The sequence below is a fragment of the Derxia lacustris genome, assembly GCF_002105195.1.
Classification (GTDB): Bacteria; Pseudomonadota; Gammaproteobacteria; order Burkholderiales; family Burkholderiaceae_E; genus Derxia; species Derxia lacustris.
Genome location: NZ_MUHU01000007.1, coordinates 57,672 through 114,615 on the forward strand (window position 1 = coordinate 57,672; position 56,944 = coordinate 114,615).

The 56,944-nt window shown below is 71.1% G+C and carries 48 protein-coding genes and 1 CRISPR repeat array (2 of these 49 only partly in view); of the genes, 23 read left to right on the plus strand and 25 right to left on the minus strand.

What is annotated here, in order from left to right:
* The 5 genes from cas5e to B9P64_RS30855 all read left to right on the plus strand — a co-directional run.
* A protein-coding gene (cas5e, locus tag B9P64_RS30835; RefSeq protein WP_085315372.1) for a type I-E CRISPR-associated protein Cas5/CasD crosses the window boundary here: on the plus strand, positions 1-51 show its 3' end. 789 nt of this gene lie to the left of the window's left edge; 51 of the gene's 840 nt are visible here — the last part of the coding sequence; its start codon lies beyond the left edge, outside the window; the stop codon is at positions 49-51.
* A gap of 2 nt (positions 52-53) precedes the next feature.
* Positions 54-755 (plus strand): type I-E CRISPR-associated protein Cas6/Cse3/CasE, encoded by a 702-nt coding sequence (gene cas6e / locus B9P64_RS30840; RefSeq protein ID WP_085315373.1) that lies wholly within the window; start codon positions 54-56, stop codon positions 753-755.
* Positions 756-800: 45 nt separating this feature from the next.
* Entirely contained in the window at positions 801-1,685 is an 885-nt protein-coding gene (gene cas1e / locus B9P64_RS30845) for a type I-E CRISPR-associated endonuclease Cas1e (protein ID WP_217808656.1), read from the plus strand.
* Positions 1,666-1,962: a type I-E CRISPR-associated endoribonuclease Cas2e gene (gene cas2e, locus B9P64_RS30850; protein ID WP_085315374.1), complete on the plus strand. Its 297-nt coding sequence runs from the start codon at positions 1,666-1,668 to the stop codon at positions 1,960-1,962. The genes cas1e and cas2e overlap by 20 nt, the downstream gene beginning before the upstream one ends.
* Before the next feature lie 73 nt (positions 1,963-2,035).
* Positions 2,036-4,018: a CRISPR direct-repeat array (repeat unit 29 nt; unit sequence GCGTTCCCCACGTGCGTGGGGATGAACCG).
* A gap of 431 nt (positions 4,019-4,449) precedes the next feature.
* Positions 4,450-6,747 (plus strand): beta-glucosidase, encoded by a 2,298-nt coding sequence (locus B9P64_RS30855; protein ID WP_085315375.1) that lies wholly within the window; start codon positions 4,450-4,452, stop codon positions 6,745-6,747.
* 68 nt (positions 6,748-6,815) lie between these two features.
* Here the strand turns inward: B9P64_RS30855 and B9P64_RS30860 are convergent, their stop codons facing one another.
* Genes B9P64_RS30860 through B9P64_RS30870 form a run of 3 tightly spaced genes read right to left on the minus strand, consistent with a single transcriptional unit; the run spans position 6,816 to position 12,598 of the window.
* A complete protein-coding gene (locus tag B9P64_RS30860) occupies positions 6,816-8,225 on the minus strand; it encodes an efflux transporter outer membrane subunit (RefSeq protein WP_085315376.1) in 1,410 nt (469 codons plus the stop codon).
* Entirely contained in the window at positions 8,222-9,418 is a 1,197-nt protein-coding gene (locus B9P64_RS30865; protein ID WP_085315377.1) for an efflux RND transporter periplasmic adaptor subunit, read from the minus strand. The genes B9P64_RS30860 and B9P64_RS30865 overlap by 4 nt, the downstream gene beginning before the upstream one ends.
* Before the next feature lie 3 nt (positions 9,419-9,421).
* Entirely contained in the window at positions 9,422-12,598 is a 3,177-nt protein-coding gene (locus B9P64_RS30870; RefSeq protein WP_085315378.1) for an efflux RND transporter permease subunit, read from the minus strand.
* A 144-nt stretch (positions 12,599-12,742) separates the two neighbouring features.
* Between B9P64_RS30870 and B9P64_RS30875 the strand changes: the two genes are divergently transcribed.
* From B9P64_RS30875 to B9P64_RS30905, 7 genes are all read left to right on the plus strand, one after another.
* Entirely contained in the window at positions 12,743-12,907 is a 165-nt protein-coding gene (locus tag B9P64_RS30875; protein WP_176256748.1) for a hypothetical protein, read from the plus strand.
* Between the two features lie 90 nt (positions 12,908-12,997).
* Positions 12,998-14,104 carry a porin gene (locus tag B9P64_RS30880; protein WP_085315379.1) on the plus strand — a complete coding sequence of 369 codons (1,107 nt, stop codon included), beginning with the start codon at positions 12,998-13,000 and terminating at the stop codon, positions 14,102-14,104.
* Between the two features lie 82 nt (positions 14,105-14,186).
* Positions 14,187-16,145 carry a bifunctional sugar phosphate isomerase/epimerase/4-hydroxyphenylpyruvate dioxygenase family protein gene (locus B9P64_RS30885; RefSeq protein ID WP_085315380.1) on the plus strand — a complete coding sequence of 653 codons (1,959 nt, stop codon included), beginning with the start codon at positions 14,187-14,189 and terminating at the stop codon, positions 16,143-16,145.
* Between the two features lie 53 nt (positions 16,146-16,198).
* On the plus strand, positions 16,199-17,065 hold the full coding sequence (locus tag B9P64_RS30890; RefSeq protein WP_085315381.1) for a shikimate dehydrogenase: 867 nt from the start codon (positions 16,199-16,201) through the stop codon (positions 17,063-17,065).
* A 73-nt stretch (positions 17,066-17,138) separates the two neighbouring features.
* Positions 17,139-17,975: a sugar phosphate isomerase/epimerase family protein gene (locus B9P64_RS30895; protein ID WP_176256749.1), complete on the plus strand. Its 837-nt coding sequence runs from the start codon at positions 17,139-17,141 to the stop codon at positions 17,973-17,975.
* Positions 17,976-18,142: 167 nt separating this feature from the next.
* Positions 18,143-18,577 (plus strand): Fic/DOC family N-terminal domain-containing protein, encoded by a 435-nt coding sequence (locus tag B9P64_RS30900; RefSeq protein WP_328589858.1) that lies wholly within the window; start codon positions 18,143-18,145, stop codon positions 18,575-18,577.
* A complete protein-coding gene (locus B9P64_RS30905; protein WP_328589859.1) occupies positions 18,574-18,966 on the plus strand; it encodes a Fic family protein in 393 nt (130 codons plus the stop codon). The genes B9P64_RS30900 and B9P64_RS30905 overlap by 4 nt, the downstream gene beginning before the upstream one ends.
* A 138-nt stretch (positions 18,967-19,104) precedes the next feature.
* Here the strand turns inward: B9P64_RS30905 and B9P64_RS30910 are convergent, their stop codons facing one another.
* The 3 genes from B9P64_RS30910 to B9P64_RS30920 all read right to left on the minus strand — a co-directional run bounded on the left by B9P64_RS30910 (position 19,105) and on the right by B9P64_RS30920 (position 23,446).
* Positions 19,105-20,511 carry an MFS transporter gene (locus tag B9P64_RS30910; RefSeq protein ID WP_085315383.1) on the minus strand — a complete coding sequence of 469 codons (1,407 nt, stop codon included), beginning with the start codon at positions 20,509-20,511 and terminating at the stop codon, positions 19,105-19,107.
* A 385-nt stretch (positions 20,512-20,896) separates the two neighbouring features.
* Positions 20,897-22,639, minus strand: coding sequence for an FAD-dependent oxidoreductase (locus tag B9P64_RS30915; protein ID WP_085315384.1), 1,743 nt, complete (start codon positions 22,637-22,639; stop codon positions 20,897-20,899).
* A gap of 21 nt (positions 22,640-22,660) precedes the next feature.
* Complete coding sequence (locus tag B9P64_RS30920) at positions 22,661-23,446, minus strand: IclR family transcriptional regulator (protein ID WP_085315385.1); 786 nt, start codon at positions 23,444-23,446, stop codon at positions 22,661-22,663.
* 157 nt (positions 23,447-23,603) lie between these two features.
* Between B9P64_RS30920 and B9P64_RS30925 the strand changes: the two genes are divergently transcribed.
* Together B9P64_RS30925 and B9P64_RS30930 are read left to right on the plus strand one after the other, a co-directional pair.
* Positions 23,604-24,410, plus strand: coding sequence for a shikimate dehydrogenase family protein (locus B9P64_RS30925; RefSeq protein ID WP_085315386.1), 807 nt, complete (start codon positions 23,604-23,606; stop codon positions 24,408-24,410).
* Positions 24,407-26,224: an FAD-dependent oxidoreductase gene (locus B9P64_RS30930; protein ID WP_085315387.1), complete on the plus strand. Its 1,818-nt coding sequence runs from the start codon at positions 24,407-24,409 to the stop codon at positions 26,222-26,224. The genes B9P64_RS30925 and B9P64_RS30930 overlap by 4 nt, the downstream gene beginning before the upstream one ends.
* A gap of 91 nt (positions 26,225-26,315) precedes the next feature.
* Here B9P64_RS30930 and B9P64_RS30935 read toward each other — a convergent pair whose 3' ends face one another.
* The 11 genes from B9P64_RS30935 to B9P64_RS30985 are packed head-to-tail and all read right to left on the minus strand — an operon-like array spanning position 26,316 to position 38,491.
* The gene (locus B9P64_RS30935; RefSeq protein ID WP_085315388.1) at positions 26,316-27,395 is read right to left on the minus strand and encodes a protein-glutamate methylesterase/protein-glutamine glutaminase; all 1,080 of its coding nucleotides are present in this window, start codon (positions 27,393-27,395) and stop codon (positions 26,316-26,318) included.
* A 9-nt stretch (positions 27,396-27,404) separates the two neighbouring features.
* Positions 27,405-27,896 (minus strand): chemotaxis protein CheD, encoded by a 492-nt coding sequence (locus B9P64_RS30940; protein ID WP_085315389.1) that lies wholly within the window; start codon positions 27,894-27,896, stop codon positions 27,405-27,407.
* Entirely contained in the window at positions 27,893-28,705 is an 813-nt protein-coding gene (locus tag B9P64_RS30945) for a CheR family methyltransferase (protein ID WP_085315390.1), read from the minus strand. The genes B9P64_RS30940 and B9P64_RS30945 overlap by 4 nt, the downstream gene beginning before the upstream one ends.
* Positions 28,689-29,225 (minus strand): chemotaxis protein CheW, encoded by a 537-nt coding sequence (locus B9P64_RS30950; protein WP_085315391.1) that lies wholly within the window; start codon positions 29,223-29,225, stop codon positions 28,689-28,691. Before B9P64_RS30950 ends, B9P64_RS30945 begins: the two co-directional genes overlap by 17 nt.
* 10 nt (positions 29,226-29,235) lie before the next feature.
* Complete coding sequence (locus B9P64_RS30955) at positions 29,236-31,560, minus strand: methyl-accepting chemotaxis protein (RefSeq protein ID WP_217808654.1); 2,325 nt, start codon at positions 31,558-31,560, stop codon at positions 29,236-29,238.
* 8 nt (positions 31,561-31,568) lie between these two features.
* Positions 31,569-33,827 (minus strand): chemotaxis protein CheA, encoded by a 2,259-nt coding sequence (locus tag B9P64_RS30960; protein ID WP_139826176.1) that lies wholly within the window; start codon positions 33,825-33,827, stop codon positions 31,569-31,571.
* Positions 33,824-34,126 (minus strand): STAS domain-containing protein, encoded by a 303-nt coding sequence (locus tag B9P64_RS30965; protein WP_176256750.1) that lies wholly within the window; start codon positions 34,124-34,126, stop codon positions 33,824-33,826. The genes B9P64_RS30960 and B9P64_RS30965 overlap by 4 nt, the downstream gene beginning before the upstream one ends.
* Positions 34,127-34,137: 11 nt before the next feature.
* Positions 34,138-34,509: a response regulator gene (locus tag B9P64_RS30970; protein ID WP_085315393.1), complete on the minus strand. Its 372-nt coding sequence runs from the start codon at positions 34,507-34,509 to the stop codon at positions 34,138-34,140.
* Between the two features lie 24 nt (positions 34,510-34,533).
* Positions 34,534-35,688: a methyl-accepting chemotaxis protein gene (locus B9P64_RS30975; protein ID WP_085315394.1), complete on the minus strand. Its 1,155-nt coding sequence runs from the start codon at positions 35,686-35,688 to the stop codon at positions 34,534-34,536.
* A 16-nt stretch (positions 35,689-35,704) separates the two neighbouring features.
* A complete protein-coding gene (locus tag B9P64_RS30980; protein WP_085315395.1) occupies positions 35,705-38,080 on the minus strand; it encodes a response regulator in 2,376 nt (791 codons plus the stop codon).
* A gap of 6 nt (positions 38,081-38,086) precedes the next feature.
* On the minus strand, positions 38,087-38,491 hold the full coding sequence (locus B9P64_RS30985; protein ID WP_085315396.1) for a response regulator: 405 nt from the start codon (positions 38,489-38,491) through the stop codon (positions 38,087-38,089).
* Between the two features lie 236 nt (positions 38,492-38,727).
* Between B9P64_RS30985 and B9P64_RS30990 the strand changes: the two genes are divergently transcribed.
* The 4 genes from B9P64_RS30990 (at position 38,728) to B9P64_RS31005 (ending at position 44,723) form a co-directional block, all read left to right on the plus strand.
* Positions 38,728-42,627, plus strand: coding sequence for a PAS domain S-box protein (locus tag B9P64_RS30990; RefSeq protein WP_176256751.1), 3,900 nt, complete (start codon positions 38,728-38,730; stop codon positions 42,625-42,627).
* Between the two features lie 446 nt (positions 42,628-43,073).
* Positions 43,074-43,505, plus strand: coding sequence for a TonB-system energizer ExbB (exbB, locus tag B9P64_RS30995; RefSeq protein WP_085315398.1), 432 nt, complete (start codon positions 43,074-43,076; stop codon positions 43,503-43,505).
* The gene (locus B9P64_RS31000; protein WP_085315399.1) at positions 43,495-43,878 is read left to right on the plus strand and encodes an ExbD/TolR family protein; all 384 of its coding nucleotides are present in this window, start codon (positions 43,495-43,497) and stop codon (positions 43,876-43,878) included. The genes exbB and B9P64_RS31000 overlap by 11 nt, the downstream gene beginning before the upstream one ends.
* Positions 43,875-44,723, plus strand: coding sequence for an energy transducer TonB (locus tag B9P64_RS31005; RefSeq protein ID WP_139826177.1), 849 nt, complete (start codon positions 43,875-43,877; stop codon positions 44,721-44,723). Before B9P64_RS31000 ends, B9P64_RS31005 begins: the two co-directional genes overlap by 4 nt.
* Here B9P64_RS31005 and B9P64_RS31010 read toward each other — a convergent pair.
* The 7 genes from B9P64_RS31010 to B9P64_RS31040 form a co-directional block, all read right to left on the minus strand.
* The gene (locus tag B9P64_RS31010; RefSeq protein WP_085315401.1) at positions 44,720-46,429 is read right to left on the minus strand and encodes an FAD-dependent oxidoreductase; all 1,710 of its coding nucleotides are present in this window, start codon (positions 46,427-46,429) and stop codon (positions 44,720-44,722) included. The genes B9P64_RS31005 and B9P64_RS31010 overlap by 4 nt on opposite strands.
* Positions 46,426-47,256 carry a sugar phosphate isomerase/epimerase family protein gene (locus B9P64_RS31015; RefSeq protein WP_085315402.1) on the minus strand — a complete coding sequence of 277 codons (831 nt, stop codon included), beginning with the start codon at positions 47,254-47,256 and terminating at the stop codon, positions 46,426-46,428. The genes B9P64_RS31010 and B9P64_RS31015 overlap by 4 nt, the downstream gene beginning before the upstream one ends.
* A 15-nt stretch (positions 47,257-47,271) precedes the next feature.
* On the minus strand, positions 47,272-47,883 hold the full coding sequence (locus B9P64_RS31020; RefSeq protein WP_085315403.1) for an NIPSNAP family protein: 612 nt from the start codon (positions 47,881-47,883) through the stop codon (positions 47,272-47,274).
* A gap of 104 nt (positions 47,884-47,987) precedes the next feature.
* Positions 47,988-48,821, minus strand: coding sequence for an IclR family transcriptional regulator (locus B9P64_RS31025; RefSeq protein WP_085315468.1), 834 nt, complete (start codon positions 48,819-48,821; stop codon positions 47,988-47,990).
* A 79-nt stretch (positions 48,822-48,900) separates the two neighbouring features.
* Positions 48,901-49,665: an IclR family transcriptional regulator domain-containing protein gene (locus B9P64_RS31030; RefSeq protein WP_085315404.1), complete on the minus strand. Its 765-nt coding sequence runs from the start codon at positions 49,663-49,665 to the stop codon at positions 48,901-48,903.
* Positions 49,666-49,815: 150 nt separating this feature from the next.
* A complete protein-coding gene (locus B9P64_RS31035; RefSeq protein ID WP_085315405.1) occupies positions 49,816-50,775 on the minus strand; it encodes a PDR/VanB family oxidoreductase in 960 nt (319 codons plus the stop codon).
* Complete coding sequence (locus tag B9P64_RS31040; protein ID WP_085315406.1) at positions 50,772-51,824, minus strand: aromatic ring-hydroxylating oxygenase subunit alpha; 1,053 nt, start codon at positions 51,822-51,824, stop codon at positions 50,772-50,774. Before B9P64_RS31040 ends, B9P64_RS31035 begins: the two co-directional genes overlap by 4 nt.
* Before the next feature lie 164 nt (positions 51,825-51,988).
* On the opposite strand from B9P64_RS31040, the gene B9P64_RS31045 reads away from it, so the two are divergent.
* Positions 51,989-52,483 (plus strand): MarR family winged helix-turn-helix transcriptional regulator, encoded by a 495-nt coding sequence (locus tag B9P64_RS31045; RefSeq protein WP_085315407.1) that lies wholly within the window; start codon positions 51,989-51,991, stop codon positions 52,481-52,483.
* A 19-nt stretch (positions 52,484-52,502) separates the two neighbouring features.
* On the opposite strand, the gene B9P64_RS31050 is transcribed toward B9P64_RS31045, so the two are convergent.
* The gene (locus tag B9P64_RS31050) at positions 52,503-53,429 is read right to left on the minus strand and encodes a helix-turn-helix domain-containing protein (protein WP_085315408.1); all 927 of its coding nucleotides are present in this window, start codon (positions 53,427-53,429) and stop codon (positions 52,503-52,505) included.
* A gap of 239 nt (positions 53,430-53,668) precedes the next feature.
* Between B9P64_RS31050 and B9P64_RS31055 the strand changes: the two genes are divergently transcribed.
* The 4 genes from B9P64_RS31055 to B9P64_RS31070 all read left to right on the plus strand — a co-directional run.
* A complete protein-coding gene (locus B9P64_RS31055) occupies positions 53,669-54,523 on the plus strand; it encodes an SDR family NAD(P)-dependent oxidoreductase (protein ID WP_085315409.1) in 855 nt (284 codons plus the stop codon).
* A gap of 92 nt (positions 54,524-54,615) precedes the next feature.
* Positions 54,616-56,454, plus strand: a complete 1,839-nt coding sequence (locus tag B9P64_RS31060) for an FAD-dependent oxidoreductase (RefSeq protein ID WP_085315410.1) — start codon at positions 54,616-54,618, stop codon at positions 56,452-56,454.
* The gene (locus tag B9P64_RS31065; RefSeq protein ID WP_085315411.1) at positions 56,444-56,791 is read left to right on the plus strand and encodes an NIPSNAP family protein; all 348 of its coding nucleotides are present in this window, start codon (positions 56,444-56,446) and stop codon (positions 56,789-56,791) included. Before B9P64_RS31060 ends, B9P64_RS31065 begins: the two co-directional genes overlap by 11 nt.
* Positions 56,778-56,944, plus strand: partial view of an SDR family NAD(P)-dependent oxidoreductase gene (locus B9P64_RS31070; RefSeq protein WP_085315412.1) — the 5' end (the start) only. Its footprint extends 706 nt past the window's final position; only the first 167 of its 873 coding nucleotides appear in the window; the start codon lies at positions 56,778-56,780; its stop codon lies beyond the right edge, outside the window. Before B9P64_RS31065 ends, B9P64_RS31070 begins: the two co-directional genes overlap by 14 nt.

Here is a 56,944-nt window from a genome sequence, read left to right on the forward strand (position 1 = left end):
CTGTTCGGCGACCGCGCCGAGCATGTCGCCATCCTCGATCCGGAGGCTTGACCATGTTCTTCAGCCTGATCGTGCCGGCCGAGGGCCGCGAGCGCGAAGCCGCGCGCCAGCGTCTCGACGGCCCCTATGCCGAGCACCAGTGGCTGTGGCGCCTGTTCGCTGCGCCCGAAGGCACGCCGCGCGACTTTCTCTACCGCCGGCGCGACGTGGGCGGCCTGCCGCGCTACTACGTGGTGTCGCAGCGCGCGCCCGGCGCCGCCGACCCGGGCTGGGAGGTGCGCGTGCGCGACTACGCGCCGCAACTGCGCGCCGGCGACCGCCTCGCCTTCGAGCTGCGCGCCAATCCCACCGTGCGCCACGGCCGCGACGGCAAGTCGAGCCGACACGACGTGGTGATGGAAGCCAAGAAGAAGCTGCTCGCCGAGCGCGGCCTTGCGCGTTGGGACGATCTGCCCGAGGACGAGCGCCCGCCGCTCTACGAGTTGGTGAGCGATGCCGCCGGCCACTGGCTCGACCGGCGCGCCGAGCGCTGCGGCTTCGCGCTCGACCGCGCGGCGCTGGTCGTCGATGCCTACACCCAGCACGGCCGCCACGAGCGCCGCACCGCCGAGCGCGAGCTGAGCTTCTCGTCGGTGGATTTCAGTGGCGAGCTGGTCGTGACCGAGCCGGCCGCCTTCGCGCGCACGCTGGCCGAGGGCATCGGCACGGCGCGCGCGTTTGGCTGCGGGCTGCTGCTGGTGCGGCCTGCCGCCTGACGCGCGACCGTGGCCGCGCCGCTGCCGCCGCTCAAGCCCATCCCGATCAAGGAGCGGCTGTCAGTCGTCTTCATCGAGAAGGGCGAGCTCGATGTGCTCGACGGCGCCTTGGTTGTCGTGGATGTGACCGGCATCCGCACGCAGATTCCGGTCGGCGGCATCGCCTGCGTGATGCTGGAGCCGGGCACGCGCGTGTCGCATCGGGCGGCGGCGCTGGCGGCGCGCGTGGGCACGCTGCTGGTGTGGGTCGGCGAGGCCGGCGTGCGGCTGTACTCGTCGGGCCAGCCGGGCGGGGCGCGCGCTGACCGGCTGCTGTATCAGGCCCGGCTCGCGCTCGACGACAACCTGCGGCTCAAGGTGGTGCGCAAGATGTACGCGATCCGCTTCGGTGAGGAGCCGCCGGCGCGCCGCAGCGTGGAGCAGCTGCGCGGCATCGAGGGCGCGCGGGTGCGGCGCAGCTACCAGCTGCTCGCGCAGAAGTACGGCGTGAAATGGTCGGGCCGCGACTACGACCAGCACGACTGGGACGCCAGCGACATCGCCAACCGCTGCCTGTCGGCGGCCACCTCCTGCCTGTACGGCGTGACCGAGGCGGCGGTACTCGCGGCCGGCTATGCGCCGGCGGTGGGCTTCATCCACACCGGCAAGCCGCTGTCCTTCGTGTACGACGTGGCCGACGTCTACAAGTTCGAGACCGTGGTGCCGGTGGCCTTCAAGGTGGCGTCGGCACCGGTGGGCAATGTGGAGCGCGCGGTGCGGCTGGCCTGCCGCGACGTGTTCCGCCAGACGCGGCTGCTCGAACGCATCATTCCCGACATCGAGACGATGCTCGCCGCCGGCGAGATCAGCCCGCCCGCCGCGCCCGACGATGCCGTCGGCCCGGCCATCCCCAATCCCGAAAGCGTCGGCGATGCTGGTCATCGTTCTTGAGAACGCGCCGCCGCGCCTGCGTGGCCGGCTGGCGGTGTGGCTGCTGGAGATCCGCGCCGGCGTCTACGTGGGCAACTACTCGAAGCGCGTGCGCGAGCACATCTGGGCGCAGGTGGAAGAGGGCATCGAGGACGGCAATGCCGTGATCGCCTGGCGCAGCGGCAACGAGGCGGGGTTCGAGTTCATGACGCTGGGGGCGAACCGGCGCGTGGGGGTGGATTTCGATGGGGTGCAGCTGGTGAGTTTTCATCCGGAAGTCGGTGGTTCGGATGGGTGAATTTTCATCGGAATTTTTCGGTGGAAATTTCGGAGGTGGAAAGCGCTTTAAAAATCAGTGAGTTAGGGTTAGTGCGTTCCCCACGGGCGTGGGGATGAACCGGTGCGCCAGTAGTCGCGGTCATCACGCATGACGCGTTCCCCACGGGCGTGGGGATGAACCGCCCACGACGCCGCGAAGAAGATCAACGACACCGCGTTCCCCACGGGCGTGGGGATGAACCGGCCATCTCGTTGCTGTCGAAATAGAGGTGCATGCGTTCCCCACGGGCGTGGGGATGAACCGTCCTGCTCGGAAAAATCGATGAAGAAGCTGTTGCGTTCCCCACGGGCGTGGGGATGAACCGCGCCACGACTGGCACATCGCCGAGCCTGGGCGGCGTTCCCCACGGGCGTGGGGATGAACCGTCGCCCTGCGATTCGAGTGCCGCCCGCGCCAGGCGTTCCCCACGGGCGTGGGGATGAACCCTGGCCGCGAGTGGCGGCACGATGCGCACGGTCGCGTTCCCCACGTGCGTGGGGATGAACCGCCAAACATGTCGGTCGCGTCGCTTTCGCGCTGGCGTTCCCCACGTGCGTGGGGATGAACCGACCCCGTTCGAGCAGCCTATGGCCTGCCATTGGCGTTCCCCACGTGCGTGGGGATGAACCGAACATGTCGCCCGGGTGCGCCGCTTGCTGGGTGCGTTCCCCACGTGCGTGGGGATGAACCGTCGGATCTGGAGTTGCTGAACGTCCAAGTGCCGCGTTCCCCACGTGCGTGGGGATGAACCGCCTGCGAGCGTCTTGCTTTCCTTGGGCACGCGGCGTTCCCCACGTGCGTGGGGATGAACCGCGCCTGTATCTGCGCCTGACCGACATCGAGCAGCGTTCCCCACGTGCGTGGGGATGAACCGCGGGCCTCATCCTCGATCTCGTCGACCTTGCGGCGTTCCCCACGTGCGTGGGGATGAACCGCTGCGCTGGCCGGGCTGCAAACGATTGCAGGAGCGTTCCCCACGTGCGTGGGGATGAACCGGCCCCGCCGGGCGAGCGCGGCCAGACCCTCATGCGTTCCCCACGTGCGTGGGGATGAACCGTGACGCTCGTCACGCATGCCGGGCGCGGCCGGGCGTTCCCCACGTGCGTGGGGATGAACCGTGAACATGAATCGCGCGCTGCCGTTCGTCGCCGCGTTCCCCACGTGCGTGGGGATGAACCGCGCGGCTGGTCGATGGTCGACGGCGCATCGCCGCGTTCCCCACGTGCGTGGGGATGAACCGGCAGTGAAGCGATCCAAATTGCGATTGAAATAGCGTTCCCCACGTGCGTGGGGATGAACCGTAGTCAACGCGCGGCATGAGCCACCCGGCATGAGCGTTCCCCACGTGCGTGGGGATGAACCGACGCTTTACAGCCATTCCCCGGCTGCCGATCCGCGTTCCCCACGTGCGTGGGGATGAACCGGCGAACATCACGCGCCCGCCCGGTCGCCGGCAGCGTTCCCCACGTGCGTGGGGATGAACCGCGCGCCGACCAGCATCAGCTGCGTGTTCACGCGCGTTCCCCACGTGCGTGGGGATGAACCGGGTTCTGAGATGGACGCATTTGCAGGGCTCGAGCGTTCCCCACGTGCGTGGGGATGAACCGGCGTGCGCGCGACGCTCACGCCCGGTGCTGCGGCGTTCCCCACGTGCGTGGGGATGAACCGCCCGCGCTGCCTGCTGGCGTCCCGGAACGCCTGCGTTCCCCACGTGCGTGGGGATGAACCGAAATCGTCGATCTTGGTGCCTGCTTTGGCGCCGCGTTCCCCACGTGCGTGGGGATGAACCGCCGCTGCTCGTGAGCTCGGCCGGCGGCTCGAAGCGTTCCCCACGTGCGAGGGGATGAACCGCGGTCAATTCCGGCGCGGGTTTGGTTGCTAGTGCGTTCCCCACGTGCGTGGGGATGAACCGCACTGCGCGCTGACCTACATCTCGCAGGCGGCCGCGTTCCCCACGTGCGTGGGGATGAACCGAACGCCTTCTGCCGCTTGTTCTCGGACCGGTTGCGTTCCCCACGTGCGTGGGGATGAACCGCACGTCTTGCCATTCGGCTTCGGCTTCCGGGCGCGTTCCCCACGTGCGTGGGATGAACCGTTCGACGAACTCACCGCCAAGATCGAAGACCTGCGTTCCCCACGTGCGTGGGGATGAACCGCGCCTTGTCGACTTCCCGAGCGGACTGAGCATGCGCTCCCACGCGCGTGGGGATGAACCGGGACGTGACGGACGGCACCGGGCCGCGCGAGGGCATTCCCCACGCGTGGGGACGAACCAGTGAGCTTCCACAACGCGCCCCCGGCATGCGCGCGTTCCCACGAGCGGCCGATCGCCCGCCCCAAATCGCGCCGACCGAGGTCGGTTAGTGCCAATCCTCCTTGCCGCAAGCTGAACACCCGCTGCCCCTTCCATCCGCGCAAACTTCCACCGGCCTGCCGCCATCTCCCCACCGCTCAGCCGCCGATCCCATGCGCCGCCACCTCCGCCGCTTCCGCCAACGTCTCGACCAAGCCCTGCCCAGCGCACTGCCCGAGGGCTTTCCGCTGCGCTATCTGCTGGCGAGCCTGCTGCTGGTCGCGCTGCTGCCGGCGCTGCTCGGCGAGGTGCCGGCCCAGCCCTGGCGCGATCCGCAGCTCTCGCCCGACGAACGCGCCCGCCTGCTCGAAGCCAAGCTCACGCCCGACGAGCGCATCGCGCTGCTGCACGGCCCGATGGGCACAGCCTTCGCCGGCAAGCCCAAGCCGCCCGGTGCGCTCGGCTCGGCTGGCTACATCCCCGGCATCGCGCGGCTCGGCATCCCGGCCCTGCAGGAAACCGACGCCAGCCTCGGCATCGCCAATCCGGCCGATGCGCGCCCCGGCGACGGCGCGACCGCGCTGCCGGCCAGCCTGGCGCTTGCGGCCAGCTTCAACCCGCGTCTGGCCTTCGACAGCGGCGCCATGATCGGCCGCGAGGCGCGCGCCAAGGGCTTCAACGTGCTGCTCGCGGGCGGCGTCAATCTGGCGCGCGATCCGCGCAACGGCCGCAACTTCGAGTACCTGGGCGAGGACGCGCTGCTGGCCGGCACGCTGGCCGGCGAGTCGATCCGCGGCATCCAGTCCGAGCGCGTGATCTCGACCGTCAAGCACTTCTCGCTCAATGCGCAGGAGTCGCGGCGCGAGTCGGTCGATGCGCGCATCGACGAGGCGGCGCACCGCGAATCCGACCTGCTCGCGTTCCAGTTCGCCATCGAGCGCGGCCGGCCCGGCGCGGTGATGTGCGGCTACAACCTGGTCAACGGCGCGCACGCCTGCGGCAACGACCACCTGCTCAACCGCGTGCTCAAGCGCGACTGGGGCTATCGCGGCTGGGTCATGTCGGACTGGGGCGCGGTGCATTCGGTCGACGACGCGACCCACGGCCTCGACCAGGAATCGGGCGAGCAGCTCGATGCCGAGGTGTTCTTCGGCGCGCCGCTCAAGGCGGCGGTGGAGTCGGGCCGCGTGACGCGCGAGCGGGTCGGCGACATGGCGCGGCGGGTGCTGCGCTCGATGTTCGCCGTCGGGCTGTTCGACGGCGCCTCGACCGGCGCGGCGCCGGCCGGCGCCATCGACCGCGCGGCCCATGCCCGCATCGCGCGCAACGTGGCTGCCGAGGGCATCGTGCTGCTCGCCAACCGCGCCGGCCTGCTGCCGCTCGGCGCCGAGCGCAAGCGCATCGCGGTCATCGGCGCGCATGCCGACGTGGGCGTGATCTCGGGCGGCGGCTCGTCCCAGGTGCTGCCCTGGGGCGGGCCGGCGGCGGTGGTGCCGGTCGGCCAGGGCGACAGCTGGATGCAGGCCTGGAGCCGCATCGTCTATCACCCGTCGTCGCCGTTCCGCGCGCTGCGCGAGCGGCTGCCGGGCGCGAGCGTGGTGTTCGACAACGGCCGTTATCCGGCGCAGGCGGCAGCGCTTGCACGCACGGCCGACGTGGCCGTCGTGTTCGTCGAGCAATGGATGATCGAGGCCATCGACGCGCCCGACCTGAGCCTGCCCGACGGCCAGGACGCGCTGGTCGAGGCGGTCGCGGCGGCCAACCCAAACACCGTGGTCGTGCTGGAGACCGGCGGCCCGATCGCGCTGCCGTGGCGCGACCGCGTCGGCGCCATCGTCGCGGCCTGGTATGCGGGCGCCGAGGGCGGCGCGGCGATTGCCGATGTGCTGACCGGCGCGGTCAACCCGTCGGGCCGGCTGCCGGTGAGTTTTCCGGACGGGCTGGCGCAGACGCCGCGCGGGCCGCTGCCGCCGCCCGATGCGCCGGCCGGCGCGCGCTTCACGGTCGATTACAGCGAGGGCGCCGACGTGGGCTACCGGCGTCATGCGGCGCTCGGCACGCGGCCGCTGTTCGCGTTTGGCCATGGGCTGTCGTACACGCGCTTCGGCTATGACGGCCCGCGCGCCGAGGGCGGCGACCGGCTCGCGGTAAGCGTGGAGGTGAGCAACCTCGGCACGCGCGCCGGCAGCGAGGTGGTGCAGGTCTATGCGCTCGATGCCGGCGGGCGGCGCGGCCGGCGGCTGGTCGGCTTCGACAAGGTGGCGCTCGCGCCCGGCGAGCGGCGGCGGGTGCGCATCGAGGTCGATCCGCGGCTGCTGGCGCGCTTCGATGTGGCGCGCGGCGACTGGCTGCTGCCGGGCGGCGAGCTTGGCATCGCCGTCGGCCGCGATGCGCTGACCGACATCCTCACCACCCGCGTGCGGCTGGATGAACGTCGGCTGCCGGCCGGCGAGGGCGTGGCGGCGCGGTAACTGCGTGCGGCGGCAAGTGCGTCGGGCGGCGTCAGCCGCCGGAGCCGCCTGCCGCCGTCACTCCGCCGTCACTCCGCCGCGCGCCAGCCGCCGCCGAGCGCGCGGATCAGCTGCACCCGCGCCGACAGCTCCGCCACCTTGAGCCCGATGCCGGCCTGCTGCGCCTGGGCCAGCGCCGCCTGCGCATTGGCCACCGGCAGAAAGGTGACCAGCCCGCCCTCGTACTGCCGGCGCGCCTGCTCGAAGGCGCGCTGCGCGGCGTCCTCGGCGGCCTGCTGATGCGCCGCTTCGTCGGCCAGTTCGCGGATCGCGGCCAGGCTGTCCTCGGCTTCGCGCCAGGCCACCAGCACGGTCTGGCGGTAGTTGGCCGAGGCTTCTTCATGCGCGGCGCGCGCGGCCGCCACATTGCCGGCGATGCGGCCGTTGTCGAACAGATTGAACGCCGCCGCCGGCCCCAGCGACCAGAAGCGGCTCGGCGCCAGCAGCCAGTCAGCGCCGCGCGTGGCCTCGCTGCCGAGCGCCGCACCGAGGCTGAACGTCGGGAACCATGCCGCGCGCGCCACGCCGATGTCGGCATTGCTCGCGAACACCCGGCGCTCGGCGGCGGCCACGTCGGGCCGGCGCTCCAGCAGCGCCGACGGCTGACCCGGCTGCACCGGCGGTGGCGCGGCCGGCAGCGCGCCGTCGGCCAGCGCAAAGCCGGGCGCCGGCTCGCCGACCAGCAGCGCGATCGCATTGCGCAATTGCGCCGAATGCAGCCGCAGCTCGGCCAGCGTGGCGCGCGTGTTCTCGACTTGCAGCCGCGCCTGATTCACATCCAGCTCGGTGACCAGACCGCCGGCGTGGCGGCGCTCGGCCAGCGCGAGCGCATCGGCAAAGGCGGCGAGCGAGGTTTCGAGCACGCGCCGGGTCTGCTCCTGGCCGCGCAGCGAAAAATAGTTGGCGGCCAGCTCGGCGCGCAGGCCGAGCCGCAGCGTGTCGAGGTCGGCGGCGCTGGCCTGCATGCGCGCATCGCCGGCCGCGACCGCATTGCGCACCCGGCCCCACACGTCGATCTCATAGCCCAGGCTGATGCCGAGCACCAGATCGTCGTTGACCAGCCGGGTCGCGCGGCGCGGCGCGTTCTCGGAAGTGCGCGCGCGGCTCGCCGAGGCGTTGAGATTCAGGCTCGGCAGCGTCGCGGCGCGCGCAATGCCGGCGAGCGCGCGGCTCTGGTCGTAGCGCGCCACGGCGGCGGCCAGGTTCTGGTTGCCGACCGTCACGCGCGCTTCGAGCGCATCGAGCAGCGGATCGTTGAAGCGCGTCCACCACGCGTCGGGGTCGAGGCTGTCGGCCGGCTCGGCCAGCTTCCAGCCATCGGGCGCGCTGGCGCCGGAGAAGGCCGCCGGCGTGGCGACGGCCGGGCGCTTGTAGTCGGGCGCCAGACTGCATCCGGCCACGGCGCAGGCCAGCCCGAGCAGCAGTGCTGCCGGCTTCACTTGGCTGCGCCCTTGGCGGCGTCGGCCGGCGCATCGGCCGGCACGGCCACCCGCACCGCCACGCCGTTGGCCGCCGAGTCGGACGGATTGAGCACCACGCGGTCGGTCGGCGCCAGCCCGGCGACGATCTCGATCTCCTTGCCGAAATCGCGCCCGGCCACCACCTGGCGCAGCGCGATCCGCTCCTGCGCATCGACCACCGCCACGTTCAGCCCGTCGGCGCGAAACAGCAGCGCATTGGTCGGCAGCCGCAGCACATCGGGCCGCGCCGGCAGCTTGAAGCGCACCTCGGCAAACGCGCCCGGCAGCACCGCGCCCGAGGCGTTGTCCAGGTCGAGCTGCGTCAGCAGCGTGCGCGAGCCGGGCGCGATCGCCGTCGCCGTGCTCGCGATGCGCGCCGGCCAGCCGGTGTGGGCCGCGCCCGCGACCAGCACGTCGGCGGTCTGGCCGACCTTGATGCCGCCGGCCAGCGACTCGGGCACCTGCACATACACGCGCAGCTTGCGGGTCGAGGCGATGCGGAACAGCGGTTCGCCGGCGCCGGCCGAGATCAGCGCGCCGGTCTCGGCATTGCGCGCCGTCACCGTGCCGGCAAACGGCGCCAGCACCCGCTTGAAGCCGGCGATCTCGCGCAGCCGCTGCACATTGGCGCGCGCCGAGTTGGCCGCCGCCGCGCGCGCCGTGGCCTCGCCAAAGCGGTCCTCGGCCTCCTGCGGCGCGACCGACCTGCTCGCCAGCAGCGTGCGATAGCGCTCGGCGGTGCCGGCGGCGATCTTTGCGTTGGCCTCGGCCGTGGCCAGATCGGCCTCGGCCTGGCGCAGCTGCTGGTCGACCTCGGGCGCATCGATCTCGGCCAGCAGCTCGCCGGCCTTGACCGGCGTGCCGATGTCGACCAGCCAGCGCTTGAGATAGCCGCTGGTGCGCGCATGGATCGGCGCCTCGTCCCAGGCGCGCACATTGCCCGGCAGGGTGAATTCATCGGCGCCGGTCGCTGCCTTGGGCGCGATCACGCTCACCACCGGCAGCGCCAGCGCGGTCGTGCGCTCGCGCAGTGCGGTCTCGGCCTCGGCGCGGCCGGCCAGCCGCCAGCCGACCAGCCCCACGATAGCCAGCGCCACGACGATGACCGGCAGCGCGCTGCCGGCATGGCGGCGCGCCGTCGGCCGCCGGGAAGAAAAATGAAGCGAAGGCATGGATCAGCTCCCGACCGTCGCCGCGAAGCCGGGCGCAGCCCGGCCCCGGTCGGCGCGGCCGTGCACGAGGGAAAAGACAACCGGGACGAAGAACAGCGTGGCCACCGTCGCGGCCAGCAGGCCGCCGACGACCGCGCGGCCGAGCGGCGCGTTCTGCTCGCCGCCTTCGCCGAAACCGAGCGCCATCGGCAGCATGCCGATGACCATGGCAAGCGCCGTCATCAGCACCGGGCGGAAGCGCGTGAAGCCCGCTTCGAGCGCGGCGGTGAAGGCGGACTCGCCGTGGTTCAGCCGCTCGCGCGCAAAGCTCACCACCAGAATGCTGTTGGCCGTGGCCACGCCCATGCACATGATTGCGCCGGTCAGCGCCGGCACGCTCACCGTGGTGTGGGTGATGAACAGCATCACCACGATGCCGCCCAGCGCCGCCGGCAGCGCGCTGATGATGACCAGCGGATCGAGCCAGCTCTGGAAGTTGACGACGATGAGCAGATAGACCAGCACCACCGCGCCCGCCAGCCCCAGCAGCAGGCCGTTGAACGAGCTGTTCATGGTCTGGATCTGGCCGCGCACATTCACCGACGAGCCCTTGGGCAGGTCCTTCTTGGCCTCGGCCACCAGCGCGGCGAGGCGGTCGGCCACCGCGCCCAGATCGCTGTCCTGCACCGCGCCGTAGATGTCGAGCGTGGGCATCGCGTTGTAGTGGCTCACCACCGCCGGCCCGGCGCTGCGCTTGAAGCTGGCCACATTGGCCAGCACCTGCGGCGGGGCGTTGCCGCTGGCGGCCGTGACCGGCAGCGTGGCCAGATCGTCGAGCGACTGCATGCGCGGCTGCGGCGTCTGCGTGGCCACGCTGTACTGGATGCCGGTGCGCGGATCGAGCCAGAAACCCGGATTGGTCTGGAAGCTGCCCGACAGCGACACCAGCAGATTGCTGGCGATGTCGCGCTGTTGCAGGCCCAGCTTCATCGCATTGGCGCGGTCCACGTCCACATTGATCTGCGGATAGTCGAAGGCCTGATGGATGCGCACATCGACCGCGCCCGGCACCTGCCGGATGCGCTCCAGCAGCTTGCCGGCCCAGGCCAGATTGCCGGCGACGTTGAAGCCGGTGATCTGCACATCGAAGGGCGCCGGCAGGCCGAAGTTGAGAATCTGGCTGACGATGTCGGCCGGCAGGAAGGCAAAGCTCACGCCCGGGAATTCGCCCGGCAGCCGGTCGCGCAGGGTGCGGATGTAGTCGGCGGTCGGCCGGTGGCCTTCGTTGAGCGCCACCAGAATGTCGGCATCGCCCGGGCCGATCGGCGCCGAGCTGGCATAGGTGAGGTTGATGCCGCTGTAGGGCAGGCCCAGGTTGTCGACGATGCCGGCGCGCTCGGCCTCGGGCACCACCTCGCGGATGACCGCCTCGATGCGGTCGCAGAGCTGGGCCGTGGTCTCGATGCGGGTGCCGCTCGGCGCGCGGATGTGCAGCTTGATCTGGCCCGCATCCACCGCCGGGAAGAAGTCGCGGCCCAGCAGCGGCAGCAGCGCCAGCCCGAGCGTGATGACCAGCGCGAACCCCGCCGCAAACCGCCACGGCCCGCGCAGCGCCGCCTCCAGCAGCCGGTGATAGCCGTCGCGCAGCCGCGCAAAGCGCAGCTCGAAACCGTGCTGGAAGCGCTGGAACACGCCGCGCGGGTTCTCATGCGCAAGCGGGTCGTGCATGCGCAGCCAGTACTTGGCGAGCGTGGGGATCAGCGTGCGCGACAGCAGGTAGGACGCCAGCATCGCGAACACCACCGCCTCGGCCAGCGGCACAAACAGAAAGCGCGCAATCCCGGTCAGGAAGAACATCGGGATGAAGACGATGCAGATGCACAGCGTGGACACCAGCGCCGGCGTGGCGATCTGGTGCGCGCCGTCGAGGATGGCGTCCTCCACCTCCTTGCCCTGCTCCAGATGCCAGTTGATGTTCTCGATGGCGACCGTGGCGTCGTCCACCAAAATGCCGACCGCCAGCGCCAGTCCGCCCAGCGTCATGATGTTGATGGTCTCGCCGAGCGCCGACAGGCAGATGATCGACGCCAGCACCGACAGCGGAATCGACACCGTGATGATGAGCGTGCTGCGCCATGAGCCGAGGAACAGCAGAATCATCAGCCCGGTCAGCGCCGCCGCGACGATGCCTTCGCGGATCACGCCGTCGACCGCCGCGCGCACGAAGACCGACTGGTCGCCGAGCAGCTTGATCGTCAGGTCGCGCGGCAGCCCGGCCTGGATGTCGGGCAGCAGCTCATGCACCTTGTCGATGATCGCCAGCGTGGATGCGTTGCCGGTCTTGAGCATGCTCATCAGCACCGCGCGCTTGCCCTCGACCCGCACGATGTTGGTCTGGGGCGCGGCGCCGTCGCGCACATTGGCCACGTCGCGCAGCTGCACCAGACCGTCGGCGCCGTAGCGCAGCGGCAGCTCGTTCAGGCCGGCCACGGTGGTCGGGCTGGCGTTGAGGCGCACGTTGAGTTCCTGGTCGCCGATCTTCTGCGTGCCGGCCGGAATCACGAGGTTCTGGTTGCCGAGCGCAACCGTCACGTCCTGGGCCGACAGGCCGTGGGCGCGCAGCGCGGCCGGATCGAGATCGACCTGGATCTGGCGCTGCTTGCCGCCGAACGGGAAGGGCACGGCCGCGCCCGGCACCGGCGCGAGCCCGGTGCGCACCTGGGTGTTGGCGGTGTCGTAGATCTCGGTTTCCGACAGCTCGTTGCTGGCGAAGGCGAGTTGCAGGATCGGCACCGTCGACGCGTCATAGGCCAGCACGAAGGGCGGCGTGGTGCCCGGCGGCGCATTGCGCAGCAGCGCCTGCGACACCGCCGTGATCTGGGCCACCGCCAGCTCGGTACTCACATTGGGCTGGAAGAAATACTTCACCACCGACACGCCGCCGAGCGATTGCGACTCGGTGTGCTCGATGCCGGTGATGGTGGTCTGGGCCGCGCGCTCGGTGGTCGCGACCACGCGGTTGGCGATCTCGTCGGGCGGCAGGCCGCTGTACTGCCAGATCACCGCGACGATGGGAATGCGGATCGCCGGAAAGATGTCGGTGGCGGTGCGCGCCAGGGTGAACAGCCCGCCCAGCACGATGAGGATGGCGAGCACGAGAAAGGTGTAGGGGCGGCCGAGCGCCACGCGGACTATCCACATCGGCGGGGCTCCTGCGGCCTGAAGGCGAGGCTCATTGTTGGTGACTTCGGTGAGTGGTTCGCGTCGCCCGGCTGGCGTCGAGCCGGGGCGCGGACGCAAGCGGCAGGCCAGCGCCGCGCAACGGCACCGGCCCAGCCGATTGTCATGACCGCGGGTTGCAAGCGCCTGTCGGCGCTGCTGCATGCGAGGCTGCGGCTGGCGGTTTTGGCGCAAGTGCTGCTCGATTGGGAGCAGGGTTTGCGCGCGTTGCAGGGCGGCGTCAGCGCGCTGCCGGCGCTCATGAGGGGCGACCCGAGTTTCGCGCGGTGAGCGAGCGGCTGCGCGCGCCTATCGCGCAACCCGTCTTCCTCGCTTGATCTGCGCTGCCTAGCCTCCTCGAACCCCAACGAGGAGACACAGATGAAAAAACTCGCAATCGCCACCGCCCTGTGCGCCGCCACGGCCGGTTCGGCCATGGCCCAGTCGACGACCAGCGTGACCCTGTTCGGCTTTGCCGACGCCGCCTATGTCAACCAGACCAACCGCGTCGCCACCGGCGCCGGCCGGGCGATCCAGTCGGGCGCCTGGCAGGCCTCGCGCTGGGGCATTCGCGGCAGCGAGGATCTGGGCGGCGGCCTCAAGACGGTGTTCGACCTGGCCTCGACCATCTCGATCGACACCGGCTCGCAGGCCAGCAGCAGCCGCATGTTCGACCGCAATGCCTATGTGGGCCTGAGCAGCGCCGACTACGGCACGCTGATGATCGGCCGCCAGGTGACGACGCTGACCGAGGCGCTGTGGGTCACCGATCCGCTCAAGGCCAACAACGGCGCCACCAACATGAATGTGCGCTACGGCTATCTGGCCGGCCCGGGCAATCCGATTGCCAACACCTTCGGCAGCGGCGCGACGCTGGCCAACAACTCGCTCGACCGCCAGGACAACGCCGCCAAGTACGTCTACAAGGCCGGCAACGGTCTGATCGGCATGGGCTATTACGCCTTTGGCGAATCGGCCACCGGCAGCAGCTCGGCCAACAAGTCGGCCGGCCTGCTCGCCGGCTATGACGGCAGCTCGCTGCAACTGCGCGCCGCCTATGCGCAGTTCAAGGATCCGACCGCCGCCAAGCTCGACGCCTGGACCGTCGGCGGCGTCTACAAGCTCGATGCGCTCAAGTTCAAGGCCACCTGGAGCCAGAACAAGATCGACGGCACGGCCGCCACCTATCACGAGCAGAAGACCACGGTTGGCTCGGGCGGCGTCACGTATTCGTACACGCCGTCGCTCGACCTGACGTTTGCCTACTACCGCGGCACGCGCGGCTTCGACAACGTGGCCACCGACCAGAAGGCGCAGAAGTTCTACTTCGTGCCCGAGTACTACCTGAGCAAGCGCACCTGGCTCTACGCCATCGCCGATTACGAGCGCTTCAACGCCAGCGGCGCCGCGCTCGACAACGGCACGGCGCTCAAGGCCGGCGTGCGGTCGTCCATGTATCTGGCCGGCGGCATCAGCCACGCGTTCTGAGCATTTGCTTTCCGCGCCGGCTCCCACGATGGCCGGCGCGGCTTTTTGCCCACCCATGACCCACACCGATTCCGGAGGCTGCATGCGCAGGTCGATCGCCACTGTTTCGATCAGCGGCTCGCTCGAAGACAAGATGGAGTCGATCGCGCGCGCGCGCTTCGACGGCTTTGAAGTGTTCGAGAACGATCTGATCCACAGCGCGCTGTCGCCGCGTCGGATTGCGGCGCTCGCCGCCGATCTGGGTCTTGCCATCGATCTGTACCAGCCGTTCCGCGACCTGGATGCGGCCGACGACAAGCTGTTCCGCCGCAACCTCGACCGCGCCGAACGCAAGTTCGACCTGATGGGCGAGCTGGGCGCGACCATGATTCTCATCTGCTCCAACGTCTCGGCCAGCGCCTCGACCGACGATGCGCAGATTGCCGGCCAGCTCTATGAACTGGCCGAGCGCGCCGCCAAGCGCGGCATCCGTCTGGCCTATGAAAGCCTCGCCTGGGGCCGCCATGTGTGGGACTACCGCCATTCCTGGCGCCTGGTGCAGCAGGCCGATCATCCGCATCTCGGGCTCTGCCTCGACAGCTTCCACATCCTGTCGCGTGGGCTCGACCCGCGGCACATCGAAGAGATTCCCGGCGAAAGCATCTTCTTTCTGCAACTGGCCGATGCGCCGCTGATGACGATGGACGTGCTCCAGTGGAGCCGGCATTACCGCTGCTTTCCGGGGCAGGGCGGCTTCGACATGCCGGCCTTCCTCGGCCATGTGCTGGCGGCCGGCTATGCCGGGCCGATGTCGCTCGAAATCTTCAACGACGTGTTCCGCGAGGCGCCGAACCGCGACACCACGCATGACGCGATGCGCTCGCTGCTGTGGCTGGAGGAGCAGGTGAAGCTGCGCCGCCCGGCGCCGTCCGCGGTCGCCGCAGAAGCGCCGCAAGCGCCGGCCAGCGCCGCGCGCGCCGCCGCCTTCAGCCGGGTCGAGCTGTTTGCGCCGCCGGCGCCGCCGCGCATCGACGGCACGGCCTTCGTCGAGTTCGCCGTCGACGACCGCACCCAGAGCGCGCTGTGCCGCGCCTTCGCCGCGCTCGGTTTCGAGCGCGCCGGCGTGCATCGCTCCAAGAACGTCACGCTGTGGCGCCAGGGCGAGATCAATCTCGTGGTGAACAACGAGCCGGGCTCGTTCGCGAGCGAATTCTTCCAGCGCCATGGCCCGTCGATCTGCGCGATTGCGCTGCGCACCGACGACGGCCTGCGCGCCGTCAACCGCGCCCAGAGCTTTCATGTGCCGCGCTTCGAGGGCCGGGTCGGCCCGCACGAAACCACCATTCCGGCGGTGCGCGGCGTGGACGGCAGCATCCTCTACTTCGTGTCGAGCGAGCTGGAGCAGCGCGGCTTCTGGGATGCCGACTTCGTGCTCGCCGCATCCGCCGACACGGGCATCGGCCTTGGCACGCTCGACCATGTGGCCATCGCCGCGCCGATAGAAAACTTCGACAGCGCGGTGCTGTTCCAGCGCGCGGTGCTCGGGCTGGAGCCCGGCGACAGCCTGGAGCTGACCGATCCCTACGGCATGGTGCGCAGCCGCGCGCTCAGCAACGACGCGCGCACGCTGCGCATCGCGCTCAACGTGTCGCAAAGCCGCAGCACCGTCATCGCGCGCAGCGTCGACACGCTGCACGGCGCGGGCGTGCATCACCTCGCCTTCGACTGCGCCGACATCTTCGCCAGCGTGGCGGCGGCGCGCGAACGCGGGCTGGTCTTCCTCCACATCCCCGACAACTATTACGACGACCTGGTCGCGCGCTTCGATCTCGACGCGGCCTTTGTCGCGCGGCTGCGCGCGCTGCGCGTGCTCTACGACCGCGACCCGGCCGGCGGCGAATTCCTGCACGCCTACACGCCGATGTTCGAGCGCCGCTTCTTCTTCGAGCTGGTGCAGCGCATCGGCGGCTACGACGGCTACGGCGCCTCGAACGCGCCGGTGCGCATGGCAGCGCTTGCGCGCGACGTGGCCGGTCTGGTTTCGGCGCCGCTCGCCCGCTGATCCCGCACGACAACGATCCCTCCCGCCTTCCACGAACCGAACGGAGTTTCACCATGCCCATCGGCGACCGTCCCCAGTTTCTCGCCGGCCTCATCGGCGCCGGCATCCAGCGCTCGCTCAGCCCCACGATGCACGAGCGCGAAGGCCAGGCCCAGGGCCTGAACTACCAGTACCGCATCCTCGACATCGAGCAGCTCGGCCTCACGCCGGCCGACCTGCCCAAGCTGCTGGAAGCCGCCAAGCTCATGGGTTTCGGCGGGCTCAATGTCACGCACCCGTGCAAGCAGGCGGTCATTCCGCATCTCGACGAGCTGTCGCCCGACGCGGCGGCGCTCGGCGCGGTCAATACCGTGGTCATCAAGGACGGCCGCACCGTCGGCCACAACACCGACTGGTGGGGCTTCGCCGAAGGCTTCAAGCGCGGCCTGCCCGGCGCCAAGCTCGACCGCGCGGTGCAGCTCGGCGCCGGCGGCGCGGGCGCGGCGGTGGCGCATGCGGCGCTCACGCTCGGCGTCGGCCGGCTCGCCATCTTCGACATGGACCCGACGCGCGCCGCCCGGCTCGCCGAGGAACTCTGCGCCCGCTTCGGCGCCGGCCGCGCCATCGGCGGCACGTCGCTGCCCGAGGAAATGGCCGCGACCGACGGCCTGATCCATTGCACGCCCACCGGCATGACCGCCCATCCCGGCCTGCCGCTCGATGCGGCGCTGCTGCGGCCGGAAATCTGGGTCTCGGAGATCGTCTACTTCCCGCTCGAAACCGAGTTGCTCGCCACCGCGCGCAAGCTCGGCTGCAAGGTGGTCAGCGGTGGCGGCATGGCGGTGTTCCAGGCGGTCGGCGCGTTCCAGCATTTCACCGGGCTGGAGGCGAATGCCGACCGCATGCTGGCGCACTTCGAGGAACTGCAAGCCGCCCGGTGACAGGGCCGCAGCAAGCGGATTCAATGACGGCTTCGGCGCGCATGCCAACCGCACAACCCAGCAGGGGCCAGCAATGATTTCGTCCAATGTCTGCATCGATACCGTCGCGCTCGGCGGCACGCTCGATGCCAAGCTCGCGGCCATCGCCGAGGCGGGCTTCAAGTCGGTGATGGTCTGGGGCAACGACCTCATGAGCGAGCCGGGCGGCGTCAAGCTCGCGGCGCGCAAGATCCGCGACTCGGGGCTGCAAGTGGCCGGCTTCCAGCTGCTGCGCAACATCGAGGCGGTCGAGCAGCATCTGGTCGATTACAAGATCGACCTCGCGCGCTCGCTGTTCGGAATGATGGAAGCGGTCGGCACCGATCTGCTGCTGGTGTCGTCCGGCGCCTCGGCGCGCGGCCTGCGCGACATTGCCACCGTGGGCGCGCGGCTGCGCATGCTGGCCGAACTCGGCGATGCCATCGGCGCGCGCATCGCCTACGAGGCGCTGTCCTGGGGCGGCTTCGTCGACAACTACGAACTGGCCTGGGACGCGGTGCGCGCCGCCGACCATGAGCGCGTCGGCCTCATCGTCGATTCCTTCCACACGCTGGCGCGGCATCACGCGCTGGAGCCGCTGCGAAAGATTCCCGCCGACCGCATCTTCATGGTGCAGCTGTCGGATGGCGCCTGGGATGCGCTGAGCGAAGTCGACGATCTCATCGAGAGCGCGCGCCATCGGCGCATCTTTCCGCAGGACGGCCAGCACAGTTTCGAGATGCAGCAGCTGATCGGCGTGCTGAAGGACATCGGCTTCACGGGGCCGTATGCGATCGAGATCTTCAACGACGAGTACCGGCACCTGGCGCCGGAGCTGGTGACGCAGAAGGCGGCGCAGACGGCGGCGTGGTTAAGGCCGTTGATTGGGTGAGGGCGGGAACGGAACATGTCGCCGTCGGCGACATGTTCGAATGACGTGTCGCCAAAATAGAAGACGGCGACATGACGTGGTCTCGCTGCGCCGATCCCGAGCCCGCATCCCATGCCAACCCCGAGACTCTCTGGCGGCCTGATCGCCCCTGCAACCAGCTTCCGCCCTTGCCGCCCGCGCAGGAGGTGCTGCGGGCTTGCATTGCCGCGCGCGCGGCGCTGGCCGAGCTGAAGCAGGCCGCCGAGCTGATTCCCAATCAGACGATGCTCATCGACACGATCCCGCTGCTGGAAGCCAAGGACAGCTCCGAGATCGAGAACATCGTCACCACCACCGACATGCTGTTCCAGCATGCCCAGGCCGACGGGACGGCCGATCACGCCACCAAGGAGGCGCTGCACCAGGGCTTCCAGTCGCTCAAGACGCGGCCGCTCTGCACCGGCACCACGGTGGAAATCTGCCGCACCCTCAAGGGCGCTGGCATGGACATCCGCCGCACGCCGGGCACCCAGGTCGCCAACGACCGCAGCGGCGAAATCATCTACACGCCGCCCGAAGGCGAGCGGCAATTGCGCGAGCTGCTGGCCAACTGGGCGACGTGACGCGCCGGCAGGACTGGGAGCCGTGGGTGCTGTTCATGCTGCAAGCGGTGGAGGCCACCTCGGGCTGGACCACGGCCAAGATCGGCGCCATCCGCCGGCTGGCCGAGCAGACCGCTGAAACGGCGCGCGGTCGTCTGCCCAAGATCTACAGCCGCGAGCTGGTCGACGTGATCTTCGAGCAGCCGTATTGCCGCATCGGCAATCTGGTCGAGAAGGAGGTGGCGCAGCGCCAGGCGGCGTCGCGCCATCTCAAGGATCTGGTCGGCATCGGCGTGCTGCGCGAGATGCAGCTGGGCAAGGAGAAGCTGTTCATCCACCTCAGGCTGATGCAGCTGCTGACGCGCGACAGCAATGATGTCGCTCCGTTGCTGCCTGCGCCGGTGCCTTGAACCATGCCGGCACGCGCCGGCCAGGCTTGCGATCGTGCAGCCGCCTTCGAAGGTCCATCCCTCAAATGCAAGAGAGCCCGACCGGTTTTACCGTCGGGCTCTCTTGCTTCGTCCGCCGGGCGGCGGACTCAGGTCACGTCAAACCGACCGCTTCGCCATCCGCGAATCCATGATGCTGCGCTCGCGCGTCCGCTGATACTCGCGCTGCTCGACCGGCACGGCATTGGGATTGCCCAGCTCGCTCATCGGCACGCGGAAGGTTTCGCGGGCGCTCCAGGCGGCGGTGGCGGCAACCGCGCAGATCAGCAGCGTGAGCGAGCCGATCATCATCGGGATGTCGGTGGCTCCGGGCGGCGCGACCGTGGCGAAGATGGCCGGCAGCATCGCGGTCAGCGCGGTGCCCACGTTCTGCGAGATGGCCATCGCCGAGACGCGGGTGCGGGTCGGGAACAGCTCGGGATAGAAGCTCGGGAACACCGCGTTGTAGCCCTGGTAGACCACGCCCCACATCAGCAGCGACATCACGATGGCCAGCGCCTCGCTGTGGATGCTGATCGCGTACAGATAGCCGAAGGACAGCAGGCCCGAGGCCAGCGCGCCGACGATGATCGGCGGGCGGCGACCGATCTTGTCCGACAGGTTGCCGACCATCGGGATCACCAGCACGGCCAGGATGTTGCCGAGCACCGGAATCCACAGATAGATGTCCTTGCTGAAGCCGATGCCGTAGCCGGGCTGCACCGCATAGGCCGCGCCGAAGATCGAGGTGACGACCGGGATCACGTTCATCAGCGCCATGCAGACCACGCGCAGCATGTCGGCCCAGCTGTTGCGGAAGGCTTCGACCACCGGCGCCTTGGGCACGGCGCCCTTCTTGTCCTCGGCAGCGAAGGCCGGGGTTTCCTCGACTTCGCGACGGATGATGTAGCCCGCGACGATCACGAAGAAGCTGAGCAGGAAGGGCACGCGCCAGCCCCAGGTGTTGAAGTCCTCGGCCGGCAGAAAGTGCGCGATCGGCAGGAACACGGCGGCGGCCAGGATCTGGCCGGCCTGCACGCCCTGCAGCGTAAAGCTCGAGAAGAAGCCACGGCGGCCAAACGGCGCGTGTTCAAGAATCATCGAGCTGGCGCCGGAGATTTCACCGGCGACTGCAAACCCTTGCACCAGGCGGATGACGACCAGCAGCGCCGGGGCCAGCCAGCCCACTTGCGCATAGGTCGGCAGCAGGCCGACGGCCATGGTCGAGAAGCCCATCAGGAACATGCACATGATGAGCACCTGCTTGCGGCCGTGGGTGTCGCCCCAGTGACCGAGCACGAAGGCGCCGATGGGGCGGGCGACATAGCCCACGCCATAGGTGGCAAGCGACGCGATGATCGCGACCTTGGGGTCGGTCGACGGGAAGAAGATCTGCGGAAAGATCAGCGACGCGGCGGTCGCGTAGATGAAGAAGTCGTAGTACTCGAGCGCCGAGCCGATCCAGCCGCTGGCGGTCGCCTTCTTCGCTTGCCCGCCGTGCGGCGGGCGTTCCGTGGTGCTTGCCATTTGAGTCTCCAATCCCGGGTTTTGCGTGCTCCGATTCGTCGGCCCTGCGGCCGGTCGATCGGACCTTGTTGATTGATGCGCCGCCAGCTTCCCTGAATCTTTTGCAGCCCGGCATCCGAAGGAACCACCCTGGCCAAACCGGTTTCGGACAGGGCGGGAGTCGGACTGCAAAGCTCTTGGATCAAGGCCGAGCGTTGCGCGGGTCGGTCAAAGCGAGCTTCCTTGACCGGGCGCAACGCCGTAATTCGACGTCGGCAGCGCAGGCTAGGCAGCGACTGCAAGCCGGGCAATCGGGCGTGCGCGATATTCGCGCGCTTGCGTTCGATGATTGCGCGGATCGCGGGTCGCCCCTGAGCCGGCAAAAACCACGCTTTGGCCGGGCGCTTCAGGCCGGGCTGGGCTCGCTGCGGGCGGCGGCGGCCGGGTTGGCGACGGCCGGATCGGGCAGGGCGGCGATGCCGGCCGCATGGTGGGCCGCGAGCCAGCCAAAGGTCATCGCGGGGCCGAGCGTGATGCCGCCCGAGGGATAGCGCCCGCCCATCACGCTGGCGGCGTCGTTGCCGCTGGCATAGAGGCCGGCAATGGGCTGGTCGGCACCGTCGAGCACGCGCGCCTGGGCGTCGGTGCGCAGGCCGGCAAAGCTGCCGAGGCTGCCGGCGACGACCTTCACCGCGTAGTACGGGCCGGTTTCCAGCGGCGCGACGCAGGGATTGGGCGCCTGCTCGGGATCGCCGCCGGCGCGGTTGTAGGGCGTGTTGCCGCGCTCGTAGGCCGGATCGCTGCCGGCGCGCGCATGGCGGTTGTAGTCGGCCACGGTGGCTGCGAGGCCGGCCGGATCGATGCCGCAGGCGCGCGCGAGTGCGTCGAGCGTGGCGCCGGTTTTCAGATAGCCGCTGCGCAGATGGGCGCCGACCGGCATCGGCGCCGGCTTGACCGCGCCCAGGCCCCAGCGGCGCAGAAAGCGCCGGTCGCAGATGAGCCAGGCCTCGGCCGGTGCGCCGGCCGGCAGCGCGCGCATCAGGCCGAGCATGAAGTCGTAATAGGAGTCGGCCTCGTTGACGAAGCGCCGGCCCTGCGCGGTGACGGCGATCAGCCCGGGCTTGGTGCGCTCGATCAGATGCGGGAAATGGCCGGCGCTGCCGTCGCCGCGCGGCACCAGCGACACCGGCGCCCAGGCCATCGGCTGGGCCAGATCGCGCGCGACTGCGCCGCCGGCCGCTTCGCCAAGGCGCAGGCCGTCGCCGGTATTGCTTGGCGGCGCGGCCGACCAGTGCCGGCCGTCGCCGGGCAGCAGCTCGCGCAGCCGGCGCGGATCGCGCGGAAAGCCGCCGCAGGCCAGCACCACGCCGCGCCGGGCGCGGATCTCGACCGGGCCGCGCGGGCTGTCGACGACGGCGCCGGTCACGGCCGCGTCGGCCGTGGTCAGCCGCAGCACCGGGCTGGCCAGCCGCAGCTCCACGCCCAGATCGAAGGCCGATTGCGCGAGCCGCGCGACCAGCGCATTGCCGTTGACCAGATGCAGCCCGCGCCCGTGCAGCGCCACATCCTTCAGATGGCGCAGCACGCGCCGGGTCACGTAGGCCAGCGACTTGAGCGAGCGCTGCGACTGGAAGAAGTGCCGCAGATCGGCGCCCGACGCGATGCCCATGCCCCAGAGCGTGGTGAGGTCGAGCGGCGGCTTGAGCTGATGGATGCGCGCGCCCAGCTCGCGGCCGTCGAAGGGCGCGGCGCAGACCGAGCGGCCGCCGGTCGCCGCGCCCGGCGTATGGCCGTGGAAGTCGGGCATGCGATTGCCGTCGATGAATTGCACCCGGGTGCGGCGGCGGAAGAACTCGACCATCGCCGGGCCGGCGGCGAGAAAGGCGTGCACCTTCGCTTCATCGAAATGCGCGCCGAGTTCATGCCGCAGATAGGCCAGCGGCACCGCCGGATCTTCATCGATGCCGGCGTCGCGCGCGAGCGGATTGCGCGGAATCCACATCCAGCCGCCCGACCATGCCGTGGTGCCGCCGAACTGCGGCTCCTTCTCGACCACGATCACCTTCAGGCCGAGCGCGGCGGCGGTCACGGCCGCCGAGAGCCCGCCGGCCCCCGAGCCGACGACGAGCAGGTCACAGACGAGGGGCATGGCGGTTCTCCTTCAGGCCAATCAGGCGGGCGGTTTGTGGAACAGGCGCGAGGCGCCGCTGGCGACGGCCAGTTCGGCCGCCACCGCGAGCAGATCGGGCGCGAGCGCGGCCATGCGCTCGGGCGTCATGCGCAGCGCCGGGCCGGCGATGACCACCGCGCCGATGGCCGGCTCGCCGGCAGTGCGGATCGGCGCGGCGAGCGCGGCCATGCCGGGCGCGGCCGATTCGCTGACGCCGGCCCAGCCGCGTTCGCGCGCCAGCCGCAGCGCCGCGAGCAGCGCGCCGACGGTGGTGGGCGCGGCCGGGCCGTAGTCCTCGGGCTTGCCGAAGCCCTGGCGCGCAACCGCTTGCAGCGCGGTCTCGTCGTCGAGCGTGAGCAGCCAGGCCTGGCCGGTGGCGGTGCAGGACAGGCGCGCGTCCATGCCCATGTCGGGGTCGTAGCGCAGGCCCTTGCGGGCGCCCTGGGCGCGCGCCACGAAGGTGAGTCGTTCGCCGTCGAGCACGGCGAGCCGCACCAGTTCGCCCGACAGCTCGGCGAGCCGGTCGAGCGCCGGCTGGGCGATGTCGACGATGCCCGACGAGTAGAGAAAGTTGAGCCCCAGCGCCACCAGCCGCGTCGTCAGCGCGTAGTCGCCAAAGTCGCGCAGCTGGCGCACATAGCCGAGCCGCGCGAGGTCGCCCAGCAGCCGGTGCACGGCGCTGCGCGGGATGTCGAGCCGGTCGGCGAGCGCCGCCAGCGCCAGGCCTTCGGGATGGGCGGCCAGCAGTTCGAGGATGGCGAGGGTGCGTTCGAGGATTCCGTTCATGGGGCGACCGGGGAGGGCGGAAAGGGCGCCGATGCTCCCACAGGCCGGGCGAGCAGGTTCGCGTTGAGTTGAATGATAGCCAAAAGTGGAATCAAGTTCCAAAAAACGGCTAGCATTCGGCCCATCCCTTTCGCAGCAAGGCCATGAGGAGCCAGCAATGCAGCATCCATTGAGCGGCGCGACCCGCCTTCATCTCATCGTCGGCGACCCGATCGCCCAGGTGAAATCGCCGGCCGGCGTCACCGAGGCGCTCCAGCAGCGCGGTCGTGATGCCGTCTGCGTGCCCTGGCATGTGGCGCCGGCCGATTTCGACGCCTGCCTGCGCGCCACCGCGCTGGCGCGCAATGTCGACGGAATCATCGTGACCGTGCCGCACAAGTTCGCCGCCAGCGCGCTCTGCGCCACGCTGACCGAGCGCGCGCGCTTTCTGGGCGCGGTCAACACGCTGCGCCGCAATGCGGATGGCAGCTGGCACGGCGACATGGTCGACGGCCTGGGCTTTACCCAGGCCATGGCCGACGCCGGCTGCAAGCCCGAAGGCAAGCGCGTGCTGCTGGTCGGCGCCGGCGGCGCCGGCTCGGCGATCGCGCATGCCCAGCTGATGGCCGGCGCCGGCACGCTCGCCATCCACGACGAGGACACGTCCCGGTGCGGCGCGCTGATCGCGCGGCTGGCCGGCCTCGGGCGCGGCGCGGTGGTGGCCGGTTCGCCCGACCCGACCGGCTTCGACATCGTCATCAACGCCACGCCGATGGGCATGCGCGCCGGCGATCCGCTGCCGGTGCAGGCCGAGCGGTTCACGCCCGAGCAGTTTGTCGGCGACGTGATTACCGTGCCGCTGGTCACGCCGCTGATCGCTGCGGCGCGCGCCCGGGGCTGCCGCACCTCGCTCGGCACCGAGATGTTCGGCCGCGTGCGCGAGCTGATGGTCGCCTTCCTGCTCGGCGGCGAGGTGGCGGCATGAGCGACGCCAAGATCGCCCCGACCGATGCCGCGCTGCGCCGCATCGACACGCCGGTACGCACTGCGCTGACCGACATTCCGGCCGACGCCAGCTTCGATCTGGTGGTGATCGGCGCGGGCGGCGCCGGCCTGACCGCCGCGCTCACCGCCGCCATCGAGGGCGCGCGGGTGCTGGTGGTGGAGCGCACCGAATTCCTCGGCGGCACGACGGCGCTGTCGGCCGCGACCACCTGGGTGCCGCTCAACTCGCATTGCACCGACGTGGGCTTTGCGGACAGCGTCGAGAAGGCCGAGGGCTTTCTCACGCGCGCGGTCGGCGAGCGCAGCCCGGCGGCGCTGCGCTCGGCCTTTGTGCGCAACGGCGCGGCGGCGGTCGACTACATCGAGCGCAACTCGCAGGTGAAGTACCGCGCGCGGCCCTTCCATCCCGATTACCTGTCGGAGCTGGAAGGCAGCACGCTGCGCGGCCGCGCCATCGAGCCCAAGCCCTTCGACGGCCGGTTGCTCGGCGACTGGTTCGGCCTCGTGCGGCCGCCGATTCCCGAGTTCACCGTGCTCGGCGGAATGATGGTCGACCGCGACGACATCGCGAACCTGCTCAAGCTCGGCCGCGACTGGAAGGCGTTCCGCCATTCGCTCGGCATCGTGGCGCGCCACGGCCGCGACCGGCTGAGCCATGCGCGCGGCACCCGGCTGGTGATGGGCAATGCGCTGATCGCGCGCCAGCTCTATTCGCTGCTGGAACGCGGCGCGCAATTCGCGCTCGGCACCTCGCTGGAGCGGCTGGTGCGCGACGGCGATGGCGCGGTCACCGGCGTGACGCTGACCCAGGGCGGCATGAGCCGCACCCTGCGCGTGACCGGCGGCGTGGTGCTGGCCAGCGGCGGCTTCAACCGCCATCCGCAAAAGCGCGCCGAGCGCCTGCCCGGCATCGACGCCAGCTGGTGCCCGGGCGCGCCCGGCCATACCGGCGCGGCGCAGGACCTGGCGCTGGCGGCCGGCGCGCGCTACGGCAGCGGCGGCATGAGCGACTGCTTCTGGGCGCCGGTGTCGCTGCGCAAGCGCGCCGACGGCAGCACCGCCGCCTTCCCGCACTTTCTGCTCGACCGCGGCAAGCCCGGCTTTGTCACGGTCGATCAGCGCGGCCGGCGCTTCGTCAACGAGAGCACGTCCTACCACCTGTTCGGCCTCGCGATGCAGGCGGCGCATCGGCAGTCGCCGGCGATCCCGGCCTGGCTCATCACCGATCGCGCCGGGCTCGAGCGCTACGGCATCGGCATGGTCCGGCCCGGCGGCAAGGGGTTGGCGCCGTTTCTGGCCGACGGCTATCTGATCGAGGCGGCCACGCTGGCCGAGCTGGCGACCAGGCTGGGCGCGGATGCCCCTGTGCTGCAAGCCAGCGTGGCGCAGATCAACGACGCGGCGGCCAGCGGCGTGGATGCGCAATTCGGTCGCGGCAGCACCGACTACCAGCGCGCCAATGGCGATGCGACGCGTACCGAGCTGGCCAATCCCTGCCTCGGCGCCCTCGGCCGCGCGCCGTTCTATGCGGTGCGGCTCTATCCGGGCGACATCGGCGCGGCGACCGGCCTGGTCACCGATGCCGCCGCGCGCGTGCTGGCCGAGGGCGACTGGCCGATCCCCGGGCTGTACGCGGTCGGCAACGACATGCACTCGATCATGGGCGGCGTGTATCCGGCGCCGGGCATCACGCTCGGGCCGGGGCTGGTGTTCGGCTGGCTCGCGGCGCTGGATGCGCTGGCGCGGCGCGGCCAGGGCGCGGCTGCGCCGGCGCGCTCGGCGGCGCTGGTCTGACGCGGCGGCTTGGCGCGGCTTGGCGGTGGGCCGGCAAAAGGCGGCCGCCCGGCCCGGGCCGCCGCCTCAACCGCCCGGCCGTCCGGCCGCCTCAGCCGCGCGCGTCGAAGCGCTGGATCGCGCCAGCGACCTGGGCGATGTCGATCACCTCGTCGGCGGCGCCGAGCTTGATCGCTTCCTTGGGCATGCCGAACACCACGCAGCTCGCCTCGTCCTGGGCCACGGTGTGGGCGCCGGCGTCGTGCAGCTGCTTCATGCCGCGCGCGCCGTCGTCGCCCATGCCGGTCAGGAGGATGGCCAGCGCATTGGCGCCGGCGCATTCGGCGGCCGAGCGGAACAGCACATCCACCGACGGCTTGTGCCGGTTCACCTGCGGCCCGTCGGCCACTTCCACGAAGTAGCTGCCGCCGCTGTGGCGCAGCTGCATGTGCCGGCCGCCGGGCGCGATCAGCACCACGCCGCGCTCCAGCCGGTCGCCGTCCTCGGCTTCGCGCACGTTCATCGCGCAGATGTCGTTGAGCCGCCTGGCATACATGGCGGTGAACTTCTCGGGCATGTGCTGGACGATGGCGATGCCCGGGCAGTCGGCCGGCAGCGCCAGCAGCACCTGCTCGATGGCCTGGGTGCCGCCGGTGGAACTGCCGAGCACCACCGGCTTGTTGACCGACAGGCTGCGCGCCGGCCGTGCGGCGCCGCGCGGCGGCGGCGCGGTGGCGGTGGGCGCAAATGAGGAACCCGCGCGCGCCGGCGCGCCGGCGCCACCGGCAAGCGGCCGGGCCCGGGCGGCGGCCCTGAGCGTCTGCACCAGCTCGCGGCGCGACTCCTCCAGAAACTGCTTGAGCCCGATGCGCGGCTTGGCCACCACCGCCACCGCGCCGGCGGCCAGCGCCTCCAGCGCCATCTGGCTGCCGCTGGCGGTGAGGGTCGAGCAGATCACCGTCGGCAGCGGGCAGTCGGCCATCAGCTTGCGCAGAAAGGTCAGGCCGTCCATGCCGGGCATCTCGATGTCGAGCAGCAGCACGTCGGGCGGCGTGCGGCGCAGCACCGGCTCGGCCAGGATGGGATTGGGCGCGCTGCCGATCAGCTCGATCTCGGGCTCGTCCTGCAACAGGTATTTGAGTGCCTGGCGCACCACGGCCGAATCGTCGACCACGAAGACCTTGACCGTCATGACCTCACCTCAGACCTCGCAGGCGACGACTTGCGGCGCGTCGGGGCCGACGGTCCAGCCGAGCCGCCGGTAGACCGTGCCGCCGACATCGTGGCCGGCCAGCGCGATGCCGTCCTGGGCCAGCGCGGCAAACGCCCAGTCGATGTTGGCGGTGCCCACATGACGGTCGCGGCACATGGTCGGGAACATGTTGCCGCCGCCGTACACATAGGCCTCGCACAGCGCCGGCACGATGCCGCGCGCGCTCAGCAGCCGGTACATCGTGCCGAGCGCCACGTCGCCGTAGACGCTTTGCCGCGCGGTCGCGCCGGCCGGCGGCGCGCCGGCATGGATGACATGGCACATCGCGCCGAGGCTGCGGCGCGGATCGGTGAGCACGATGGCCACGCAGGAGCCGAGCAGGGTTTCGAGCCGCACGCCGCGCTCGGCGCAATGCACGTCGCCCGGATGCAGCGTGACGACCGGGCCGACCTCGGCCGGCGCGCGCGGCGTGGCGATCATGCGGCCGCCTTGCGGAAGGCGCCCGGCGCCAGCGCCTGCAGCGGCACGGTCGAGGCGACCCGGCCCTCGGCGGTGCCGACGAAGAACAGCCCGCCCGGGCGCAGCTGGCCGAGCACCCGGTCGACCACCGCCAGCTTGGTCGGCGCATCGAAATAGATCAGCACGTTGCGCAGGAACACCACGTCGAACGGCCCGAGCGCCTCGATCGGCCGGCACAGGTTGAGCTGGCCGAAGCGCACCCGCGCGCGCAGCGCCGGCTGCATCTGCACCAGCCCGTCGGCCTCGCCCGCGCCGCGCAGGCAGTGGCGCTTGAGCCGCTGCGGCGACACCTCGCGCAGCCGCTCGGCCGGATAGACCGCCTGGGCCGCGCTGCGCAGCACCCGGTCGCTGATGTCGGTGCCGAGGATCGACCAGTCGGCGCCGATGCGACCCTGCTGCTGCATGTCGGCCAGCAGCATCGCGATGCTGAAGGCCTCGTCGCCGAAGGACGAGGCGGCGCTCCAGAGCGCCAGCGGCTCGTGGCGGCGGCCGCTCAGCTCGCGCTCCAGCAGCTCGAAATGCGCCGGCTCGCGGAAGAAATAGGTCTCGTTGGTGGTCAGCAGATCGACCGCCATCTGGAACTCGCCGCCGTCGTCATGGCTGGCGATCAGCGCCAGATAGTCGTCGAAGCCGGCGAGCCCGAGCCGCTGCACGCGCGGCGCGAGGCGTGCCGCGATCAGCGGCTTCTTGCTGGCGCCGAAGGACAGGCCGATGGCCGAATGCATCAGCGCGCTGATGTCGCGGAAGGTGCTGTCACGCAGCGGCTGCATCCAGATCCCCGGGCGCCGTGCATTGGGCCGCTTCGCAAAGCTCGGCCATCTCGTCCATGTCCATCGCCTTGTCGGGGTCGAGCAGCACGACGAACTCGCTGCCGACCTTGCCCATGCCGGCGATGAAGCGGCGCTTGACCGCCGCGCCGAAGGCCGGCGGCGGCTCGATGCGGTCGGCCGGGATCGCGATGACCTCGCGCACCGCGTCGACCAGCAGGCCCAGCTCGACCCGCTCGTCGGCATTCACCGAATCGAAGATCACGAAGCAGGTCTTGGCGCCGACCTCGGTGGCCGGCCGGCCGAAGCGCGCCTGCAGATCGATGACCGGCAGCACCGCGCCGCGCAGGTTGATGACGCCGCGCACGAAGCGCGGCATCAGCGGCAGCGTGGTCAGCGGGCGGTACTGGATGATTTCGCGCACGGTGCGGATGTCGAGCGCGAACACCTCGGCGCCGAGCCAGAAGGTGAGGTACTTGGTCGGCGCCGCGCTGGCGCCGGCGTCGGTGGCGGGCTGGTTCATCGCGGCGGGCTCAATAGGGGCGGAAGTTGCTGGCGGCGCTGTAGGCCACCTGCTGCGGCTTGGCGGCGCGGGCCGGCGCGGCGGCCGGGCGGATCGCGCCGCGCCCGCCCGGCTGGGCCGCCGGGCCGCGGCCGCGCGCGCCGCCGTCCTGGCGCATCGGCGCGGCGCCGTCGCCGAGGTTGAAGAAGGCCACCGACTGCTGCAGCTGCTCGGCCTGGCCCGACAACTCCTCCGACGTGGCGGCCAGCTGCTCCGACGCCGAGGCGTTCTGCTGCGTGGCCTTGCTCAGCTGGCCCATCGCGCCGCCGATCTGGGTGACCGATTCGCTCTGCTCCTGCGACGCCGCCGCGATCTCCTGCACCAGATCGGAAGTCTTCTGGATCGACGGCACGATCTCGTCGAGCAGCCGGCCGGCGCGCTCGGCGGTCGACACGCTGTTGCCGGCCAGATCGCCGATCTCCTTGGCCGCTTCCTGGCTGCGTTCGGCCAGCTTGCGCACTTCGTCGGCCACCACCGCAAAGCCCTTGCCGTGCTCGCCGGCGCGCGCCGCCTCGATGGCCGCGTTGAGCGCCAGCAGGTTCGTCTGGTAGGCGATGTCGTTGATGATGCTGATCTTCTGCGCGATCTGCTTCATGGCGCCGACGGTCTGCGTGACCGCCTGACCGCCTTCGCCGGCTTCGCGGCTGGCCTTGTTGGCCATGCCGTTGGTCACCTTGGCGTTGTCGCTGTTCTGCGTGATCGAGGCCGACATCATGTCGATCGAGGCTGTCGTCTGTTCCACCGACGAGGCCTGCTCGCTGGCCGATTGCGACAGGCTCTGCGCCGTCGCGCTCACCTGGTTGGCCGCGCCGGTCAGCGCATCGGCCGCCGCGCGCACCTCGCCCAGCACCTGCGTGAGCTGCTCGGCGGTCTGGTTGCCGCTGTCCTTCACCTTGCCGAACAGGCCCTGGTAATCGCGCTCGATGCGGTAGGCCAGATTGCCGAGCGAGAAGGCTTCGAGCAGCGCCGCCACATCGCCGAGGCCCTGCTCGCTGGTATCGAGCAGCTGGTTCACGCCGCTGCTCAGCGTCTTGAAGAAGCCCTGCTTGCCTTCGGCCTCCAGCCGCCCGCTGAAGTCGCCGGCCGCCGCCGCCTGCACGATGGTGTCGATCTCCTTTTCCACCGCCACTTCGGCGGTGCGATCCGACCATTCGACCACCGTGCCCATGCGCTCGCCGTCGGCGCTGAACACGGGGCTGGCGATCAGGCCGAAGGTCAGGCTGCCGACCTTGATCTGAGTGCGATGGGTGGTTTGCAGCGCGCCCAGCATGCTGCGCTGATGCATCGGATTCTTGTGGAACACGTCGATGCTCTGGCCGATGAGCTGGCGCGCGTTGAACTGCGGCAGCACCTTCCTCAGCTCGGCCTCGTTGGCGACCATCATCTGGGCCACGGTCTCGTTCATGTAGACGATCTCGTTGGCCGCGTTGGCGATCATCACATTGGTCGAGCACTTGTCGAGCGCATTGCGGATGCGCAGGTTCTCGATCTGGTTGGTCTCGCGCGCGATGCGCTCGCGCAGCTCGGTCTGCATCGCGGCCAGCGCCGTCATCAGCTCGCCGGTCTCGTCGCGGCCGCCGGTCTGGATGTGGTTGTCGAGCTTGCCGGCACCGATGGCGCGCGCCACGTCGAGCGCCGCGCCCAGCTGGCGCTTGAGCCCGCGCGTGATCGCAAAGGCCAGCGCGGCACCTGCCGCCAGCGCCAGCGCCAGCAGCGCGATGACCAGGTTGCGCGCGTCGGCGAGCGTGACATCGGCATCGGCATTGGCCGCCTCGACCCGCTCGCGCTCATACGCGGCCAGCTTGCCGATGGCCTCGATGTACTTGATCTGCATCGGTCGGGCGCGCTCGATCAGCACCTTTCGGGCGCCGGCCAGGTCGCCGGTCCGGGCCAGCGCGATGAACTCCTGCTCGGGCCCGGCATAGGCGCCCAGTCCGTCGACCGCGGCCTTGAGCGCCGCCTTGCCGGTGTCGGACCGGATGGTCAGCATCAGCGCGTCGCGCTGCTGGGCGGCCTGCGCATCGGCTTCGGCCATGCGCGCGAGTTCGGTCTCGATCGCCTCGCGGCCGTCGAGGATGAGCGCATTGCGCATGTGGCGGCCGTTGTCGAGCACCGCGATCTGCCAGTCGCTCGCATGCAGCAGCTTGGGCACGCGGTCCTGGGTCACGGTGGCCACCGAGCGGTTGAGTTCGGCCAGGCTGCGCAGGCTGCTGGCGGCGATGCCGAGCATGAGCGCCAGCACGATGCCGAAGCCGAGCGCGAGGCGGGTGGAAATCTTGAGGTCGTTGAGTTTCACGGGCGTTCTCATTGAAAGTGCTGCGCGCCGGCAGGGGCGGGAAGTTGCATGTCCGGTAGTGGAATGCCGGCCGGCGGGCCGCTCCTTACCGTCGCGGGAAAGCTGTCGGCGGCAGCGAGCGCGCCGAGGGAATTGACATCGAGGATCAGCGCCACCTCGCCGCTGCCCAGGATCGACGAGCCGGACACGCCGCGCATGTGCTGGAGCAGCCGGCCGAGCGGCTTGATGACGGTCTGCTGCTGGCCGTGCAGCACATCGACGATCACGCCGTAGCGCGTGTTGCCGGCGCGGATCACCAGCACGCTGTCGCGCTCGGGCGGCGGCGCGTCGAGCGCATACAGCGCGCGCAGGCTGACCACCGGCAGCACCTGACCGCGCAGCTCGATGCAGCTGCGGCCGCGCGCATCGAAGGGCGAGGTCTCGGGCCGGGTCGCGATCACCTCGCACACTGCGTCGAGCGGCACCACGAACTTGCTGTGGCCGACGCCGATCAGAAAGCCGTCGATGATCGCCAGCGTGAGCGGCAGCCGGATCTCGATGCAGGAGCCCTGGCCGGGCGTGCTGGCAATGTCGACCGAGCCGCGCAGCGCCTCGATGTTGCGGCGGACCACGTCCATGCCGACGCCGCGCCCGCTGAGGTTGGTGACCTTCTCGGCGGTGGAAAAACCGGGCTCGAAGATGAGCTTGAGGATGTCGGCATCGGGCGGCGTGACGCCGGGCCTGACCAGGCCGCGATCCCAGGCGCGTTGCAGCACGCGGTCGCGCGCGATGCCGCGCCCGTCGTCGACGATGCGGATCAGCACGCTGCCCGACTCGTGGCAGGCGCTGAGCGTGAGCCGGCCCTGGGCCGGCTTGCCGCTGGCGGCGCGCTGCTCGGGCGCTTCAAGGCCGTGGTCGAGCGCATTGCGCACCAGATGCATCAGCGGATCGGCGATGCGCTCGACCACCGCCTTGTCCAGCTCGGTATCGCCGCCGACGATCTCCAGCGCCACGTCCTTGCCCAGCTCGGCGGCGGTATCGCGCACCACGCGCCGAAAGCGCGCAAAGGTCTCGCCGATCGGCACCATGCGCAGTTGCAGCGTGCTGTTGCGCACCTCCTCGATCAGCCGGGTGATCTGGCGGTTGGCCTCGATCAGCGGGCGCTGCTGCGTGTCGCGCGCCAGCTGCGAGGCACCGGCGCCGGCAATCACCAGCTCGCCGAGCAGGGTGATGACTTCATCGAGCCGGTCGGCCTGCACGCGGATGAAGCGGTTCTCGTCGCCGTCGCGCTGCTGCTGCTTGCGCAGCGCGGCGGCCACCACGCGCGGATCGACGCCGGCCTGCTCGACCAGCACCTCGCCCAGCATCGGATGGCTGCCGCTGCGCGCCTCGGCCAGCGCCTGGCTTTGCAGGCCCTGGGCCAGCTGGCTCTGGGTCACGGCGCCGACCGCCACCAGCATCTCGCCGAGCTTGCGGCCGGGCGGCTGGGCGGCGATCAGCGCGGCGCAGTCGGGCAGGGCGGCGCAATCGGGCAGGGCGGCGGCGGGCGGTTCGATGCGCAGCGTGCAGTCGTCGCGCACGAAGCTGAACGCGGCCTCGATGCCGTCGCGGCCGAGCGGCGTGTCGATGCTGAAGTCGAAGGCCAGATGGCAGTCGTCGCCGGCCAGCGTGTCGAGCGGCGGCACCGCCGCGGTCTTGCAGCGGATCGCGCCCATGCGGCCGATGCCGCCCAGGTACTGGAGGATGGCCAGCGGGTCCATGCCGTTGCGGAAGGTGTCGGCATTGAAGCTGACCGCCACCTGCCAGTCGCCGCCGGCCGGCGCCGGCGAGTCCGACGCGGCGGCCAGCGCCGGCGTGGCGGCCGCCACGGCCTCGGTGCCGCTGGCCAGTTGCAGCCGCAGCACCAGCGCGGCGCGCGCCTGTTCATCGGCCAGCGTGGCGGCGAGCGGGTTCTGTGCCGCCTCGATCAGCGCGCGGATCTGGTCGTTGCTTTGCAGCAGCAGGCTGCCGAGCGCCGGCGTCAGCGCCAGCTGGCCCTCGCGCAGCCGGTCGAGCAGGGTCTCGACGTGATGCGTGAAGCCGACCACCGCATCGAGCCCGAACATGCCGGCCGAGCCCTTGACCGTGTGCGCGCAGCGGAACAGCGCATCGAGCAGCTCGCGGTCGTCGGGCGTGTCCTCCAGTTGCAGCAGCAGCTGTTCGAGCATCTCGATCTGCTCGTTGGCCTCGCTGATGAAGGCCGGCAGCGCCTCGGCGATGAAGCTGGCGTCGTAGCCGGCGTCGCTCATGCGGCCGCTCCGGCGCCGAGCAGCGCATCGAGGCCGAGCAGCGCGCAGGCCTGGGCCAGCGTCGGGCTCGGCCGCGCGAGTCGCAGCGTCCAGCCGTCGCGCGTCAGCTGGTTGGCCAGCGCCACCAGCAGCTGGAGGCCGGCGGCATCGACCTCGGCGACCGCGGCGGCATCGACCGCGAAGCTGTCGTCGGCGGCATCGTCATGGCTCAGGCCGTCGAGGCTTGCAAGCCATTGCGGCGCCAGCTCGGCCACCATGTAGATGGTGAGTTCGGCCGGCAGCGCCAGACGGGTCGTCACGGCGGCGTCCATCAGGCCAGCACCAGCTTGGAGACCGCCTCGAGCAGCAGCGGCGGCGCAAACGGCTTGACGATCCAGGCCTTGGCACCGGCGGCGCGGCCGGCCTGGATCTTGGCGTTCTGGTTCTCGGTCGTGAGCATGATGACCGGCACGTACTTGTGCCTGGGATGCTGCTTGACCTGGGTGAGGAAGGCGATGCCGTCCATGTTGGGCATGTTCACGTCGCTCACGATCAGGTTCACCTTGGGCAGCTCGGCCAGCTTGGCCAGCGCGTCCTTGCCGTCGGTGGCTTCGACGACCGTATAGCCCTCGCGGGCGAGCGCCATGCGCACCAGCGAGCGCAGCGAACTGGAGTCGTCGACGATGAGAATGGTCTTGGCCATGGGGTCTGCCTGCGGGTGGTCGGGTCAGAAGAAGAGGACTTCGGCGGCCGGTCGTGCCGGGCCGTCGTCATGGCCGGCAGCCGGCCCGGCATGGGCCTGGCGCTGCTCGGCGGTGGTGTAGTCGCGGCGCAGGTCGGCCAGCCAGGCGGCGGCGTCGGGCGCGGGTTCGTCGCGTTCGAGCGCGGTCTTGAGGCGGGCGATGTCGGCATCGATCACCGAGATGATCTGGCTCACGCGGTCCTGGAATTGCAGGCTCACGAACAGGTCCTCGATGTCGGCGCGGATGACGCCGCCCTGGGCCCGCATGCGCTCGGCATCGGCGCTCAGGTCGCGCACATGGGCCAGCACGTCCTGCACCACGCAGCCGGCCAGTGCCAGCGCGGTCTTGTCGCTGACCGAGGTGGCCGAGGCGGTCTGGACGGTGGCGCCGACCATCGCGGTGACGGCGGCCACGCGCTCGGTGATCTGCTTGCCGGTATCGGCCGAGACCTGGGACAGCACGCGGATTTCCTTGGCGATCACGCTGAAGCCGCGTCCGGCGTCGCCGAGTCGTGCGGCCTCGATGGCGGCATTGATGGCGAGCATGTTGGTCTGCATCGCGATGTGGCCGACGCCGCTGGCCATGTCCTGCAACTCGACGGTGGCGCGCGACAGGTCGTTGACGATGGCCAGCATCGCGTCCTTGCTGTCGAGCATCTGGGTCATGGTGGCGATCACCGGCTGCAACTGGCGCTCGCACAGGGTCAGCAGGCTGATCGTGCCTTCCTGCGGCGCGCGGCCGCTGCCCTTGCCCAGGTCGAAGCCGGCGGCCTCGCATTGCTCGGTGATCGATGCAAAGCTTTGCACCGCCTTGTCGATGGCGTCCTCGGTCTGGTGCCTGACGCTGCCCACATGCTGCAACCACACCGGCAGCACGCCGCCGAGCAGCGCCGACAGCCGTTGCAGCCGGTCGCCGCCGGCCGGCCGGGCACCGGCGTCGTCGGCAGCGGCCGGGCGCGCGGCGGCGCGGCGCCAGCCGGCCGCCAGCAGGCAGCCGGCGACGCCGAGCAGGGCGGTGAATTCGAGCGGGCCGGCGGCGCCCAGCAGCGGCAGGCCGGCAAAGCCGCAGGTGGCGATGCCGAGCGCCAGATCGGCGAACGGGCGGGCGGTGGCGGCGCGGTCGGAGGTCGGCGGATTCATGGGGCTCGGTTCGGGTTCAGGTCAGGGCCTTCTTGAGGTCGGCGTCGATGGCGCCGGCCAGTGCGGTCATGCGGGCGCCGAGTGCGCGCGCCTCGTCGAGCGTGCCGCCGCGCCCGAGCGCTTCGAGCGTGGCGCAGAGCCGGGCCAGGCCGAGCGCGCCGACCATCGCGGCCGAGGTCTTGAGGCGGTGGCCGAGCGCGGCCAGCGCGGCCAGATTGCCGGCGCTCAGCGCGGCGTCCAGCTCGGCCAGCGCCGGCGCGATCGATTCGGCGAACAGGCTGGCGTAGCGCCGCAGCTTCTGCGGATTGCCGGCCACCGACCGCGCGAGTATCGACAGGTCGATCACTTCCGGATCGCCCGGTGAACAGGCGAGAACCGGCGCCGGCGCGGCGATGGACGCCGGCATCGCGGCGCCCGCGTCGGCAGGCGTGGCGGCTGGCGCGGTCGTCGCCGCGACCGGCGGCCGCGCCAGCAGCCGGCCGAGCGCGGCATACAGCGCGGCCGGCTCGACCGGCTTGGTCAGGAAGTCGTCCATGCCGGCGGCCAGGCAGCGCGCGCGGTCGCTGGCGCAGGCATTGCCGGTCAGCGCCAGCACCGGCAGCCGGGCATGGCGCGGCATGGCGCGGATGCGGGCGGTGGTCTGGAGTCCGTCCATGCCGGGCATCTGCAGGTCCATCAGCACGCAGTCCACCGTCTCGGCGCCGAGCAGCGCGAGCGCTTCATGACCGTCGATGGCGACGATCACGCTGGCGCCCAGGTCTTCGAGCAGGTCGGCCGCCAGCTCGCGGTTGAGGTCGTTGTCCTCGACCACCAGCAGGCGCCGGCCGCGCAGATCGGGCGGCGCGGTCGGCGCGACGCTGGCGGCGGCGGCACTGCCGGCCGGCTCGAACTGGGCGGTGAACCAGAACCGGCTGCCGGCGCCGGGCGCGCTCTGCACGCCCACTTCGCCGCCCATCAGCCGGGCCAGCTGGCGCGTGATGGCCAGGCCCAGGCCGGTGCCGCCGAATTCGCGCGTGGTCGAGGCGTCGGCCTGGTGGAAGGACTGGAACAGCTGGTCGATCTGCTCGCGCGTGAGGCCAATGCCGCTGTCCTCGACCTCGAAGCGCAGCAGCACGCCGGGGCCGGCGCGGTGCAGCTGCGTGACCCGCACCTGGATCGCGCCGGCGCGGGTGAACTTGATGGCATTGCCCACATAGTTGAGCAGCATCTGGCCGAGCCGCTGGGCATCGCCGCGCAGCCGCGCCGGCAGCGTCGGATCGTGCGCGATGCGCAGCGCCAGGCCCTTGTTGCGCGCCGCCTGCTCGGTTTGCAGCGCCAGGTTGTCGAGCACCGTGGCGAGGCTGAAATCGGCGCAGTCGAGCTCGAAGCGGCCGGCCTCGATCTTCGAGAAATCGAGGATGTCGTCGACGATGCCGAGCAGCAGCCGGCCGGCGCGCCCGAGGTTGTCGAGGTAGTGCAGCTGGCGCGGTCCGGGCTCGGCCTTGCGCGCCAGATGCGCCATGCCGATCACGCCGTTGAGCGGCGTGCGGATCTCGTGGCTCATGTTCGACAGGAACTCGCTCTTGGCGCGGCTGGCGGCATCGGCGGCGCGGGTGGCCAGTTCGAGCGCATGGGTGCGTTCGGCGACCCGCGCTTCGAGCGAGACATTGAGCCGCGCCAGCTGGTTGGCGGCGCGGCGCAGCTCGGTCACGTCGCGGTAGCTGATGACCCGGCCGTGCAGCCCGGCGGCGATGCGCAGCGGCGTGACGCGGCACTCCACATGCCGGTCGTCGCTGAGCGCCAGCGCGGCGAAGTCGGCGCCGGCGCCAAGCGGATCGACGCCCGGCTCGGCCAGCTGGGCCCGCATCGCGGCCAGGATGGCGCGCGTGTCGGGTGCGCCGCGCCAGGCCGCCGGCAGCCGCCACAGGCGCAGGAAGTTGTCGTTCATGCCGGTGATGGCGCCGGCCGGATCGGTGACCAGGATGCCGTCGGCGGTCGCGTCGAGCGTGGCGGCCAGCAGCGCATGCGAGCGCGCCAGTCCCAGGTGCGCGCCGATGCGTGCGCGCATCACCGCCGGATTGACCGGCTTGACCAGAAAGTCGGCGGCGCCGAGCGCCAGCCCCTGCGCCTCATGCTCGGGATCGCCCTGGGCGCTGACGAAGATGACCGGGATGTCGCGCGTGAGCGCATCGGCCTTGAGCTGGCGGCAGACCTCGTGGCCATCCATGCCGGGCATCACCACGTCGAGCAGCACCAGATCGGGCAGGCGTTCGCGGCACAGCGCCAGCGCCTGTTCGCCGTCGGTCGCCATCAGGACCTGGAAGTCGGGCGCGAGCGCCCGATACAGCGCATGCACGTTGATCGGCTGGTCGTCCACCACCAGCAGGCGCGGCGGCGGTGCGGCGGCGTGCATGGCGCTTCAGCCGAGCCGGTCGAGCGCCGCGCGCAGCCCGGCCTCGGGCACCGGCTTGGGCAGCGTGGCCAGGATGTTGAGCCGATGGAAGCGCGCCATCAGCGCCGCCGAGTTGAGCGTGCGGTCGTCGAGACCCGAGGCCAGCACCACGCCGCCGGCATAGCCGAGCGCGCCGAGCTGCTCCATGAACTGGAAGCCGTCGCTGCCCGGCATGCCGAGGTCGCAGACGATGAGATCGGGCCGGGCGCGGCGGCAGGCGGCCAGTCCGGCGATGCCGTTCTCGGCGGTGCTCACGTCGCTCACGCCCAGGTCGCGCAGCATGTCGCCGAGCACGGCCAGCATGAACTTGTCGTCGTCGACCAGCAGCGCGTGCCGGGTTCGCTTGGTGTTGACTGCCAGGGTTGCGCTCATGGGGTCGCCGTCCGTGATGGCTGTAGGTGAATGCCTACAAACCTTGACCTTAGGCGCTGAACGGCATTGGCGACCGAAGGAAAAGAGCGGCTTTGCCGGGGCTAATGCGCCTGGGTCGGCGGCGATGCGCGGCACTGGCGTGGGATGGACTTTCTTATCCGCCAAAGGAGCGCCGGCCGGCGCCCGAAAATGGCCCGACCGATCCCGATCCCGGGGTCGACTCCGGGGAGAGCGCGATGCAGGCAGCGCCGCTGCGCGACGACGAGACCGCGAGCCTGGGCTCGCTGCATGCGCTCGATGTGCTCGACAGCGCGCCCGAGGCCGAATTCGATGCGCTGGTGCGCGCCGCCGCGCTGGCCTGCCAGGTGCCGATCTCGCTCATCAGCCTGATCGATGCCGGGCGCCAGTGGTTCAAGGCCAATCTGGGCCTGCCCGGCGTGCGGGAAACCTCGCGCGATCTGGCCTTCTGCGCCCATGCGGTGCTCGGCGACGAGTTGTTCGAGGTGCCCGACGCCCGGCTCGATGCGCGCTTTGCCGGCAATCCGCTGGTGACCGGCGCGCCGCACATCCGCTTCTATGCCGGCATGCCGCTGCGGCTGGCCGACGGCAGCCGGATCGGCACGCTGTGCGTCATCGACCGCGCGCCGCGCCAGCTCGATGCGACCCAGCGCGAGCTGCTGCGCTGTCTGGCGCGCGCCGCCGCGCTGGCATTGGCGGCGCGGCGCGAGCAGCAGCAGCGCGCGCGCGCCGATCTCATCCTCCAGCACAGCGCCGATGCCATCGTCGGGCTGGCGGCCGACGGCACGGTGCAGCGCTGGAATCCGGCGGCGGCGCGGCTGTTCGGCCATGCCGCCAGCGAGGTGCTGGGCCGGCCGTTCGCCGCGCTCATGCTCAGCGACCGCGCCGGCTGCCTCGTGCCCGCCGCCGACGGCCCGGCCGAGGACCGCTGCTGGCTCGACCGCCACGGCCGGCCGATCTGGGTCGCGGTCACCACCGTGGTCGAGCGCGACGCCGACGGCAGCGTGACCGGCGCCACCAAGTTCGTGCGCGACGTGAGCGCGCGGGTCCAGGCCACGCGCGATCTGCAAGCCAGCGAGGCGCGCTTTCGCGCCTTCGCCGACTGCTCGCCGTTCGGCATCTTCTGCACCGATGCCGAGGGCGACTGCACCTATTCCAATCCGCGCTGGCAGGAGATCCACGGCCTGAGCCTGGCCGAAGGGCTCGGGCGCGGCTGGGCCAGCTCGATGCATCCCGACGATGCCGCGACCGTGGTCGCGGCCTGGCAGGCGAGCGTGGCCGAGCGGCGCGACTACGACCTGGTGCATCGCGTGCGCCACCGCGACGGCGCGGTGCGGGTGGTGCATGCGCGCGCCCGCGCGGTGCTCGACGCGGCCGGCGGCATCGCCGGCTATGTCGGCTCGGTCGAGGACATCAGCCGGCGCCATCAGGCCGAGCAGGCGCTGCTGGAGGAACGCCAGCGGCTTGCCAACATCGTCGAGGGCATGCATGCCGGCACCTGGGAGCGCGACCTCGACAGCGGCGACTGCCGCATCAACGCCATTTACGCCGCCATGCTCGGCCATGACGCGAGCGCCGCCGGCATGGCCGCCGCGCTGGCCGCGCCGATCCATCCGCGCGACCGCGAGCGCGCCGACGCGCTGCTGCAAGCCCACCTGAGCGGCGCGACGCCGGCCTACGAGGCCGAGCTGCGCGTGCGCCACCGCGACCAGCGCTGGGTCTGGGTGCTCGACCGCGGCAAGCTGGTGCAGTCGGGCGGCGACGGCCGCCGGCGGCTGGCCGGCACGCGGCGCGACATCAGCGAGCGCAAGCAGGCCGCCGAGGCGGTGCGCGCCGCGATGCAGGACCGCCAGCGCATCCTCGACGCCATGCCGCTGCTGGTCGCCTACTGGGACCGCCGGCTGCTCAACCGGTTTGCCAACCGCGCCTATGGCCAATGGTTCGGGCTGGCGATGGAGACGCTGCCGGGCCTGCACATCTCGGCGGTGCTGGGCGGCGAGCTGTACGGCCGGCTGCTGCCGGCGCTGACCGCCGCGCTCGGCGGCGCCGAACAGCATCTGGAATGCCCGATCCGGCGCGCCGACGGCGCCATGAGCCAGGCCGACTGCCGCTTTCTGCCCGACCTGCGCGACGGCCGGGTGCATGGCCTGCTGGCGGTCGTGATCGACGTGACCGAGCTGAAGGACGCCCAGCGCGAGCTGGAAAAGCTCAATCTCGCGCTGCGCGCCCGCAGCGAGCAGGCCGAGCAGGCCTGCCATGCCAAGAGCGCCTTCCTGGCCAATGTGAGCCATGAGATCCGCACGCCGATGAACGCGGTGCTCGGCATGCTGGCGCTGCTGCGCCGCACCGAGCTGAATCCGCGCCAGGCCGACTACGCCGCCAAGAGCGAGGGCGCGGCGCGCTCGCTGCTCGGGCTGCTCGACGAGATCCTCGATTTCTCCAAGATCGAGGCCGGCAAGATGACGCTCGATCCGCAGCCGTTCCGCATCGACCGGCTGCTGCGCGATCTGGCCGATCTGGTCGCGGCCATGCTCGGCGGCCGGCCGCTCGACCTGCGCTTCGACATCGATCCGGCGCTGCCGGCGCTGCTGCTCGGCGATGCGCTGCGGCTGCGCCAGGTGCTGACCAATCTGTGCGGCAACGCGGTCAAGTTCACCGCCGCCGGCGCGGTGGTGCTGAGCGTGAGCGTGCTGGCGCGCGACGCCGCCGGCGTGACGCTGGAACTGGCGGTGCGCGATACCGGCATCGGCATCGCGCCCGAGCATCAGACCCGCATCTTCAGCGGCTTTGCCCAGGCCGAGGTGTCGACCACGCGGCGCTATGGCGGCACCGGTCTCGGCCTCGCGATCAGCCAGCGGCTGGTGGCGGCCATGGGCGGCGAGCTCGAGCTCGACAGCGCGCCGGGCGTCGGCAGCCGCTTCCACTTCCGCCTGACGCTGCCGGTGCTGGCCGAGGAAGGCGATCCGGTCGTGGACGCAGTCGCGCCCCGGCCGGCGCCGGTCCGGCTCGGCGGCCTGCGGCTGCTGGTGGTCGAGGACAACCTCAACAACCGGCAGATCGCGCTCGAGCTGCTCGAAGGCGAGGGCGCGACGGTGACGCTGGCCGGCGACGGTCAGCAGGCGCTCGATGCGCTGGCCGCCGACGCCGGCTACGACGCGGTGCTGATGGACTTGCAGATGCCGGTGCTCGACGGCTTCGATGCCACCCGCGCGATCCGCCAGCGGCTCGGCCTGGCCACGCTGCCGATCGTCGCCATGACCGCCAATGCCATGCCCAGCGACCGCGACGCCTGTCTGGCCGCCGGCATGAATGCGCATGTGGGCAAGCCCTTCGACCTGGACGCGCTGGTGCAGCTGCTGCGCCGGCAATGCGGGCGCGCGGCGCCGGGCGATGCGGCCGATGCCGCCGCGCCCGCCGGCACCGGCGCCGCGCCGCCGATGGCAGCCGTCGCGTCCGTCGAAGCCCTGACGTCCATCGCCGCCGCCGCGCCGCCCGATGCCGCGCTCCAGGCCGCCGCCCAGGCCGCCGGCGTCGCGCTGGCGCCGGCGCTGGCCCGGCTCGGCGGCCGGCGCGATGCGCATGCGCGCCTGCTCGCCGGCTTCGTCGAGACGCTGGAAGCGCTGCCGACCCGGCTGCGCCAGGTGGCCGCGACCGGCGGCGCGCCGGCCGCCGCGCGCGAGCTGCATGCGCTCAAGGGGCTGGCCGCCACCGTCGGCGCCGAGGCGCTGGCCGGCGCGGCGGCCGACGCCGAGCGCGCGCTGCACCGGGCGCCGGCCGCCGGCGTCGCCGCCACGCTCGATGACGCGATCGGCATCGTCGTCGCGGCGCTGCCGGCGCTGCATGCGCTCGACCGGGCGCTCGGCGCCGCCGCCCGGCCCGCGCCGCCCGCCGCGAGCCTGCCGCCGGCCCGGCTGCACGCCATGCTGCAAGCGCTGTCGGCCCAGCTGGCCGGCGCCGACATGGCCGCCACCGATTCGGCCGCCGCGCTGCGCCAGGCCTATGGCGCCGCCTGTCCGGCAGCGCTGCCGGCGCTCGACGCCGCCATCGGCCGGCTCGACTTCGCCGCCGCGCTCGGTCATTGCCGGGCGCTGCTCGCGGCCGCGCCGGCCGGCGACTGACCGGCCGGACGCCCGCCGCCGCCTTCTGTCGTCAAGCCGACATTCGCGCTGTAGCAATCAGTACATAGTGAACAAGCGGAATTGCCGGTCCTGCAAAAGGGGCCGGATTTCATTTCATATTCAGTAATGGCATATGTCTTGCTAATTTTTCCGCGTCACGCTGTATTCTTATCTATATACAAGCGGCTGGCCCACGAAACCAAAAATCCCGCATCGATCCCGATCCGTTTGCACGCTGTTGCCGACGCTGCATCCGGCGGTCGGCTGGCGTGATCCGGCCGACATCGGTCAAATAGCCACGCCGATATTGCGCTGCAAAGGACTGCAAACGGCAATCGATGGTCGCTCCGGCAATGGCAGGCGCGCCAATGCCGGCAATTCGCTGGGCGGATCGGCTTATTGCCGCGTTTGCCCCTTGCCGCACCATTTTCCAAAGGAGTTCTGCAATGAATGTTGAATGGCTGTCGCTGGCGATCGACTGGGGCGTGCTCGGTCTGCTGGCCCTGCTCAGCGTGGTGGTCGTGGCCATCGGCATCGAGCGCGCGATGTACTTCCGCGGCGTGGACGTGAACGGCGCCGCCGATGCCAAGGCGCTGGAGCTGGCGCTGACGCGGCGGCTGTTCGTGATCGCCTCGGTGGCCAGCAATGCGCCTTATGTGGGGCTGCTCGGCACGGTGCTCGGGATCATGCTGACCTTCGACCGCATGGGCCACGGCGCGGTGGTCGATACCGGCCAGATCATGAGCGGGCTGGCGCTGGCGCTGAAGGCCACTGCGGCCGGTCTGGTGGTGGCGCTGGTCGCGGTGTCGCTCTACAACGCGCTGCTGCGCAAGACCAATGTGCTGCTGCTCGAATGGGAGATCGCCCATGCGCGATAAATCCTTCGAGAGCCTGAACATGGTGCCGTTCATCGACATCATGCTGGTGCTGCTGACCATCGTGCTCACCACCTCCAGCTTCATCGCGAGCGGGCGCATTCCGGTCAATCTGCCCAAGGCCAGCGCCAGCAACGACGAGGCGCGGCCGGCCGAGACCATCGAGATCGACGCGCAGGGCAAGCTGTTTCACGGCGGCGCCGAGGTGGATTCGGCCACGCTGCGCAGCCAGCTCGCGGCGCTGCCGCGCGACACGCCGGTGCTGCTGCGCGCCGACCGGGCGGTGGCGCTGCAAGGCTTCATCGACGTGGCCGATCTGCTCAAGCAGCTCGGCTTTGCCAAGGTGGCGGTACAGACCGAGACGGGGCATTCATGAACGAGATCGCATCCGGCCTGCGGCCACCCTGGCGACGCGGCGGCCCCGGCCCGGCCGCGCGGCTGCGCCGCCCGGTCGTGCGCTTCACCTTCGCCCAGGGGCTCGGCGTCTCGCTGCTGCTGCACGGCATGCTGCTGTCGCCCTGGCTGCTGCATCGGCCGACGCCCGAGCCGGCGTCGCAGCGGCTGACGATGGAGCTGTTCGGCATGGTCGGCACGCGCCAGGTCGCGGCGCGCACGGCGGCCAGTGCCGCCGCGCCGGCCGAAGGTGCGCCGCCGGCGCCGGCCGCGAGCCAGCAGCCGCGCCCGGCGCCGGCACCGCGTCCGGCGCCGACCGAGCGGCCCGATCCCGCCGCGCGGCGCGACACGCCACCCGATCCACGCCAATGGCGCACCGCCAATGACGGCCCGGTCGCGGCACCGGCGCCAGCGGCAGCCCCGGCCGCCGCGGCGAGCGCCTCGGCCAGCGCGGCGCCGCCGGCGCCAGCAGCGCAGGCTGGCGCGATGTCGGTCGAGGCGCGCGCGGCCGAGACGGTGAAGGCCCAGCCCGAGCCCGATGTGGGCGCGCTGCGGCGCTATGTGGCCGCGCTCACGCGGGCGATCCAGTCGCGGCTGGTCTATCCGGCCGAGGCGCGCCGCGCCGGGCTGGTCGGCACGACGGCGGTGCGCTTTGTCGTGACCGAGAGCGGCGAGATCCAGCCCGGCTCGCTGGCCGTGCATCGCGGCAGCGGCTCGGCCCTGCTCGACGACAACGCGCTGCGTGCGGCCCAGGCCAGCGCGCCGTTCGACCGGCCGCCGCGCCGCATGGAGGTGGTGCTCGACGTGGTGTTTGCCGAGGACCGCTAGCCCGCGACCCCGGCCGCATGCCGCGCGGCCACATAGCCAAAGGTCATCGCCGGCCCGAGGTTGATGCCGCCCGACGGATAGAAGCCGCCCATCACGCTGGCCATGTCGGTGCCGGCCGCGTAGAGCCCGGCAATCGGCTGGCCGCGCTCGTCGAGCACCTGGGCCGCGCCGTTGGTCCTGAGCCCGGCAAAGGTGCCGAAGCAGCCGGGCCGCACTTTCACCGCATAGAACGGCCCGTGCTCGATCGGCGCGACGCAGGGATTGGGGCCGGCGTGCAGCGCATCGCCCTGCTTGCGGTTGTAGGGCGTGGAGCCGCGACCGAATTGCGGATCGCTGCCGTGGCGCGCATGCGCGTTGAACTCGCGCACCGTGCGCGCCAGCCCGTCCGGATCGATGCCGCAGCGCTCGGCCAGCGCGGTGATGGACGCCGCGCGTTGCAGATAGCCGCTGTGCACGAAGGGCTGGACCGGCACCGGAAACGGCCGCGAATGGCCGAGCCCGTAACGGCGCTGGAAGCGGTGATCGCAGATGAGCCAGGACGCGACTTCCTCGCCCGCCGGCGCGGCCGCCACCATCGCCGCCGTGTAGTCGTAATAGCCGTCGGCCTCGTTGACGAAGCGCCGGCCGTTGGACAGCACGCCGATGATCCCGGGCTTGGCGCGGTCGATGATGTGCGGGAAATGGCCGCTGCTGCCGTCGGCATGCCGCACCAGCGAGACCGGCGCCCAGGCCACCGGCGAGGCCAGATCGGTGGCGAGCCGGCCGCCGGCCGATTCACCCAGGCCGATGCCGTCGCCCGAGCAGCTTTCCGGCGGCAGCGCCAGATGCTCGCGGCCGCTCGGCGTGCGCGGGAACAGCGTGCGCCGTCGTGCGATGTCGTTGGGAAAGCCGCCGGCCGCCAGCACCACGCCGCGCGCCGCGCGGATCTGGATCGGGCCGTGGGCGCCGGCGACGACCGCGCCGGTCACCGCGCCCGCGGCGCCGAACAGCAGCCGCTCGGCCGGCGCCGATTCAATGAAGCGCACGCCGAGCTTGTCGGCCGATTTCGCGAGCCGGCCGACCAGCGCCACGCCGTTGACCAGATGCATCGCGCGGCCATGCAGCGCCAGATCGCGCAGATGGCGCACGAAGCGCCCGACCACATGCGCGAACGACTTGAACGAGCGCGTCATCGTGAGAAAGGCGGTGAGATCGGCGCCGGCCATGATCGGCATGCCCATGAACGAGGTCTCGCGCATGGTCGGGCGCAGCCGGTGCAGCAGCGGGCCGAGCTCGCGCGCGTTGTAGGGCGCGGCGATCACCTGATGGCCCTGTATGCCGGCGCCGGGCGTGTTGCCGTGCACGTCGGGAATGCCGTTGCCGTCGGCGAATTGCAGCTCGGTATTGCGCTCGAAGAACGCGACCATCGGGCCGCAGTTGTCGAGGAAGGCGTCGATGCGCTCGGGGTCGTAGCGCTCGCCGAGTTCATGGCGCAGATAGGTGCGCGGCTGCTGCGGGTCTTCGTCGATGCCGGCGCGTTTTGCCAGCGGATTGCCCGGCACCCACATCCAGCCGCCCGACCAGGCGGTCGCGCCGCCGAGCCTGGCGTCCTTCTCGACGACGATCACCTTCAGCCCGTGCCATGCGGCGGTGACGGCCGCCGACAGACCGGCCGCGCCCGAGCCGACGACGAGCAGATCGCAGTCGAGGGTTTGCGGCGGGCTCATGCGGCGGCCTTCAGATCGATGCCGGCCAGCATCCGCTCGGTCGCGATGCGCAGCCGCGTCGCGCGCTCGACCGCGCCGACGGTCCGGGCCAGCGCCTGCTGCGGAATCTCGACGCTCAGCGCGCTCGGCGCCTCGCCGACGGCACGCAGGATGCCGACCAGATCGATGCCGCCTTCGCCGGGCGGCAGCCGTTCGGCGCGGCCCTGGAACAGCAGCTCTTCGAGCGTCTCGGGCCGCTTCGCGGGCGCGTCGCAGAACTGCACATAGCCGAGGCGCGCCGGCGATGCGAGCGCGATCTGGTCGGCGGTGTTGAGCGCGCGGTCGAAATGGATCGGATCGATCAGCAGCCCGGCCTCGGGCATGCCGGTGGCCTCGACGATGCGCAGGCCCTGCACGAAGTCCCTGCAATCGGTCCAGGGCATCGGCTCAAGGTGCGGCCGGATGCCGTAGCGCCGGGCCAGCTCGCAGGTGGCGGCGAGGTTGGCGGTGAGCCGCGCCTCGTCCGGATCGTTGCCGGCGATGAGCGCGAAGCGCGCGCCGAGTTCGGCGCCGGTCGCGAACACCGGCTCGAAGTCGGCGACCACCGTCTCGGGCTTGAGCCGCAGGATTTCGATGTCGGAGGTGGTGATGCCGGTATCGGCCAGCACGCGCTTCATCTCGCGCACGGTGGGCGTGTCGCCGACGGTGTCGTGGGCCGGCTCGGTCGGCGTGGCCGGCACCAGTCGCAGGCCGATGTGGGCATAACCGGCGTCGGCGGCGCAGCGGATCATCGCGACCGGATCGAGTTCGAGCACGGTCAGCGCGGCGAGGGAGAGCGGAAGCTTCATTGCCAATGCTCCTTCTCAGCGCAGCGGCGAAAACGCGGCCGGCAGGCCGATGGTGGAAGTCATGTGCGTGAGATTGGCCGGCCCGCCAACCGGCGGCCAGACGCCGCTGGCGACGGCTTCGGCGCGGATGCGGCTGCGCTCGTCGACGCTCTTGTACGGCCAGATGTTGAGGAAGCGCGGCGATTCGCCGTCGAGCGCGTAGAAGGCGCCCACCAGCGGCGACAGCGCGCCGCGCGCCGGCATCGCCTGTTCCCAGGCGTCGATGGTGGCGCCGAGCGCGCCGTACTTGATGCCGTAGCTGCGCAGCTCGTAGACCGGGCCGCGCGCGCCGGTCTCCACTTCGGGCAGCCACGGGAAGCGCACGTAGGTTCCGGTTTCCAGCTTTTCGAGCCAGTCGGCGCAGCCGAGCGGATCGGGCGCGGCGAGCAGGCGCTGGCGCGCCTCGACCAGCGCATTGGCATCGTCGAAGCGGCGAAAGATCAGGATCTGGTTCAGCGCGCCGATGTCGGCATTCCACACGCCGAGCAGCTCGCCGCCGGCGGTCTTGAGATGTTCTTCGATGGCCGGCAGCGCCTTGCCTTGGGTGGCGACGCGGACGGTGAGGGTGGTGAGGTCGTAGATGCTCATGAGCGGCAGGAGTGAGAGGAAAAAACGGGCGCACGGCCCCGATCCGCAGGCCGGGCGGCCTGCGGCGGGACGGGCGTTGGTGACGGAAGGCGGGAGCGCCGCGCTCAGGCGCGCAGCAGGCTCGGCAGCGGTGGCGCGGGCAGTTGCACGTCGAGCCGCTTGAAGTAGTCGGACGACAGGCTGGCCAGCCCGATCTCGCGCGCGGCGTTGATGACCTCGGGCGCGATGCGCTGCATGCGCTCGGCATCGAGCCGGGCGGTCGGGCCGGCCACGCTCAGCGTGCCGAGCACGGCCTGGGTGTTGGGATGGCGCACCGCGACCGTCAGCGCGGCCAGGCCCAGCGTGGAGCAGTCGCTGACCGTGGCATAGCCGAGCGTGCGCGCGAGCCGCAGCCGCTCAAGCAGCTGCTCGATGGTTCGCGGTGCGTTGGGGCCGATGTCGGGCGCCTGGTTGAAGCCCTGGCGCGCGACCAGCATCAGCGCATCCTCGTCGCTCATGGTGGCGAGCCAGGCATGGCCGGTGGCGGTGCTGGTGAGCGGCGCGACCTGGCCCATGTCGGGGTCGTAGCGCAGGCCGCCGCGCGCGCCTTGCGCCTTGGCCACCCATACCTGACGGTCGCCGTCGGTCACGCCCAGTCGCGCCAGCTCGCCGGTGCTGGCGGCCAGCCGGTCGAGGATGGGCTGGGCCACATCGACCACGCCGCTGGCGGCCAGCAGGTTGAAGGCCAGCGTGACGAGGCGGGTGCTCAGGTAGTAGCGCAGGCTGGCGGCGTCCTGCCGCACATGGCCGAGCTCGGCCAGCTCGGCGAGCAGGCGGTGGGTCGCGCTCTTGGGAATGTCGAGCCGGTCGGCGATGTCCTGCAAGGGCAGGCCGGCGCCTTCGGTCGACAGCAGTTCGACGATCCCGAAGGCGCGCCCGAGTTGGGTCTGACTGGCCATCTGCATGCTCCTGTATCGACATGATCTCGTTCGATATAGGAACTCAGTTCCAGAATTGACGCAAGTCTTGAAACGACGCTCAGATGGCGTTGAGCAGCGAATGCGCGCCTTCGAGCAGGATCGGCAGCACCCGTTCCACGGTCTGTTCGGTGCTCTCCTTGCTCATCACCAGACTCACGCTGAGCGCGCCGACCACCTCGCCGACGCGGTTGCGCAGCGATACCGCGATGCCGCGCACGTTCTGCTCCATCTGCTGTTCGAGCAGGGCATAGCCGGTCACGCGCGCGCGGTCGATGGCCTGGCGCACGCTGGTCCGGTCGATCATGGTGAAGGGCGTGAACGGGTGGAAGGTCTGGCGCGCGAGCCAGGCGTCGACCTGCTCGGACGACTGGGTCGAGAGCATCGCGATGCCGGCCGACGATACCGACGCCGGCACCCGCGCGCCGAGCACGAAGCCCACGTTCTGCACCCGGTTCACGCCGTTGCGCGCCACGTAGACCACATCGTCGCCGTCGAGCACGGCGCAATAGGCGGCCTCGCCGACCAGCCCGGTGATGCGTTGCAGATAGGGCTGGACGGTGCGCGGCAGCCGGGCCGATTCCAGATAGCTCCAGCCCAGCCGCAGCACGCGCGGCGTGAGCCAGAACAGCTTGCCGTCGCTGGCCGCATAGCCCAGATGCACGAGCGTGAGCAGATAGCGCCGCGCGGCGGTGCGGGTGAGGCCGGCGCGCTCGGCGGCCTGGGTGGCGGTGAGGCGCGGATTGGCGTGGTCGAAGGCGGTGATGACGGCGAGGCCGTATTCGAGGCCGGCGATCCAGTCGCGCTTGTTGAGGTCGGTGGGCATCGGTGGGCAGGAACGGGCAGGGCGGCGGCGCCGGCCCAACTGCCGGCGCCGCCACCGCGCGGAATCGAGGCCGCATGATGCGCGATCAGCGCGCGTCCGGGCGCATTGGCCCGGTTGGGCGCGGGCCTGTTCCGACCGGCGGCGCGGCGTTCAGAGATCGATGACGAGCCGGGCGCTGCGGGCGCGCGAGCAGCAGGGCGTGAACTGGTCGTTCATCGCGTGTTCCTCGTCCGTCAGATAGAGGTCGCGGTGATCGGGCTCGCCGGCCAGCACGCGCGTCAGGCAGGTGCCGCACACGCCCTGTTCGCAGGACAGCATCACCTCGATGCCGGCTGCGCCGAGCGCCTGGGCCACGGTCCGGTCGGCCGGCACCGTGACCACGCGGCCGCTGCGCGCGAGTTCCACTTCGAACGCCCGGTCGCCTGCCTGCGCGGCCACCTCGGCACCAAAGAATTCGTAGTGCAGCCGGTCCTCGGGCCAGCCGGCGGCGCGCGCCGTGCCGAGCACCGCATCCATGAAGCCGCGCGGGCCGCAGACGTAGAGATGCGTGCCGGCATCGGGCCCGGCGAGCAGTTCGGCGAGGTCGGCGCGCTGCTCGGGCGGGCCGTCGTCGGCATGCAGCGCCACCCGCGCGGCGAAGGGCGCGGCGGCGATGCGTTCGCGGAAGGCCATGCGTTCGAGCGAGCGGCCGAAGTAGTGCATGCGGAAGTCGGCGCCGCGCTGCGTCAGCGCCTCGGCCATGGCCAGGATCGGCGTGACGCCGATGCCGCCGGCCAGCAGCAGGCTGCGCGCCGCGCCGGCAGCGAGCGGGAAGTGGTTGCGCGGCGCGCCGATGGTGAGCGTCGCGCCTTCGGCCACGAGCTCATGCAGCGCCTGCGAGCCGCCGCGCGAGGCAGGATCGCGCAGCACGCCGATCAGGTAGCGGTGGGTCTCGCCGGGCGGGTTGCACAGCGAGTACTGGCGCACCAGGCCATTGGGCAGATGCACGTCGATGTGCGCGCCGGCCTCGAAGGGCGGGAGGCTGGCGCCGGCCGCCGGCAGCAGCTCGAAGGAGCAGATGTCGGCCGCCTCGCTGCGCCTGCGTGCCACGCGCACCGTGAGCGTCGTCATGCCGGCACTCCGGCGCGGGCGGCCGCCTCGTCGGCCAGCATGCGGTCGAGCACGCGGCGCGCCTGCACGCCGCCGGCGTCGATGTTGAGCTTGAGCAGCGCGCGCTCGGGCCAGGCCAGCAGGTTGCGCTGCTGCGATTCGAGCATCTGCAAGTCCTCGGCAAAGATCGCGCCCTGGTTCTGCCGGATGCTGTCGGTGAGTGCCGCGTCGCCGGCCTGGAAGTGGCGCGCCAGGCCCCAGAAGTACCAGTGCGAGGTGGCGGTCTCGGGCGTGATGAAGTCGACCACGATGCCGTCGGCCTTGACCTCGGCCGGCGCGTCGAAGCCGCCCTTGCCGGCATGCGCCACGCCCACGTCGATCAGCACATGGCTGGGCGGAAAGAAGCGGCACTTCTGCCAGCGGTCGACCGGGATGTCGTCGCGCAGGCCGTTGGCGCGCAGCGCGGCCTGCCAGAACGGCGGCGGCATCACGCCATGCATGTCGCGCTCGGTGACGACCAGATTGCCGTCGACGCGTGTGGCCGGCGCGGCCTCGTCGATCTCCTTCTGGCCGATGCTGGTGGCGTGCACATAGGTCTCGTGCGTGAGGTCCATCAGGTTGTCGATCATCAGCCGGTAGTCGCACTGCACGTTGTAGATGCCGCCGCCATAGGCCCAGTCGGGCCGGTCGGCCCAGGGCAGGCGGTGGATGGTTTCCGGGTCGGCCAGTGCCGCGTCGCCGGGCCAGATCCAGATGAAGCCGTAGCGCTCCTCGACCGCAAAGCTGCGCACCGCCGGAAAGCCGCGCACCCGCTGGCCGGGCATGGCCACGGTGCGGCCGTCGCAGCCCATTTCCAGACCGTGATAGCCGCATTGCAGCCGGCCGCCGCAGACCTTGCCGAGCGACATCGGCGCGCCGCGATGCGGGCAGAAATCCTCCACCGCCGCGACCTTGCCGTCGGGCCCGCGAAAGAAGGCGATGCGCTCGCCGCAGATGGTGCGGCCAAGCGGCTTGTCGGCGGGCAGTTCGGCGGGCGTGCAGGCCACGTACCAGGCGTTCATCGGGAACATGTCGGCGTCTCTCCGGGTAGTCATTCAGTGCACGGAATGATGACTTGCGCGACCGGCTCGAAGCTCTCGGTGATTTCCCGAAGAGGCAGGCGGAATGCGGCTTTGGCGGGCCGGCGCTGCTGCGGTGCAGAATCGCCGGCTTCCCATCACCGGCAGCCCTCGCCATGTCAGATCAGCCGACCGACGCGCTCTCGATCGACCTTTACGACCAGCCCGGCCATCTGATCCGGCGCGCGCAGCAGATTGCGGTGTCGGTGTTCCACGAGACGGTCGGGCGCGACGTGACGCCGGTGCAGTACGCGATCCTGCGCATGCTCCAGGAGCGGCCCGGCATCGATCAGGTGACGCTGGCGCAGGAGGTGGCGCTCGACACCTCGACCGCCGCCGAGATCGCGGCGCGGCTCGAAGCCAAGGGCTGGATCGTGCGCGAGCTGCTGGCGCGCCGGCAGCGCCGGCTGGTGCTCACGCCCGAGGGCAGCGCGCTGCTGGCCGAGCTGGTGCCCGGCGTGCACGAGATGCAGGAGCGGCTGATGGGCAGCCTGGAGGACGACGAGCGGCGCGAGTTTTTGCGGCTGCTGCGCAAGTTCGTGCATCTCAACAACGAGCAGAGCCGGGCGCCGTTGCGGCGCAGCGAAGCCGGGCCGGCCGCGAGCGAATGACGACCGGCGCGGCGCGCCGTCAGGCCTCGGCCAGCCGGCGCCGGCCGTGCAGGCGGAATTCGGTCGGCCGCAGCCCGGTCTGCTTGCGGAAGAAGCGGCCGAAGTAGGCCTCGTCCTCGAAGCCGAGCTGGGCCGCGATCTGCTTGACGCTGAGCGACGAGTAGATCAGCTCGCGCTGGGCTTCATGCACCACGCGGCGGTTGATGACATCGAGCGACGACATGCCGAGCAGCTCGCGGCACAGGCGGGTGAGCTGGCCGGCGGTCACGCCCATCGCGGTGGCATAGGCGTCCACGCCCTTGCGCTCGCGAAAGCCCGCATCGACCAGCGCGCGGAAGCGCTCGATCTGCGCCGCCTTGCGCGAGCGCGCGCCGCCGTCGGCCGGGGCGAGCGCGCCGATGCGCGCGATCTGCACGAACAGCGCGGTCATCAGCGCCATGCCGGCGGCCACCTGCCCGGGCGCATGCACCTGGGCTTCGCGCGCGATGGCGTCGAACAGCGGCATCAGCGCATCGGCATGGCGCGAGCCGGCATCGACCGCGATCACGGCAGGCCGGCGCAGCGTGTCGAGCAACTCGGGCGCGGCGGTGCCGGCGAGCGATTCGAGCGGGCGCTGGGCCACGGTGACGACCGGCCCGTCGACATCGCGCGAGAAGTGAAAGCCATGCACCGAGCGCGCCGGCGCGACGATGAGCGTGCCCGGCTGCACCGGCCATTTGCGGCCGTCGATGAAGGCTTCGCCGCCGCCGCTGCGCACGAACAGCACCTGGATCATCGAGTCGTGCACATGCGGCTTGATCTCCCAGTTGAAGGCGCTGGAGCGCTCGGTGATGCGCTCGAAATGCACGATGGCCTGCCAGTCGGGATCGGCCGCCACGCCGTAGAGCGCGAAGTTGGGAACCTGCCGGGCGGGCGCCGGCGGTTGCGGGTTTTCAGCAGGTCGCATGCACGAATTGTCCTGTTCTTGGCTGGATTTGTCGATTTACCGACCGGCTCGCCTGACCGGATGATCGCCTCCCATTGCAGCAGCACATTCACCGGGAGACAGGACTTGAACATGCATGCACTGAGGCTTTCTCGCAGGCTCGGCCAGAGGCTGGCCGCAACCGAGGGTATGCCCGAATCGTCTGGTGTTGCCGGCGCCGTGGCCTGCGGGTTTTCCCGCGCCGGCGAGCGGGGCCGGGCATGAGTGCGGCGCTGCTGTCGGTGGTGGCCGAGGCCGACTGGCTCGGGCTGGCCGGCCGCACGATCGTGGTGACCGGCGCGGCCAGCGGCATCGGCGCGGCGGTGGCCGAGGGCGCGGCCCGGGCCGGCGCACGGGTCGCGCTGCTCGACCGCGACGCGGCCGGCGCCGAGCGGCTGGCGGCAGCGCTTGCGGCGCGCGGTCACCGGGCGCTGGCGCTGCAATGCGACATCTCGGACGAGGCCGGCGTGCTCGCCGCGGCGGCCCGCGTCGAGGCCGAACTCGGGCCGGCGGACGGGCTGGTCAACAACGCCGGCCTGCTGCGCGCCGGCGCGCTCGGCGAGGTGTCGCTGGCCGACTGGAATGCGGTGCTCGGCGTCAACCTCACCGGCTATCTGCTCTGCTCGCGCAGCTTTGGCGCGCAGATGACGGCGCGCGGCCGCGGCAGCATCGTCAACGTGGCATCGATCGCAGGCTGCCATCCGCAGACCCGCAGCGGCGCCTACAGCGCGAGCAAGGCCGGCGTGCTGCTGCTGTCGCGCCAGATGGCGGCCGAATGGGGCCCGGCCGGCGTGCGCAGCAATGCCATCTGCCCCGGAATGATCCGCACCGCGCTGTCCGAAAAGTTCTACGAGCAGCCGGGGCTGGAGCAGCGCCGCGCGGCCATCACCGCCAGCCGGCGCATCGGCCGGCCCGACGACATCGCCGAGGTCGCGCTGTTCCTGCTCAGCGACCGCGCCGGCTATGTCAACGGCGCCGAGCTGATGGTCGACGGCGGCATGAGCGCCATGCTCATGGACCTGGTGCCGCGCCCCGGCTTCAACGACAGCGCCGAACGCGCCCCGGCCGCCGCCTGACGCGGCGCCGACCTCAAACCCATCCCACGCCCCCGCTCCGGCAGCGCGTCTGCGCCGCCGGCAGGGGAGCGCTTTGCCCGGAGGAAACAGGCATGGCCAATCTCACCGACAGCAGCCTTGGGCGCCCGCTCGACTGCGACCTGCTCGTGATCGGCGCCGGCGCCGGCGGCCTCTCGACCGCCATCGTCGCCAAGAAGCACGGCCTCGACGTGATCGTCATCGAGAAGGATCGCCACTTCGGCGGCACCACCGCGTTCTCGGGCGGCGTGCTGTGGATTCCGGGCAATCCGGTCTCGGCCCGCAGCGGCGTGCGCGACAGCCGCGAAGCCGCGCTCACCTATCTGAAGAACGAAACCGGCGCGTACTACGACGCGGCGGCGGTCGAGGCCTTCCTCGATGCCGGGCCCGAAATGGTCGACTGGTTCGAGCGCGAGACCGAGGTGAAATTCATCCCCACGCTCTATCCCGACTACCACCCGACCGTGCCCGGCGGCGTCGACATCGGCCGCTCGATCCTGGCCGCGCCCTACGACATCCGCAATCTCGGCGCCGACATGGACCGGCTGCGTCCGCCGCTCCAGACCATCACCTTCATCGGGATGATGTTCAACTCGTCGAACGCGGATCTGAAGCACTTCTTCAACGCGACGAAGTCGCTGAAGTCGGCCATCTACGTCGCGAAGCGGCTGGCGGCGCATCTGAAGGAATTGGCGCTGTACCGGCGCGGCGTGCAGGTGACGAGCGGCAATGCGCTCGCGGCGCGGCTGGCCAAATCGGCGCTCGCGCTCGGCATTCCCATCCTCACCGGCACGCCGGCGCGCGAGCTGATCGTGGCCGATGGCCGCGTGACTGGCGCACTGGCGCGCGGCCCGAACGGCGACTTGCGCATCGGCGCGCGGCGCGGCGTGGTGCTGGCCAGCGGCGGCTTCTCGCACGACGTGCAGCGGTTGCGGCGCGCCTATCCGCATGTACGGCGCGGCGGCGAGCATCTGTCGCCGGTGCCCGAAGCCAATACCGGCGACGGCGCGCGGCTGGCCGAGCAGGCCGGCGGCAGGGTCGACATCCGGCTCAAGGATGCGGCGGCCTGGATGCCGGTGTCGCGCGTGCCGCTGGCGGGCGGGCGCTTCGGCGTGTTCCCGCATCTGCTCGACCGCTACAAGCCCGGGATCATCGGCGTGACGCGGCAGGGCAAGCGCTTCTGCAACGAGAGCGAGAGCTATCACGACGTGGGTGCCGCGATGATCGAGGCCTGCCGGCACGAGGCCGAGACCGCGATGTGGCTCATCTGCGATCACGCCACGATCCGCAAGTACGGCCTGGGCTTTGCCAAGCCGGCGCCGGTGCCGCTGGCCGGGCTGATCGCCAAGGGCTATCTGACCAGGGGCGCGACGCTGGCCGAACTGGGCGCCAAGGCCGGCATCGACGGCGCGGCGCTGGAAGCCACGGTGCGCGAGTACAACCTGGGCGCGGCGCAGGGCGAGGACCGCCAGTTCGGGCGCGGCAGCACGGCGTTCAACCGCTATCTGGCCGATCCGGCCAACCGGCCCAACCCCTGCGTGGCCCCGGTCGGCGCCGGCCCCTACTACGCGCTCAAGGTCGTGATGGGCGACCTCGGCAGCTTCGACGGCATCCGCACCGACACCGTGGGCCGGGTGCTGCACGACGACGGCAGCGCCATCGCCGGCCTGTACGCGGTGGGCAACGACCGCGCCAGCATGATGGGCGGCAACTATCCCGGCGCCGGCATCACGCTCGGGCCGATCATGACCTTCGGCTATCTGACGGCGCGGCACATCGCCGGCGTGCCGGAGCGCGCGGCGCCGGCGGCCCGGGTGCAGTCGCTGGCCGATGCGGCGCTCGCCGGCGCGGCCGCCAGCGCGCTCGATGCCACTGCCGCGCGGTCGGCGCAGGGGGCCGGCAATGTCGCCTAAGCCGCTCGTCGATCACCGCATCTACACCATCGTGCCGCGCCGCATGGCCGAGTTCATCGACGTGTTCGACCGGCTCGCGATGCCGATCCTGCTCGAATGCCTCGGCCATCCGCTCGGCTTTCACACCAGCCTGGTCGGGCCGCAGAACCAGTTCGTGCATCTGTGGGGCTATGACGATCTGGCCGACTTCGAGCGGCGCAGCGCACGGCGCGATGCGCATCCCGATTTCCCGGCCTATCTGCAGGCGTCGGCGCATCTGATCGTGGCGCAGGAGACGCGGCTGATCCGCGCCCTGACCCTGCCGAGCGTGAAAGGCTGGCGCGATGGACGGGCTTGATCCGGCGCCGGCAGCGGCCGGCTGCGCGCAGGACTTCGCGGGGCTGGTCGCGCTCGTGACCGGCGGCGCCGCCGGCATCGGCTGGGCCACGGCGCAAAGGCTTGCGGCTGGCGGCGCCAGCGTGGTCATCGCCGATCTCGACGGCGCGGCGGC

Bases quoted from the DNA above. Each gene is read 5' to 3' on its own strand.
- B9P64_RS30990 (WP_176256751.1), top strand. From the start codon at position 38,728: ATGCAGGCAGCGCCGCTGCGCGACGACGAGACCGCGAGCCTGGGCTCG.
- B9P64_RS30930 (WP_085315387.1), top strand. From the start codon at position 24,407: ATGAGCGACGCCAAGATCGCCCCGACCGATGCCGCGCTGCGCCGCATC.
- B9P64_RS30950 (WP_085315391.1), bottom strand. From the start codon at position 29,225: ATGAACCAGCCCGCCACCGACGCCGGCGCCAGCGCGGCGCCGACCAAG.
- B9P64_RS30855 (WP_085315375.1), top strand. From the start codon at position 4,450: ATGCGCCGCCACCTCCGCCGCTTCCGCCAACGTCTCGACCAAGCCCTG.
- B9P64_RS30940 (WP_085315389.1), bottom strand. From the start codon at position 27,896: ATGATCGCCACGCCGCGCGCGCCGGCCGAGGTCGGCCCGGTCGTCACG.
- B9P64_RS31060 (WP_085315410.1), top strand. From the start codon at position 54,616: ATGGCCAATCTCACCGACAGCAGCCTTGGGCGCCCGCTCGACTGCGAC.
- B9P64_RS30935 (WP_085315388.1), bottom strand. From the start codon at position 27,395: ATGACGGTCAAGGTCTTCGTGGTCGACGATTCGGCCGTGGTGCGCCAG.
- B9P64_RS30945 (WP_085315390.1), bottom strand. From the start codon at position 28,705: ATGCAGCCGCTGCGTGACAGCACCTTCCGCGACATCAGCGCGCTGATG.
- B9P64_RS31040 (WP_085315406.1), bottom strand. From the start codon at position 51,824: ATGTTCCCGATGAACGCCTGGTACGTGGCCTGCACGCCCGCCGAACTG.
- B9P64_RS30870 (WP_085315378.1), bottom strand. From the start codon at position 12,598: ATGTGGATAGTCCGCGTGGCGCTCGGCCGCCCCTACACCTTTCTCGTG.
- B9P64_RS31015 (WP_085315402.1), bottom strand. From the start codon at position 47,256: ATGAAGCTTCCGCTCTCCCTCGCCGCGCTGACCGTGCTCGAACTCGAT.
- B9P64_RS30890 (WP_085315381.1), top strand. From the start codon at position 16,199: ATGCCCATCGGCGACCGTCCCCAGTTTCTCGCCGGCCTCATCGGCGCC.
- B9P64_RS31030 (WP_085315404.1), bottom strand. From the start codon at position 49,665: ATGCCCACCGACCTCAACAAGCGCGACTGGATCGCCGGCCTCGAATAC.
- B9P64_RS30980 (WP_085315395.1), bottom strand. From the start codon at position 38,080: ATGCACGCCGCCGCACCGCCGCCGCGCCTGCTGGTGGTGGACGACCAG.
- B9P64_RS30960 (WP_139826176.1), bottom strand. From the start codon at position 33,827: ATGAGCGACGCCGGCTACGACGCCAGCTTCATCGCCGAGGCGCTGCCG.
- B9P64_RS31050 (WP_085315408.1), bottom strand. From the start codon at position 53,429: ATGCGACCTGCTGAAAACCCGCAACCGCCGGCGCCCGCCCGGCAGGTT.
- B9P64_RS30920 (WP_085315385.1), bottom strand. From the start codon at position 23,446: ATGAACGGAATCCTCGAACGCACCCTCGCCATCCTCGAACTGCTGGCC.
- B9P64_RS30915 (WP_085315384.1), bottom strand. From the start codon at position 22,639: ATGCCCCTCGTCTGTGACCTGCTCGTCGTCGGCTCGGGGGCCGGCGGG.
- B9P64_RS30975 (WP_085315394.1), bottom strand. From the start codon at position 35,688: ATGAATCCGCCGACCTCCGACCGCGCCGCCACCGCCCGCCCGTTCGCC.
- B9P64_RS31010 (WP_085315401.1), bottom strand. From the start codon at position 46,429: ATGAGCCCGCCGCAAACCCTCGACTGCGATCTGCTCGTCGTCGGCTCG.
- cas6e (WP_085315373.1), top strand. From the start codon at position 54: ATGTTCTTCAGCCTGATCGTGCCGGCCGAGGGCCGCGAGCGCGAAGCC.
- B9P64_RS30925 (WP_085315386.1), top strand. From the start codon at position 23,604: ATGCAGCATCCATTGAGCGGCGCGACCCGCCTTCATCTCATCGTCGGC.
- B9P64_RS30885 (WP_085315380.1), top strand. From the start codon at position 14,187: ATGCGCAGGTCGATCGCCACTGTTTCGATCAGCGGCTCGCTCGAAGAC.
- B9P64_RS30865 (WP_085315377.1), bottom strand. From the start codon at position 9,418: ATGCCTTCGCTTCATTTTTCTTCCCGGCGGCCGACGGCGCGCCGCCAT.
- B9P64_RS31005 (WP_139826177.1), top strand. From the start codon at position 43,875: ATGAACGAGATCGCATCCGGCCTGCGGCCACCCTGGCGACGCGGCGGC.
- B9P64_RS31000 (WP_085315399.1), top strand. From the start codon at position 43,495: ATGCGCGATAAATCCTTCGAGAGCCTGAACATGGTGCCGTTCATCGAC.
- B9P64_RS30895 (WP_176256749.1), top strand. From the start codon at position 17,139: ATGATTTCGTCCAATGTCTGCATCGATACCGTCGCGCTCGGCGGCACG.
- B9P64_RS30910 (WP_085315383.1), bottom strand. From the start codon at position 20,511: ATGGCAAGCACCACGGAACGCCCGCCGCACGGCGGGCAAGCGAAGAAG.
- B9P64_RS31045 (WP_085315407.1), top strand. From the start codon at position 51,989: ATGTCAGATCAGCCGACCGACGCGCTCTCGATCGACCTTTACGACCAG.
- cas2e (WP_085315374.1), top strand. From the start codon at position 1,666: ATGCTGGTCATCGTTCTTGAGAACGCGCCGCCGCGCCTGCGTGGCCGG.
- B9P64_RS31035 (WP_085315405.1), bottom strand. From the start codon at position 50,775: ATGACGACGCTCACGGTGCGCGTGGCACGCAGGCGCAGCGAGGCGGCC.
- B9P64_RS31065 (WP_085315411.1), top strand. From the start codon at position 56,444: ATGTCGCCTAAGCCGCTCGTCGATCACCGCATCTACACCATCGTGCCG.
- B9P64_RS31025 (WP_085315468.1), bottom strand. From the start codon at position 48,821: ATGGCCAGTCAGACCCAACTCGGGCGCGCCTTCGGGATCGTCGAACTG.
- B9P64_RS30985 (WP_085315396.1), bottom strand. From the start codon at position 38,491: ATGAGCGCAACCCTGGCAGTCAACACCAAGCGAACCCGGCACGCGCTG.
- B9P64_RS30970 (WP_085315393.1), bottom strand. From the start codon at position 34,509: ATGGCCAAGACCATTCTCATCGTCGACGACTCCAGTTCGCTGCGCTCG.
- exbB (WP_085315398.1), top strand. From the start codon at position 43,074: ATGAATGTTGAATGGCTGTCGCTGGCGATCGACTGGGGCGTGCTCGGT.
- B9P64_RS30875 (WP_176256748.1), top strand. From the start codon at position 12,743: ATGACCGCGGGTTGCAAGCGCCTGTCGGCGCTGCTGCATGCGAGGCTG.
- B9P64_RS31055 (WP_085315409.1), top strand. From the start codon at position 53,669: ATGAGTGCGGCGCTGCTGTCGGTGGTGGCCGAGGCCGACTGGCTCGGG.
- B9P64_RS30880 (WP_085315379.1), top strand. From the start codon at position 12,998: ATGAAAAAACTCGCAATCGCCACCGCCCTGTGCGCCGCCACGGCCGGT.
- B9P64_RS31020 (WP_085315403.1), bottom strand. From the start codon at position 47,883: ATGAGCATCTACGACCTCACCACCCTCACCGTCCGCGTCGCCACCCAA.